We start from the raw sequence: 56,203 nt of genomic DNA, 5'->3' as shown, positions 1-56,203 counted from the left end.
GTTCGGCGCGACGACAGATGTCAGCGGTGCCGATTCCGGCGAGAGCGACACACTGTCCACTCCGCAGGAACACGAGCCGCTGATCATCGAGGAGTACCGGGGTCGGCCGACGCAGAAGTTCGACGACGTCAACGTCGGAGACGAACTGCCGTCGCGCACGGTGCGCCTGACCCGCGGTGATCTGGTCAACTACGCGGGCGTGGCAGGCGATGCGAACCCGATTCACTGGAGCGAGCAGTTCGCCAAGCTGATCGATCTCGAGAACGTGCTGGCCCACGGGATGCTCACGATGGGCGTCGGCGGCGGTTACATCACCGAGTGGCTCGGCGACCCGGGCGCTGTGAAGGACTACACCGTCCGCTTCACCACCCCGATCCCTGTGGACACCCACAAGGCCGCCGAAATCGTCTTCACCGGCAAGATCAAGTCCAAGGACGAGGCGACGCGTACTGCAGTGATCTCACTGGGCGCGACATTCGAGGGCAAGCGAATCTTCGGTCACCGCGCTACGGCAACAGTGCAATTGGGCTGAGTGCCTGCGGCAGTGGTGTGGTTGAGTGCCCCGGGCGGCACTTGACCACACCACTCGATGCCCGGCTGACTGGCGAGTTGGTGGGCGTGGTCGCCTTCGCCGCGGATCGGCTCCCCGGTTTTGGATTTCTGACTCCGATCGGCGTCGGGTATCCATATCTGGGGAGCTGATGTGCAGGTGGGGGAGTGGATGTGTGGGTGGGGTCGCAATCTACGCCCCGGTTCGGAATCTACGCCCCCTACGGGGGGGTGTGGATTGCTGCTAGGGGCGTAAATGTGTCGGCTGAACTCGGCGAGCGTCCGTGCAGTCGAGTACCACCTGGCGTACCGAAATGTTCATGATACGCGCTTCTCCTTTGCGTGGTGTCGGGCCGCACGTGCGCGATTCCCGCATGCGCGGCAACACCATTGCTGATTGGGCCGATCCTTAAGAAACAGTTGACCGCATCGCGGGGCTTCGCACAATGCCAGGCGATCTCGATCCGGCGGGAGCCCTGTTCGTCGATGGCGTCAGCGCCGGTCGACTATGTGTTGGATGCCGGCGAACACGGCACCGATCACGATCGACGCCGTCAGGCATTCGGTCAAGAATACGAGACTCGACTCTCTGAACAGCGGCGACTCCGACATCTGCGCGGCCAGCGAGTCGGGGTGAACCAAGGCAATGCCGGAGACCGGCGGAGGACTGACGGTGGCGGCGGCCCACAAGGAACCTCCCAGAAACACCGAAATCGGCAAGGGCCACCAGAACAGCGACTGCCGAGATCTGCGAATCCATGCTGCCGCTGCAACCGTGCAGAGTGTCAGCGCGCTGATGACGAGCGACGACGGAAACCACGGCGGACCCTGTTCGGTGAACAGTTGCGCATAACCGAGGATCGATATGCTTCCGGACTCGCCGGAGATAGCCGCTGGGTCGAAGGGCGCAAGGGGCGCGGCGAAGTGCCACAGAAATGACAACGCTGTGGCCAGGGTCAGACCGAAAACTATTGCGGTCCAGCGCATCAGGATGACTCGCTCAGTGGACTATCCCCGTGTTCGGATCGTACTTGGGAGTGCGGTCCCATAGCGACGCGTCCGACTCCAGCGCCTGGCCCTCCTGGGTTGGTTCCACGCTGCCCGGTAGCTTCCGCCACTTGGCTCGCGGATCGGCCTCCGCTGCAGCACTCCGATCATCGCCCATGAGCAGCAGGCTACGCGTCGTGCACGCTGTGCGGGCGCTTCTCCGATTCGAATAGCGGCGGCTACGCGATGCGCACTCTGAGCTCGTTCACTTCCGAGCCATTCTTGTCGGTGACGCTGGGCGGCCTGTCGAACGCCACCATCGTCGAACGCCTGTAAGTGCCTGCGGCAGTGGTGTGGTCGAGTGCCATGGACGGCATTCAATCGCACCACTGCGTAGCAATTCCCTCTTGGCACTCTCCGGTGGAGAGTGCTAATTTGGGTCTCGCACAGTGAGAGGCGGCCCGCCGCTGGGGCGGACGCATCGTCGTACAGGAGGTGGTTGCTGTGCTTCGCTTCGATCCGTTCCGTGACCTCGACTCGATTGCTGCCGGGATGCTCGGCGCGACCAGTGGTTCGGACCGCGCACCCAGGTTCATGCCGATGGATTTGTACAAACTCGATGACCACTACGTTCTCAACGCGGATCTGCCCGGTGTCGATCCGGGCTCGATCGATGTCGACGTCGATCGTGGCACTCTCACGTTGACCGCGCATCGCACCGCGCCCACCAGTGATGGCGTGCAGTGGCTTTCGTCGGAGCGATTCGCCGGAACGTATCGCCGCCAGCTCTCGCTCGGTGACGGTGTCGACGCGGAAAAGATTTCGGCGTCGTACGACAACGGCGTGCTGACGGTGACGATTCCCCTCGCAGCCCGTGCCAAGCCGCGCAAGATCGAGATCGCCCACGACAACACGCAGCGAACCATCGAGACCCAGACCAGCTGATCCAGCGCCGACGAGCTCGCAGTTATGCAGACGAATCGGACCCGAAACCCTGCGTAACTGCGAGTTCGGCGTTGGTCAGGATCGCAGCGGCCGCGGCATCCGGTGCTTGGGTCGGAATCCAGTGCGACACATCAGGTAACACCGTCAATGTGTAGTGGGCATCGACGTAGCGTTGCGCACCCTCGACGGCGGATCGTCCGATGAACGTGTCTCCGTCGCTCCACACCATCGACGTCGGCACGGTGATGCGCAGACGGCCGATGCCCGGGTTCGAGAACGGCAGTCCGCGGTACCAGGTGATCGCGTGGTGCATGGACCCGTAGTCGACGACCTCCTCCACGGTTCGGGCGAGATCGGATTCGCTCATTCCGCTTTTCTCGTACCACTTCTCGGCCCTCTTGCCCGGTCTCGTCATCCATCGCTCGGGCAGGATCGGCAGCTGGAAGAACGCGAAGTACCAGGAAAGTCGGAACTGTTTCGAGGTGAGCAGGGCAGTCATGAAGGCACCCGGGTGCGGAACCGAGAACGCCGTCAGCGACGCAACGAGTCGGGGGTGTCGGCCAGCGGTGACCCAGGCGATGTTCGCTCCCCAATCGTGTCCGACCAGGTGAACCGGTCTTCCGATCACCGCCATCAAGGCAACCACATCGTCCACCAACGCTCCGACGCGATAGTCGCGACGCCGCTTCGGCCGAGCGCGCGGCGAGTAGCCGCGCTGATCCGGGGCGATCGTGCGCATCCCGGCATCGTTGAGTATCGCCATCACCGCAGACCATGACGATGCCCGCTCGGGAAATCCGTGCAGCAGCAACACGACCGGGCCGTCGAGCGGTCCCTGGTCGAGCACATCGAACACGAAACCGTCGCGCATGTACTCGGTGATTCTCTTCGTCGCAGAGCCGGTCGTCAGCATGTGCTGGGCACCGATTGGCCTGCGAACACGGCAGCCAGGAACTGCATGGCCGCCTCGTCGCTGACATCGTGGCCCTGTTCGGGCTGTTCCTGCGCAACGACCGAATCGCCCAGGGCGCATGCCTTTTCGACGCCGTCGGCGGTCCACTGCGGCAGCACGATGTCGTCTTTCGCGCCGTAGGCCACGAACATGGGCACCTCGGTTCGCACCTGGGGGAGCGTGTAGCGATCGATCACGTCGAGCAGCTGTTGCTCCGATTGCGCTGAGTCAGCGGCGAACTCGTCCGGTGCCATCGCCTCGACGGCCCGCTCCTTGCCTTCGACGTCTCCACCCTGGCAGGTGAGCAGGAGCTCGTTGTTCTCTTCGGCGACGCTGCCGCTGTAGTTCTTCGGGTCGATCGAGGGATCGACCTGTTGTGCGCCGTAGAGCACGGACGGCATCAGTTCTTTCTGCGGTGTGGTGAGGGTTCCGTCCATTCCGGCATGTACCAGCGGCTTCAGGTCGGTCGGCGGTGACAGTGACACCGATCCCACCAGGTCCAAGCCCTGACCGTAGGAAGCGGCGAGTTCGTTTGCAGCCCAGGCGGCTTGGCCACCTTGCGACAGGCCGACAGCGGCCCAGCGCGTGGAGACGTCGGGCAGTGCGCTCTGGGCTGCGCGGGCCGCGTCGATCATGTTGTGTCCCGAGGTGCGCGGTTCCAGGTACGGGTGGGTGCCGCCGCCGGTGCCCAGGCCCTGGTAATCGGGCAGCACGGTGACGTATCCGAGTTCGGTGAAGTCCTGCACAGCGAATTGGTAGCCGAGCAGGTCGGGGTACAGGGTCGGTCCGCAATCGGCCTGCACTCCGGTGGTGCCGTGCCCGTAGACGACGATCGGCCAACCGCCCTCGGGCGGGGTGCCTGCCGGAACGGCTGCTACTCCTGAGACCGCCGTGGGGGAATTGTCGACACCCGACGTGGACTCGTAGACGAATCGGTACAGCGTGGCACCGGTGTCGGAGAGCTCTGCCGATCGATCGCCGAAGTCCTCGGAATCGAGAACGGTGCCCGGCACTCCCGTGAGGTCGTACTGCGGGGCCGGTGCGGTCGTCGTCTCGGCGGGCGTGGTCGCGGGCTCGGGCTCGGGTGTGGAACTGCACCCGACGAGCGCGGTCACCGCGCAGGTGGACGCCGCGAGTGCGGCCCCGACGCGTCGAGCTCGGTTCGGTCGACTGATGGCATTCACTCCCGCGTGTCTACCAGACCGTGGCGATAACCGGCAGGCTCAACTGCCAGTGCGCGTCCGGTGGACGTCGTCGACCAGTTCGTGAGTGACCCGGTAACCGGCGCGCATGCGCTGCATTTCCGCGTCGCGCACCAGGTAGGACTGCCGCGTGAGCTCACTCGGTCCGCCGGCCCGGAGCGTGCGCGCTTTGTTCACCAGCGGCAGCAGCGGCCCGACGAGCGACACGACATGCGTGAGTGACGAGGCCGGGATGTGCAGATCGTCCGACGCCTCGTCGCCGATCAACACGCGCTGCAGGGCAGACATCGTCGCCGACGCCACCGCGCGGGTCACCCCATGGGGCCCGGGTAGCAGGTTGGCGAGTTCGGGCACCAGATAGTCGTCGGTCAGGGCAGCGACGAAGTCCCGGTCGTCCTGGCTGGGGCCAGGGGAGGTGAGTCGGTACAACTGCTCGATGCGGATGTGGTCCGATTCGTCGATCGGGTTGAGCTCGTGATCTACGCCGACGACATGGCCGACGTAGCGCCAAAGGTGGTAGATGTCGCCGAGTTCTGTGTCGATGAAGCGCACGCCGACCCGGTGCATGGCGTCGAGCGCGATGTGGCCGAACTCGGCAATCGTGAACGCCATGTACGGCTGCGGGATCGGCACACCCCAGGCTTCGTCGTCCCACGTGCCGAGGTGCCGGATTCCTCGTCGGACATGGGCGTGGATCATTCGCACGCGCACCGTGTACGCGAAACCTTCTCCGTGCCTGGCCATTCCGCCCGGGGAGATGACTTTCTGCAGCCAGTTGCCCACTTCGATGGAGCGAATGGCCGGTTGCGAGACGTATCGACCAGTGATGGCCAGCGGTTTGCCGGCAATGGAGTTCTCTGCGCCGCGAAGCAACGATGCCGCTCCCAGCACGATCCCCATCACGGCGCTGTAGCGAACGAGGGCGTCGGCGGCGCGGTCGAGGCGGTCGTGATCGACCCAGTCCGGTTCGGAATCGAGAAATGCGAACAGCTTTCGAAGCGCAGCCGGGGCATCGGGGGCGATGCCGTTCGTGAGCGCGGCAGAGACGGCGGCAGTGGACGACGAGGAACCGAAGTCCTCGTCGAGTACTCGATCGGCGAGCGGATCGGCTCGCCACATCGCGTCGAGCCATTCGCGTCCTGCCTGGCCGTGCATCGAGACGGCCTCGTCGGTGCGAACCAGGCCACTGGGAGCGCGAGTATTCATACATTTCAGTGGAACACGAGAATTCCTCACTTACTATTCACTTTCATGCCCGCCCAACGCCCGTCGTCACCGCGACCGCGATCGACTCCGCGTCAGCAACGCGCCGTCGAGATGCGGGCCCGGCTGTTGACCGGAACCATCGAGTTGTTGCAGAAGAAGCCCGGCTACCTCCCGACGACGTACCAGCTCGCACGGCACGTGCACGTCAGCATCGGCACCGTGTATCGCTATTTCACCGACATCGAGTCCGTCATGGACGAGCTGCGAACCGCAACGATCCACGACATCACGATGCGGCTGGCCACCGGAATCGGACGCGCAATGGATCAAGCACCGGCCGACGCGATCGTCACCATCGTCGAGACACTCACTTCTGCGTTCGAGGAACACGAGGCGGTGGTCCGGACGGCCTTCGCAGCGGGTGGTTCGGAATTGGGTGGCCAGTGGAAAGACATCGAACGTCCACTGCTGCCCCTGGCGCGCATCTTGCCCACTCGCATCCGACCCGATCTCGACGACGACGCCCTCGACGATCTCGTCTTCCTGACGATGGGTGCCACCGCGAGCCTGTGCATGAGAGTCGCGTTGTTCAGACCCACGGGCTCGGACCGAACGATGCTAGTGGCCACGACGGCTCGCATGCTGCTCGCCGCGTTCGAGGGTGCCGACACTACCGAAATGCAGACAACATCGAATCCGACGCCTGGAGCGGGGCATAGCCGTCGGGAATGACGCGGCGGCAGCCGTCGAGTTCGACGGTCAAGGATCGAATGTTCAACGGCCCCGGGCTGACGTAGGTGGTGACGGCAGTTCGCGTTGCGACCAGCGAGCACGGCTCGGCCGGTGGCAAATTCTCGATCGGTAAGCGCATTTCGTCGGTCGTTCCTTTCACGGAGGTGCCGTCGAACAGGCAGTAGACGTAGCCGACCGTGAGACCGACGGCAGGTTCGGTGCCCTCGTCCGGTGGAGTGAAATGCGGGGAGCAACTGGACAGGCTCAACCGTGGCCGTGCAAGAAGTGGGTCGCGATACTCCACCACGTCGACCACTCGAAGTTTCAGAATGGCGTCGATACCACCGAGCTTCGAGAGACCGCATTCTCCGATGGGCAGTGTCGGTTCCACAGCGCGGCCTCGGGTATCGACGAGCCAGAATTGTGGGGGTTCGACAATGGAGTACATCGGGCACAGATCGGCCGCCAGAGCGCGCTCGGATGGCTCGTTCAGCAGACGAATCGCAGTGGAGAAGTCCCCTTCTCGTCGCTGTTCGCGGTGGGTGACGGTTCCATCGGGCTCCACGGTGTCGCCGCCTTCGCACAGTATCGCGGCTGCGGGCGTGAAGCCGTCCGGGATCATCCCGGGAGTCGGTCGACGCTCCGATGGTCTCGGTCTATCGACCGGTTGCGTGGTCCCGCACTGGAAGGCGTTCGCCGATCCGATCTCGGCGATCGGTCGAACGGGCCCCAGCGAGGTCGGCGAGCCGCAGGTGACTGCCGTTATCGCGACAATCAGTAGGCCCACCGCCCATCGCCACGTCATGCAAGCACGGTAGACGCACTTCGGCAAGGGTGTTTGCGACCGTCGAATTCGGGGGATCAGTGCTGCTATGAAAATCGTGGTCGTCGTCAGTGCGGTCGTGGCAGTCGTGGTGTCGTTTCTCGGGTCGGGTGCGTGGATCGGAACGCCGATTGCCGAGGCGGCCGGTGGGGCGCTCAGTGCCACGTCGACGCTGGTGGCGCCCGCCGGCCCTGCGTTCTCGATCTGGTCGGTGATCTACACCGGGCTCGTCGCCTACGCCGTCTGGCAGTTCCTACCCGGCCGCACCGCACGCCACGACGCGTTGCGAGCACCGATCGTCGCGTCGATGTTGCTCAATCCGGCGTGGATTCTCGCGATTCAGATCGGGCAGGTGTGGCTGAGCGTGATCGTCATCGTCGCGTTGCTGGCGGTGCTCGTCCGCGTGTTCGTGCTGATGCAGCAGCATCGACCGGAGGGCATCGCCGATGCGGTGATCACCGACGGAACGATGGGGATCTACCTCGGGTGGGTGTGTGTGGCGACGATCGCGAACATCTCGGCGTGGCTGGTGAGTCTCGGGTTCACCGGTGGCGCAACGGTATGGGCGGTCATCGTGCTCGCGGTGGCAGCTGGTGTCGGGGTGTTTCTGGCCCGGTACTCGAGTGGTGCGCTCGCACCGATGCTGGCGATCGTCTGGGGACTGGGATGGTTGGCGCAGGGCCGCTTCTCCGGTGAAGTGGTCGATACGACTGTCGGCTGGGCAGCCGTTCTCGCTGCGGTGGTGGTCGCAATTACCACGGTAGGAACAAGGGTGCTTGGGCGAAAGAGAGTCTCGGCGGGTTAACCCCCCGAGGCCTGGTCACTTCCTCGAAGTGATGCGACGGCATCGTCGATGTTCAGCGAAGAATCGAGAACCGGCGCGGTGCGCAGGCACGCGACGATGAGGTGCACCAGCCACTCGACCATCTGCTCGACGTCGATGCTGACGTCCTCTTCGAGCCATCGGGCCGTCGCGCCGTCGATGGCTGCGACGATGCTCCGTCCGACGAGTCTGACGCCGGTGTTCTCCGCGTCCAGTCCGAGGCGCGTGGCCGCCGCTTCCAACACTGCGGTGCGGGCACCTTCGAATACTTCCCAGGCTTCGGGATCGGCACCTCTGCCGCCCAACACCATTCGCAGCGCCAAGCCGCGGTGCACGCTCAAGTACTCGAGATGGCTGGTCAGAGCAGCCCGTATCTGGACGTCGGGTGTCGAATCGGGAATGTCGGCAAAGGCTTGCGACATGGCCGAGGCAGTGGCCCGCATCGACTCGAGGTAGATGCCTCGCTTGTTGCCGAAGTAGTGGAACAACAAGCCATGGGCCACATCCGCCGACTCCACGATGTCTGCCACGCCGACCTTGTCGTAGTCGGCTTCCGCGAACAGGGCGACGGCCGCGTCGATCAGTCGCTGACGTGTTTCGGCGGCTCGGGCGGCCGCCCGGACTGACCGTGCAGCCGGCTTGGTGGCTCGATCTGGCACCGCACATCCAATCTGCCTCGGCTTGTCCGCCCGGCTGTTGCCGTCGGTTGCATACGAGCCTAGGTCGTCTCAGATGATCGGCGTGATGTGGTCGTGCAGTTCGAAGCCGAGCAGCGCCTTGCCGTAGGTTTCGATCGACACCCGCGGCAGCATGACGGCGTGGCGGGCACCGACATTGGAATCTCGCCAAATGCGCTGCAGCGCATTGACGTCGGCGAAGGCACCGGCTCCGGTGGCGTCGACGAGCATGTTGAGTGCCTCGTTGATGCTGCGCAGTGCGACGGCGGCGTCGCCGCGGACACGAGCGCGCGAGAGCAGGTCCGGGTACTCGCCGGCTTCGGCCCACCGCTTGACGTCCTCCGCTGCGCGGTATGCGTGCAGATGTGCGGTATCGACCTTCAGCGACGCTTCGGCGAGCAGCATCTGGAAAGCCACCGAGTCGGCCTGACGGTCGAACACCGTGTAGGCCAGGGCCTTCTGTGATGCCTTGATGCGGACCAGTTCGACTGCGGCACGGCCCATTCCGAGCTGCGGCCCGACGAGCACCATGACCAGCATGGGGCCGAAGGCCGAACGAGCGAATGCGGAGTCGGTACGTTCGGTCGCGTTGGCACCGCTGAACGCCGGAATCATCGAGAGCATGCGGTGTTCGGGAACGAAGACGTCTTCTGCGATGACGGTGTTGCTGCCGGAGGCGCGCATGCCGGCTACGTACCACGTGTCGTCGATGCGGTAGTCCGAGCGGGGCAGCAATGCCATGCCCTGGTCGAGCATGTCACCGTCTTCGTCGTTGATGATGATTCCGCCGGTGAACCACTCCGAATGCAGGCTGGCCGAGGCGTAGGGCTACGTGCCGGTGAGACGGTAGCCGCCCTCTACCTTGCGGGCGGTGCCGCCCGGGGTGACGACGCCGGCGATGATGGCGTCCGGCCCGTTCGCATAGATCTCGGCCTGAGCCTCGTTGCTGTACAGGCCTGCGGCCCAGTTGTTCACGTTGGACAGAGTGGTGACCCAGGATGCGCCGGCGTCACCTTCGGCGATGATCGCCGAGACGTCGAGCATGGTGCATAGATCGGTTTCGAGTCCGCCGAACTTCGCAGGTGCTGCGACTCGAAATGCGCCCGAGCGTCGGAGGGCGGCGACAGTGTCCTCGGAAAGCCGTCGTGCCTTTTCGTTCTCGGCGGCACCGGCCTTCAGATCGGGTACCAGGGCTCGGAGATTGGTGAGCACATCGGTAGCGGTTGCAATGGGCAGCGCTTCGGTCGTCGTCATGGCTCCTCTTTCGGTTCTGCCCCATACCTGTGAGGCGGGTCTCACGAAACTAAGCCGATGACTGACTTGATGTCAATATTGACTTCAAATCAGGTATGTGGCGTAGTTGTGGGAACAATGCCGTCGAACGGAGGACCCGAGATGTTGAATATCGCCATGACGCAGGAGTTGCCCGCCCCTCAGGACGAGGTGTGGGCAACGATGTCCGATGTGAGTACGTTCGAGAAGTGGCATGCCCTGCACGAGGATTGGGTCGAGACGCCGCCCGAGAATCTCGAGGTCGGGTCGACGATGGTCGAGAAGATCAAGATCGCCAGCATCACCGACACCATCGAGTTTCGAGTCGAAAGCCTCCGTGCGCCGGAGGAATTGGTACTCGTGGGTGCCGGATCCACCGGCTCCAAAATTCGATTGACGATGCACTGCAGCACCCGCGGCACCGGCTCGGTCGTCACCCTCGAATTGGAGGTGACCAGTCCACTGTTGTTCGGCGTGGTGGGCAAAGCGCTGCAGGGCACGTTCAAGAAGAAGCTCACGGCCACACTGACCGGACTCGAGAGCTATCTCGCTACGAACTGACGCGTGAGGACGGACCGACGTCAGTGATCGGTGACATCGAGCGCGGCACCGACGATGGAGTCGGTGTCGATCTTGTGGTGCTTGTACACCTCGTCGAGTGATCCGACCTGCCCGAAGTTGCTCACTCCCAACGACGTCGAGGCCACCCGGTTGACGGTCGCGAGGAAGGCCAGAGTGTGCGGGTGGCCGTCGAGCACGGTCACCATCGGCGTCGCCCGATCGGCGGGGAGCAGCTGATCGAGAATCCACGACTCTCCGACTCCGCGTCCCTGCCTCGCTTGCAGGGCTCGGTAGAGCTCGCCCGGGCTGGTGATGCACAGAACGTCTGCGATCACGCCGACCTTGCTCAATCGCTCGGCAGCCTCGAGTGCTTCGGTGATCACGGCTCCCATGGCCGCGATGGTCACCGCCGCACCGTCCCGACGCACCAGTGGATAACCGCCGGCGACCACCTGGCGACGCCTGCGTTCCCTGGCCGCCGGGTCGGTGGGGACGTCGGCCTTCGACTGGTCGACGGGTCGCGTCGACAATCGTAGGTATGCCGAGGTTCCGTCGGGTCGGCCGAGGCGCGCGATGCTGGCGAGCAGGGTCCATTCGACGTCGATGGCGAATGCGGGTTCGTAGCTGACGCAGCCGGGCTGCTCCAGACCGATCGACGGCGTCTTGATCGATTGGTGCGCACCGCCTTCCGCGGCCAGCGTGACGCCGGACGGCGTGCCGACGAGGATCGATTGGCCGCCGGCGTAGATGCCGTACGACCACGGCTCGAGAGCGCGTTCGACGAACGGGTCGTACATGACGCCGATCGGGAACAACGGCTGTCCCCACCGGCTCCACGTGGCACCGAGTTCGCCCATCAGCCCCACGAGGTTGGTCTCGGCGATGCCGAGTTCCATGTGCTGACCGCTCGGTCCCTCGCGCCAGTGCATGATCGTTTCGGCGTCGTCACCGAACCAGTCGTGCCGATCGGATGATGACCACACGCCGACCTTGTTGACCCAGCCGCCGAGGTTGGTGGTGGAGCTGACGTCGGGGCTCACTGTGACAACCCTTTTCGCTGCTTCCGGGGCCTCGCGGGTGAGGTCTATCAGCGTGCGGCCCAGTGCGGCCTGAGTGGTGGCGGTGCCCTTGGGGGTTCGGCCGATGTCGGTGGGAACGGCGGGAGGAGTCGACGCCGGAACCGGTTCGCGGCGTAGCCGTTCCGCGGTGGCGGCGCACAGTCGTCCCGGTGCGCTGTCGTTTTCGAAGCGACCCCAGGGCGCAGCGGGATCCAGGTCGAGGCTGCGTGCGAGCTCTGCGTACTCGTCGACGGTGAGCAGCGAGGAGTGATTCTGCGGATGTCCCTGAGTGGGCAGCCCGAAACCCTTGACCGTGTACGCGACGATCACGGTGGGTCGGGTGTCGTCGATGCGAGAGTAGGCCTCGCGCAACGCATCCAGGTCGTGTCCGCCCAGGTTACGAATGGACTCGGTCAACACGGTGTCGTCGAGGTCGGCGATGAGGTCTGCAATCGTCCTCGCATCCGGTCCCGATCCGGGCAGTCGGGTGCGCACTTCTTCGGCCGTGCAGCGCAGCAGACGTTGGTACTCGGGGTTCGGCATGTCCAGGATTCGGGTGCGGAGAGCATCGCCACCGGGTCGAGCGAACAGGTCTTCGAGCAGTCGACCGAATTTGACGGTGATGACCTGCCACCCGGCGGCGTCGAACATCTTCTCGAGACGGCGGGCGGCGATGTTCGGCACGACGCGATCGAGGGACTGGCGGTTGAGGTCGACGATCCAGACGATCTCGCCCAGTTCTGCGATACCCGGGTCGATGATCGCTTCCCACACGGCACCTTCGTCGAGCTCGGCGTCACCGACCAGTGAGTACTGGCGTCCGCTGAAGCCGGTTCGGGCGGAGTCGTCCGGGCCGAAGCGGTCCTCGACGAAGCGTCGCGACATCGCACCCCAGATCGGTGCGGTGGCACCGATTCCCACCGAGCCGGTCGAATAATCGACGGTGTCGGGGTCTTTCGAGCGCGACGGGTAGGACTGCAGACCGCCGTAGGCACGGAGCGTCGTCAGATACTTCTCGTCCAGTTCGCCGAGGAGATAGTTGATCGCGTGCAGCACCGGGGAGGCGTGGGGTTTGACCGACACGCGGTCTCCCGATTGCAGTTGCTCGAACCACAGCGACGTCATGATCGACACCATCGACGCGCAGGATGCCTGGTGCCCGCCGACCTTCAGTCCGGTGGGGTTCGGCCGAATCCGGTTGGCGTGGTGGATCATCGAAGTCGACAGCCACAGCACACGCTCGGCGATGTCGTGCAGGTCTTTGCCGTCACCGACCGGCGATCGGCGGTCGGCGGGGCTGATGCTGGTCATGGCAGATGGCTCCTGAATCGACGATGAAGAACGTCCTGATGCCGGCCGAGGCCGAAGGGCACGCGAGAAGAGCGGACGACGCGGGACCGAGTGTGGTCCTGTGGTCCGGGCGGGCGTTCGGGTTGCGAATCGCCGGATGGGTGCCACTGAGCTGCGATGGGGGACAGTGGACCAGTCGCTTCCCTTGTTGCGCAAGTGATGCCGCAGAAATAGTGCAGATTGCACAGTTCAGGGGTGCCTGCTGCTACCGAACTTGGTCGTATTGACCTCAATCGACTTTCTCGGGACGAGGGTGCGTTGCTGCCACGACCGCCTCGAAGGTGTCGACGACCAATTCGACCACCGCGTCGAGTCCGAGATCGGGGGTGTCGAAGTACGCATCGGCGGTCCGGTCGAGAAAGCCGGTCCACCCGGAGATGGCGGCACTCTGCAACGGAGACAGGGGTTCCGAAAGTCCGGCGAGGGCTGCCACCTGTCGAGCGCCCTCCGTGCGGGCTTCTTTGACGGCGTCTTCGACGACGGAATCGCCCAGTTCTCCTTCGCGAATCACCCGGACGTAGAGGGCGCGGTGACGTTCGAGGAACTCGATGTGGCGTCGGACGAAACCTTCCACGCGAGCCCGCACCGATTGCTCATCGGCCTCGGGTTCCTGGAATTCGGCCAGCTTCGCCAGGACGTCGGCCAACGCTGCCGCAACGAGGCCCTGTTTGTCGGTGAAGTAGTAGAACAGCAGCCCGTGCGCCACCCCTGCGCGACGCGATATCGCTGCTGCGCTGATGTCGGCACTGTTGCCCTCGGCCAGTAGCTCGATGGCGGCGTCGATCAGGGCCTGTCGACGGTCCATCCGGGGACGGGCTCGGCGGGACCGCTCGGCACCGGGGGACGCGTTGGTCGACACCGATCCGACATTAGTGCACGAACGGCCTGCTGGTTTGACCGATGCTCAATATATTGACTGCTAGTCAAACCCGTCGTAGCGTAGGTCACATCAGCGTTGCCGAGGAGAGGCGAGTTCGATGAGTTCGACGCAGGAAGAACAGGGCCGAGCGCCGTCGCGGGTGGGGCCCGACTACATCGCCCACTGGGTGGTGAAGTCCGCTCGTACCGAGGAGATGGTGCGGTGGTACGGCACGGTGTTCGGTGCCGAAATTGCGTACCAGGACGAGCAGATCACGTTCTTGACCTGGGACGACGAGTCGCACCGCCTGGCGATCGTCGCGGTGCCCAAGCCGGTGCGGTTCCTCTTCCCGCTGGCCAAGCTTCGGCGCAAGGCCTACGGAATCGACCACATCGCGTTGACCTTCGTCTCGCTCGAACGGCTCCTCGAGAACTACGTCCGGCTCAAGCGTCTGGGCATTCTCCCGGTGTGGTCCATCAACCACGGGCCCACGATCTCGCTCTACTACGAGGATCCCGACGGGATTCGCCTCGAGTTCCAGGTCGAGAACTTCGACCCCGACAACACCGCTGCGTTCTTCTTCACCGAGGAGTTCGCGAAGAACCCGATCGGCGTCAACATCGACCCCGATTACCTGCTCAGCCAGCTACGCAACGGCGTGCCGCACGAGGAACTTCGTCGGCGTGAAGCCGGAACTCGGCCCGGGCACCCGGTGATCGCCAACAAGAAGACCATCACGCCGAAAACTCTGTAGGGGGACTTCAAAGCTATGCCTGTCAACGTAATCCGTACCGCCGATGCCTGGTGGCGTCTCGATGGCGACCGCGCGATCGAGATCGACACGACGGCCGAGACCACCGGGCAGCTGCTCGGCGACCGCGATGCGATCACCGCCGCGTCGGGACCCGGCACGAGCGTCGCCGAACTCGAGCTCGTCTCTCCCGTCACCGCCCCGTGTCGGGTGGTGGCGCAGCTGCTCAACTATCGCTCGCACGCCATCGACGCCGGGTCGGACCCGAAGACTCTGCAGCCCACGTTCTTCCGCAAGTCCTCGGCGTCGATCAGCGGGCCGTTCGATCCCATCAGGCAGCCACCCGAGGTCGCACTGCTCGATTACGAGATCGAACTGGGGGTCGTGGTCGGAGCAGAGATTCCGATCGGAACCACGGTCACCGACGACACGCTGTCTAAGTACGTCGCCGGGTTGGTGGTGGCCAACGACGTCTCTGCGCGTGAGATCCAGCTGACCAAAGTGCAGGTGTACGAGAGCAAGTCGTATCCCACGTTCACCCCACTCGGGCCGCGGTTGGTTCTTCTCGACAACGACGAATTGCGCCGCATCCCCGAGTTGCACATGAGCCTGGCCGTCAACGGAGAATCGCGTCAGGATCAGACGATCGGCAACGACCTGATCACCCCGCCTGCCGAAGCTCTGACCAGGTTGGCCAGGTTTCAGAACATGACGGCCGGTGATGTGCTGCTGACCGGCACACCGATCGGGACCGCCATTTCTGCTCCGCCCAAGTTCGTGCAGAAGGTCGGCGAGTTGATTCCGCCTGCCCTCAAGTGGAAGTTCTTCTTCGCGCGCCAGGCGAAGAACCCGAACTATCTGTCGGTGGACGACGTCATCACGGCGAGTATCCGCACCGCCGACGGTGCCATCGATCTGGGCACGCAGAGGACCGTGGTCCGATGACCGCACCCGTCGTCATCATCGGGGCGGGGCCGGCGGGAACCACTGCTGCACTTCTGCTGGCTCGCAGAGGGATTCGGAGCATCGTCCTCGAGCGTCGGGAGAAACCACTGTTCCATCCGGCTGCGCATGTGATCAATGCCCGCACGTTGGAGATTTGGAACGAGTACGGCCCGGAGCTGGCGAAGTCGATCGCTGCGATGTCGCCGCCGCACGAGACCGTCAACCTGATCAGCTGGTACGGCGGTCTGGCCGATGGCGCGATCGGGTCGATCGACCTGCTCTCGGATCCCGATCGCAAGGCCATCGTCGAGAGCCAGAGCCCGTTCATGGTCTCGCACATCGGCCAGCACATCCTGATGCCGGTGTTGTGGGACGCGATCGAGGCGGAGCCGCTGATCGATTTTCGTCGTGGTGTCAACGTGCGGTCGGTCGACCCGGCCGTCGACGGTGTCCGCGTCACGGTGGGTGGGGATTCCTCCGAGATACAGGCTCAGTACGTGCTCGCGTGCGACGGCGCGAACAGCCCGACTCGTGATGCGGCCGGAATCTCCCTGTCCGGGCCGGTTCTGGCAAACATGGGTAGCGCCTTCTTCACCTCCACGACCCTCTTCCCCGACGATGCGCGGCCGTTGCTGAGTTGGATCTACACGCCCGAGCTGTGTGGAGTGCTCATCGCCCACGCCGAGAATCGATACATCCTGATGACGGCGTATCTCCATCCGGACCAGGAGATTGCCCGCAACGGTAAGCAGTTCTGGGCCGAGACGCTGCCGAAGGTGTTGAACGGTCACAACTTCGAGTTGGAGTCGACGGGCACGTGGGTGATGACGTCGCAGACCGCCGACAGCTTTCGGCGGGGTCGACTCCTGCTGCTCGGCGACGCTGCGCATCGGTTTCCGCATACCGGCGGCTTCGGACTCAACTCGGGAGTTCAGGACGCCCACAACATTGCCTGGAAGCTCGACGCAGTCCTGTCGGGGGCCGCGTCGGACTCGTTGCTCGACACCTACGACACCGAACGTCGTCCGGTGGTGGAGAAGTTCGCGAAACAGAGCGTGGACAACCACTTTCGGATGGATGCCATCGGGAAGAAGGTAGGCATCACCAATGTCATGCTGGCCAAGGCCACCACTGCGATGGGCCGTGCGCCGCTGAACAAGATCCCCGGTCGATTCATTGCCCCGATCGCCGCTACGGCAACGCGGAAGCAGATGAGTCGCTCCCGCAGGTTGAACCCACAGTTCGCCGGATCGGCCGGGTTGCGGCAGCAGATCGCCGACGCCATTCCGCTTCAGGTGGAGCACTTCGTCTCGACCGGCCTGCAGTTCGGCTACCTCTACGCCGGTTCGCTGATCGCGCAGGACGCGTCGAGCACGCCGGCCGAGGACGTGGTCGATTACGTCCCCACCACCTATCCCGGTGCCCGCCTTCCGCATGCGGTGCTGTCGGTGGACGGCACGCGTGTGGACGCGCACGACGCGCTGGATCCGAACAGGCTGACACTGTTGACGTTTGCCGGTGACGAGTGGGCCCCAGTGGTCTCGACGCTCGCAGCAGGCGGGCCCGGGGTGGTCACGGTTTCGGCCGATGCGCCGACCGGAACCGAGCGCAGGCAACTGATCGACCTGTACGAGGTGGGCGAGGTCGGGGCAGTGCTCGTGCGCCCCGACGGACATGTTGCGTGGCGTACCGCAGGCTCGGCGTCCGATGCCGGTGCGTCGCTCACCGGCTTTCTGAACACGAAGTGGGCGCCGTACTTCGCTGCCGTTTCCTAGACCGAAACCGAACCTCGTATGGATGCGAGTGCGCCCGGCTAGAGTGCGCGCATGCACAAAGTACCTCGCGCGATTCGGGCCATGGGAATCAATGCGGTTCGTCTGTACAACCGCCTGGAAGTGTCGGTCGCGCAACCGGTTCCCGACGAGCCTGTGTTGTTCGTGTGCAATCACGGGTTCGGCGGAGTGATCGATCTGAACGTCTTCGCCTTCGCAGCAGCGTACGACGATCTGGACCTGTCCAGGGAAGTGATCGCGTTGACGCACCAGATCGCGTGGACGCTGCGTGCAGGGAAATTGCTCGAGCCGTTCGGCGCTCGGCCGGCTGCTCGACAGAACGCTCTCGATGCGTTCGAAGAAGGACACAATGTTCTGGTCTTCCCCGGCGGCGACCTCGATGCACTCAAGTCGTGGCGGCAACGCAACGAGATCGTCTTCGCCGGACGCAGCGGCTACGCCCGTCTGGCGATGGAGGCCGGGGTGCCGATCGTTCCGGTGGTGACCGCGGGGGCTGGTGAGTCTCTCCTCGTCCTCAGTAGCGGGAAGCGCATCGCCAAAGCGCTTCGGCTGCACAAGTCGTCATTCAGGGTCAAGACGGTGCCCCTGTCGATATCCATTCCCTGGGGCGTCAATGTCGGGGTGGTCGGGTTGCTTCCGTATCTCCCACTACCGACGAAGCTCCAGACGTCGGTGCTCGCGCCGATGCGTCCCGAGCCCGACGAGTCCGCGGAGGAATTCGCGCATCGCGTTCACTCGGTGATGCAGGCAGAACTCGACGAATTGACCAAGGACCGCCTGCCGGTGATCGGCTGAGCCGGATCAGAGACTCTGATCGCCGGTGCCCGACGTGGGGTCGATGGCCGCATGTACTCCACCGCTGTACGACGTCGGAAGTTCTCGGCTGCACAGTGTTTCGGCCTCCTCGGCGGAGATTCCCAGTGCCCGCAGGACCCGTTGTGTCGTGCCGTCCACGGTTGTCGCTTCGTCGCGCTCGGGTTGGGCGAGCAGCAATCGCCCGATGGACAGCAGTGAACCGGCCACGATCGCGAGTGCGACATCTGCGTCGTCCACATCGAATCGCCCTTGAGCGGCGGCTGATTCGATATCGCGGCGTGAACGCGGTGCCAGGCCGCCGGCTGCCGCGAATGCCGCAGCCTCGGAATTGAGCAGCACGAGACTCAGTTGCGGCTCGAGGCGGAAGAGTCGTCCAGACAATCTGAAGGACTGGGTGAACTTCTCGACCGGGTCGTCCAGGCCCACGGTGAGTGAGTCGAGGTAGTCGCCTGCGGATTCGAGGGCCGCGTCGATGGCCGCCTGCCACAGCTCTTCTTTGGTCTCGAAGTAGTTGTAGAACGATCCGTTGCTGACGTCGGCGGCTTGGGTTATTTCCAGGACGGGTGCATTGGTGTTGCCGCTCGCCAGGAATCCTTGCGCGGCCCGAACGAGAGCGGCTCTGGTGCGAGCCTTTCGGCGCGCGACACGGTTGCCTTCCACCACGGGCTGCTCCTACTCGACAAGTTGTGAGGCCAGCCTATCGCCTGTCAAATATGACGATTTCGTCAAAAACCTTGACTGGCGACGCTCTCATGGGTGACGATATCGTCATTAACTGACCTGCATCGAGGACTTGCACATGACTCACGCTGTTTCGATCCCCCAGTACCGAACGAACATCTACTCCACCGACGCCATTCTCGATCCATACCCGCACTACGCGAGGTTGCGGGAACTGGGCCCGGTGGTGTGGCTCCCAGGTCAGCAGGTGTTCGCGATCACGCGGTACGCCGAGTGCAAGGCGGTGTTGCTCGACGACGAGACCTTCGTCTCCGGGGACGGCGTCGCGCTCAATCCCATCGCCAACCGGCTCGGCCGGGGTACGACCCTCAACAGCGACGGCGACGAGCACACATCGAAGCGCGCGGTTCTGGCACACCGGCTGACTCCGAAGGCTGTTCGGAAGATGACCACGGCGATCTCGGAGAAGGCAGAAAGCATCGTCGACGCCGCGTTGAGCAAGCAGTTCGTCGACGGCGTCGACGACCTCGCAACGGCACTGCCCATGTCGATCGTTCCCGACCTCGTCGGCTGGCCCGAAGACGGCCGCGAAGACCTCCTCCGTTGGGCCGGCGCAACGTTCGACTCCCTCGGCCCCGTCAATCGACATTCGGCGACCGCGGTGAAGGCTGCCACCGAGATGCTGAGCTTCTCCAAGCGGGTGGTGCGCGAGCGGTCGGTCCTGCCCGGAAGTATGGGCGAGGACGTGCTGATCGCCGCCGACGAGAATCGACTCGAGAAGTCGGCGTGCCCGGCACTGATGATCGACTACCTCGGCCCATCACTCGACACCACCATCGGAGCGATCTCCGGCGCACTGGACCTGTTCGCTCGGCACCCCGAGCAATGGCAGGCGATACGGCAGAACCCCGACCTGATTCCCAACGCCGTCAACGAGGTCGTCCGGTACGAGTCACCCATCCGAGCATTCTCTCGACGGGCAGTGCGCGACGCCGATGTCGGCGGATCGAGAATTCCCGCAGGGGCCCGCGTGCTGGTGATCTACGCGTCGGCGAACCGCGACGAACGGGAATGGGACAACCCCGATGCGTTCGACATCACCCGCGATGCGGCTCGCCAACTCGGCTTCGGTTCGGGTACGCACGGCTGCGCCGGTCAAGGACTGGCGCGTCTCGAAGCGCAGACCATGCTTCGTGTGCTGGCACGTCGGGTCGAACGATTCGTGCCCTCGGGAACACCGAAAAGGGCCGTCAACAACGTCATTCACCGATACGAACGCCTGCCACTGAAATTGGTGGCTGCAGAAGGGACACCGCAATGAGAATCGCCGTCGACTGGGATCGGTGCGAAGGACATGGAATCTGCGCCGATCAAGCGCCCAAGGTCTTCAGCCTGGACGACGAGGGCGAGCTGCACTACGCCTTCGATGGTGGCGACATACCCGACGACCTTGCCTCCGCGGCACGTTCGGCAATCGGCGCGTGTCCGGTAGCGGCTCTCCGAGAGAGCAAGTGAGCGCCGCCGACCGTCGCATCGTCGTCGTCGGAGACTCCATCGCCGGGTGCACCGCCGTCCGCGAGCTCCGCGCCCGTGGGCACCAGGGTTCGATCGTCATGATCGGTGCCGACGAGGACGGCTGCTATGCAAGACCGCCGCTGTCGAAGCATGTGCTCAAAGGTGAAGCAGCCGAGGCAGAAACGTGGGACCTGTCGGATCTCGGTATCACGGCGATCGTCGATCCCGCGGTGTCGATGGATACGACGCGACGAGTGGTCACCACGACTGCCGGAATCGACGTTCCCTACGACGCTCTGATCGTGGCCACCGGAGCGTCCGCCCGGCGCATCGCCGGTCCTGATCAGGCGGGCGAGATCGTGCTGCGGACCTTCGCGGACGTCCGCGCCCTGCGTTCGACACTGGACGAGGCCTCGACCGCAGTCGTGGTGGGTGCAGGGTTCCTCGGCATGGAGTTCGCCAGTGCCTGCGCTGCACGAGGAATCGCGGTGACCGTCGTCGATGTGGATCCACCGTTGCAGCGGCTCCTGGGTTCCTTCCTGTCCGACGCGATAGTCGCGCGAGCCCAGGCTGCGTCGGTCGAGTTCGTTCGGGCGGACGCCCCCGTCACGTTGGTCGGTGATCCCGTCACGGGTATCGAGTTCGCAGATCGAACGCTGACTGCCGACCTCGTCGTCACCTGCGCCGGGGATGAGCCGCAGACGAGTTGGCTGGACGGTGCCGGTATCGCGGACCGGATCGGGGTCGGTATCGACTACCGCTGCGCCACCACCGTTCCCGGTATCTTTGCCGCCGGAGATGTCGCGTACTCGCGCACGGCGTCGCGTCGAGCACCGTTCTGGTCGAATGCCGTCGCGCAGGGCAAAGTTGCTGCGGCCTCCGCTCTCGGCGTCGAACCGACCTGCGCACCCACCGACGACTATTTCTGGACCGAGATCCTGGGGCTGTCCATCAAAGTCGTCGGTCCTCTTCCCCTGCAGGGAGATCCGACCGTTCTGGAAGGATCCGTCGACGACGGGTCTGCCCTGCTGCAGTGGACCCACGACGACGGCCGCACCACCATCGTCGCATTCGGCATCAAGAAGCCCGTCGGTCTGCTCCGGCGGTTGGCTCGCGAGAACACTGTCTCCACTACCTGAGGATTGTAATCATGGCTATCGGCACCACACTTGTACGACGCCTTCCCGAAATCGTCGGGTTGGGCCGTGCGGCAATCGGAATCGCCCATATGATCGCGCCCACTCGCGCCAACGAACTCCTGGCCGGACCCGACGCCGCTGTGGCAACCACGCGTGCTGCCGCCCGCACCTTCGGAATCCGCGAAATCTACATCGGTGGCGGGCTCTATGCGGCCACCAGGTATGCACCGAAGTTGGTGCGCCCCTTGCTGCGCGCCGGGGTGGCAGTCGATGTCTGGGATACCGGTGCCTTCGCTCTGACCGCGTATCTGCCGCAGCGCACGCGCGTGGCAGGCTGCGCCATCGCCGGAGGTTTCGTTGTTGCCGGTGTGCTTGCCGATATACAGCTCTGACGCAGTAAGACAGGGAGTGGTTGTCGTTCTGCGACAACCACTCCCTGTCTGCGTCTCGGACTACTGCGCTAAGCGGTGCCGCTGAGCTGTAGTCCCTCGACGACCGCCGCCACCCGGGCGTAGTCGTCCGACGAGATCTCCCGATCGCTGGCGTAGATGAACTTGTCGGGCCGAACGAGGAAACCCCGTGCTCGCGATCGGTGCATCTGCCGCTCCAATGTGCCCTCGCTGTCCACGTAGTGTCCGGCAGCCACGTCGTGGACGGCTACGGCAGAGGAGTATTCGAGTTTCACTTCGTGCACACCGGCTTCGGCGAGAGGCGTCGGAATCGGTGCCGATGGGAAGCCCACCCAGGTCCACTTGTTGTCCAGCACGGTGTCCAAACGCACCGGGGTCAGATCCGATCCCGTGACCCAGGGCTGAGCGATGAAACTTCCACGGGGGCTGCGTCGCAACGCGGTACGGCCGAAGAACCCGCCCGTGGTCCCGAGTTGGTATCGAGGTTTGAGTCCGTTGCTCTTGATCAGGGGGCCCAGGGTCGGCAGCTTCATGGCTGCACGAATCACGCTGTCTCGCATGCGGACTGCCGTGGGGTTCTCGAGCATCACCAACTTCCCGATTCGCAACGAGAAGTCGGTCAGTTGCTGCACGTTCGGTCGGCGTTCCGGCTCGTAGGTGTCGAGCAGGCTCGGGCTCGCGTGGGCGTTGAGGACTGCATCGAGTTTCCAGCACAGGTTCGCCACGTCGCGGACTCCGGACGAGACGCCCTGCCCGGCGAACGGCGGCATGATGTGTGCGGCGTCGCCGGCCAGAAAGGCCCGCCCCTTTCTCCACTGTTCGGCCTGGCGGATGTGGAAGGTGTAACCCCAGCTCCGGTAGATCTCCACCTGGTCGTAGTCGATCCCGCGTTCGGCCAGCAGGCCGCGTAGGCCCTCCTCGGTCTGCAGCTGCTCGACGGTCTCGCCCTTGTTGACCCGAAATTCGACGCGGTGATATCCCATGGGGCATGGGCAGTCGACGCCCGGGCGATGGGGATCGGAAATGAAGGTGAAGTCCAGCGGAGCATCGACGGGCAGGTCGTACCACGCTCGCAGTTGGATATCGAACCACGGCTCTTCGATGTGTTTGCCGGGCAGAGCAATTCCGAGAAGTTTGCGGATCGAGCTCGAACCACCGTCGCATGCGATCACGTAGCGGCCGGTGATGGTCCGGTCCGGACTCCCGTCGGCCGGGCGAAGTGTGACGGTCACGCTCTGCTCGTCCTGCACCAGGTCGATCGCGTCGTACCCCGGCATGACGGTGACGGAAGGGAACCGCTCGATGCCCTGCCGCAGAACACGTTCGAGCTCGGGCTGATGGTAGTAACACATGCCGGGAACACCCTGGTCGTGGCTCTGCGACGAGGTCATCGACAGGAATGTCTTGTCGCCGTGCTTGAAGTGCACCCGGACGTCGGTCGACATCGTGGCGAGCATGTCGTCGAACAGTCCCAGGCCTTGCCACACCCGGTGGGCATCCTCGTCCGAGGCGATCGCACGTTGGCGCGGATAGATGGAGACGTCGCGCTCGGCGACGGCGGTGCGAATACCGCGCTGGCCCAGCAAGTTGGCGGCGGTTGCTCCGGTGGGGCCGAATCCAATGATGACGACGTCCACATCGAGAGTGGGGGAGCCGACGTCGTTGCTGCTGGTCATGTTGTTCCTCGAAGTTGGGCGACTGTGCGCGACAGGGTGCCGGGGGACTTGACTGACGATACCGCCATGCGTGACGATAACGTCATTCCCTAAGGAGTATGGCATGAATCACTCAGGCTGCAAGGGCTCGACATGATCGAGGCGCACCGACGCTCGACCACCATCCCGCTCGGTGCCGCGTTCTTCGTGGCGTTGGCTCTGTTCATCGGATGGAGCGTCACCCGGTACGACGGAACGTTCGACGACGCAGTCCACGTCGACCTGATCCTGAACTCCGCAGGCAACGCGCTGCCGCAACGCGCGGACGTCAAGTTTCGTGGTGTCGTTGTCGGGCATGTCGATTCGACCACTGCGCGTGATGGTGTCGTCGTCGCGCATCTGGCGATCACGCCGTCCTACGCCACGGCGATCACATCCGACGCCACCGCGCGTTTGCTGCCCAAGACGCTCTTCGGGGAGCGGTACGTCGCCCTGCTCGATCCCGCGGGCCCAGCCGACCCGATCGTCGACGGTTCGGTGCTCGAGCAGGACGTCAGCGGTAACGCGATCGAGGTGGGAGTGTTGCTCGACGGACTGCTGCCGTTGTTGGAGGCCGTCCCTCCTCAGGACCTGGCCAATACCCTCGGTGCGCTGGCGCAAGGACTCTCCGGGCGAGGTGAGCAACTGGGCTCCACGATCGATCGGCTCGAGAACATCTTCGCGCAGGTGAACGCAGAGATGCCGTCGCTCCAGGAGGATATTCGAGGTGTTGCAGACCTCGCCGACACCTACTCCGACGCCCTGCCGTCAGTGGTCGACGCTCTCGACAACCTCCGGGTCACGGGGAACACGGTCGTCGAACGCCGCCCCGCGATCGATACCCTGATCGCGTCGCTGACCTCGAGTTCCTCGACCACTGCGGACTTCCTCGCGGCCAACTCCGAAAACATCATCAGCTTGGCGGCCGATTCACGGGAGCTGCTCGAAACGCTCGAGGAGTACATCCCGACCGTCGACTGCTTCCTCGATCAGATCGTCGCCGTGACGCCCCAGATTCCCGAAGTGCTCGACACGGAAAACGAGTTCCCCGGAATCCAGGGAACAGCGGAGTTCGTCAATCCCAAGGGGCGCTACCTGCCGAACCAGGACGAGCCTCGTTTCTTGGACGACCGTGGGCCACAGTGTCATCAGAGCGTAGTTCCGGGCAGCGGCGAGAACGCCCCGCAGTATCCGGGTGGCTCGTTCAACGATGGTTCGTATCAGGTGCCGTCGCGCAACCCCGGGCCGCAGGATGCAGGTGGCATCACCGCGAACGAACGGGTGTTTCCTGCGACACCGGCCGCATACGCCGGATCCGATGTCGAGCGAAGCACCCTCGACGTCGTCTACGCCAACAGGCTGGGGATCTCGCCCTCGGACATTCCCTCCTGGACAACGGCATTGGGAGCACCGGCGATGAGAGGAAATCAGATCGAGCTGAAGTAGGGCTCTGTCAGAACACCAGCGAGCGGGCAGGCAACCCGGCCACTCCTTCTCTGGCGAATGCTGCCCATGTCCGACGTACCCTGGCGGCCAACGCCGTCGGCGGTGTGTGGCCGGCCAGCATGGGCGCGTCCGACCACGCGTCACCGAACAGCAACGGCAATTCGATACAGTGACATGCCCCCAACGGTGCACCTTTCGGTGCCCAGTCGACTCGGTACGAAGCGACCCGTCCACCGGCGCGGTGCCACATCTTCACCATCGAATCCACACCGAACAGCATGTTGGTGACGAGACGGACGACCGGAGCGGTGAGCACCGAACTGACAACACCGAACCTGTTCAGCCACAGCATGTTCGACACGATGTCGACGAACGGCGCAGCATCGTCCCTGGTGTGACCGATCAGCAGTTCGACGCGAGTGGCTGTCTTGCGTAGGGCGGCGTCGGGGTCACCGGACAGTGGCTCTAGGTGAGCAACCGGCCCGAACGGCATTCCGCCCGCGGCGCCGAACCTGCGCACGGCCTGAGTCACGGCTCGCTCTGCATCGAGCACCTCCGACGCAGGTGCGGTGGCCGGGTCCGTGGAGAACCGACTCGCGAAAGCCTTTCGTGCCGTGTCGTACAGCGCCGAACGGCCCGAGCGCAAGCCGAGCGGTGCGCTCTGCACGATTGCTCGCGAGAACAACCCTGCGGCCGCCTCGCAGGCCATCAGCGAGAGGATGGCATCGCCGCCCGCGGACTGACCGAACAGGGTCACAGTGGTCGGGTCGCCGCCGAATCGAGCGATGTTGGTCGACACCCAGCGCAGTGCCGCGATCTGATCCTGAACACCGATGTTGCTGTCTCCCGACTCTTTCGGGGTCAGGTAACCGAAGCCGCCGAGCCTGAAGGTGACGCTGACGACCACGACGCCCTCCCGAACGAGCTGGTCCGCGTCGTACTTCTCGGCCTCGCCGCCGCCGGAGACGTAGCCGCCGCCGTGCAACCAGACCATGACCGGAAGTCCCTCGGCCGCAGCGGGAGCGGTCACCGACAGTACGAGACAGTCCTCGCTCTGTTCGAGCCGGTCGATCATCGGACCGGTGACATTGTCGAGCCGGGAGGGCAATTGAACGCAGGCCGGACCGCGGCGGGTGGCGTCGCGCGTCGTGCCCGGGGTGTCGACCGGTTCCGGCCGCCGAAAGCGTGTGGCGGTGGCGTAGGGGATTCCCCGTGCGTGGATCAGCCCGTCGAATTCGACTGTCTCGAGATCTCCGCTGGTGGTGCCCGTGATCGTTCGCCGCGTCGATCCGGCCGTTGTCTCGTCGTTCAAGTCCAGAACCCCCCTGTGTCGAACAGCGTGAGCATATCGTCCGCCCGTGGCGTCATAATCGGACCATGCGGTCCAAGCAGAAGATTCTCGACGCCACACTCGGCTTGATCGCCGAGTCCGGCTTCGAGGGCGTCACGATCGCGGCCGTGGCTCGTGCTGCTGGTGTCACGCGTCAGACGGTGTATTCGATCTTCACCACCCGCGAGGACGTCATTTCCGAGGCGATGGTGGGGCTCATCGTCGAGGTCCTGGGTGGCATCAGGGAAAAGGCCGATCAGGCCGAGACTCCGACGGAGTTCATCGTCGAGACGATCGTCGCCGCGCGCAATCTCATTCGGCGCGAACCGGTGCTCAATTCGTTGTTGCGCTCGGGCAACGCCAACCCGCTGTTCGACGCGGACATGATGGATCGGGCGCTACCGGTGGTTCGTCAGTTCCTCGACGGCTACGTCGAGCGCAATCCAGGTTTCGACTCCGGGCAGTTCGACGGTATCGACGGGGTCATCGTGCGGGTGGGTCTGTCGGTGATCCTGTTCGACGACCCCTCCATTCACGAGGACGACGGTTTGCGTCACTATCTCGAGCGCTGGTTGATTCCCGTCCTGCGTTTTGGTTAGCCCGGAAAACTTGACACCTGTGGGCTCTTCTGTCTAGTTTTGCACGGCGCGTACGTGTGACCCGAGTCTCTGTGCGTGCGCATCCGCGACTGTGGGGGGAACGTGTCGAAGCTGAATCGTCGGTCATTTCTGGGCGCTACTGCGGTGGCCGGCCTGGCTGCAGTGGCGGGTACCGGCGTGGCCCGCGCAGCCACCGGCTCCAGAACTCAGGTTTCGCTGACCCGTGAGGACCATCGCGTCGTTGTGATCGGATCGGGATTCGGCGGTGGCGTCGCGGCGTTGCGTCTGGCCGAGGCCGGCATACCCGTTCTGGTGCTCGAGCGCGGAAGGCGTTGGCCCACAGGGCCGAATGCGAATACCTTCCCCAACGCGACCGCGCCGGACAAGAGAATGCTGTGGTACGGCTCGAGCCCCAATCTGTTCGGTAGGCCCGTTCCGTTCGATCCGTACGTCGGTCTGCTCGAGGCCGTCCCCGGCGACAACATGACCGCGCTGTGCGCCGCGGGTGTCGGCGGCGGATCTCTGATCTATCAGGGAATGACGCTGCAGCCGTCGCAGGCCGTGTTCGAGACACACTTTCCGATCGAGCTCGACTGGACGAGGTTGAATGCAGTCCACTATCCCCGGGTCGCGCGGATGCTGCAGCTCGCGCAGGCCCCGGACGAGTTGATCGACACTCCCAACTATCGAGCGGCGCGGGTATTCGCGGACAGTGCGCGTCGAGCGGGGCTGCCGGTGTCGAAGATTCCGATGCCGATCGACTGGAACTACGCGCTCGACGAGACGCGCGGGGTGATGACGCCGTCGTACACCAACGGTGCGGGCGCGTTCGGAGTGAACAACGGCGGCAAGCATTCTGTCGACGTCACCTACATCGCGGCCGCTGAGGCGACCGGTCGGGCAACCGTGGCAACACAGCACAACGTCACGTATGTCGAGCGCGCTGCCGACGGCCGCTGGGTCGTCCACGTGGACCGAATCGATTCCGACGGAACGGTGTTGGAGAACAAGATCCTCACCACCGGTGCACTGATCATGGCGGCGGGAAGCCTCAACACCACCAAGATGCTCGTCCGCGCGAGCGCCACCGGAGCCATTCCCGATCTGCCGGACGAACTCGGGCAGGGCTGGGGCACCAACGCCGACCGCATCTACGTGTGGTCCAGTATCGAGCAGCAATTCGGTGCGCCGCAGGGTGGTCCGGTGGTGTTCGGCAGCTTGAACTGGGACGACCCGCGCACTGCACACACCGTCATCCAGGCATCGATACCACCACTGTCCTTCGACGCCCGCAGCACCATGCTCGTCGGCTACGGAGTCAGCAACGGGCGCGGCCACTTCGGCTACGACTCGGCGCAAGACCAGGCCCAGCTGCACTGGCCGGCCAACGGCGACTCCGTCATTCAGGACGGATCCATCGACCCGACGGTTCGTCGCATCGCCGGTACCGGCAGCATTCTCACCGACACCAATGCGCTGTTTCCATCCACCTGGCATCCGTTGGGCGGGGCCAACATGGGCCCGGTGTGCGACCTCGACGGCCGCGTACACGGCCAACGCGGACTGTATGTGCTCGACGGTGCCCTGATGCCCGGCAACACCGCGGCCTGTAACCCGTCCATGACCATCGCTGCGCTCGCCGAACGAGCACTGGACAACATCGTCGCTCGCGACCTCGGCACCGTCATCTGACACTCGGAAGAAAGAGACCGATGTACCCGTATCGCACCATGATTCGTGTTCTCGTGGGCACCGCACTGCTGGCATCGTCGGTGACCGCGCTCGGTACCTCGACTGCGCATGCCGATCCCGTCGACGACTTCTACGTGCCACCTGCGCAACTCGAAGACAACCCGGGGTCCGTCGTTCGGACGCAACCGATGTCGTTGTTCGCCGCTCTGCCCGGTGCGGACGGGGTGTATCCGGCGCAGGCACAGCGCGTCATGTACACCTCCCGCACGCAGGACGGTGCGCCCGTCGGGGTGACGGGTACGTTCATCGACACCGAGGTGCCGTGGCGAGGTGCGGGCCCGCGTCCGACGATCGTCGTGGCACCGGGCACGATGGGTCAGGGAGACCAGTGCGCACCGTCGCGAGCCTTCCCGACCTCGATCAACGCTGTGACGCAACCATTGTCGATCTCGTTCAACCAGGAACTGTTGTCCTCGGCGCTGTGGGGGTCGATGGGCGCGAACGTGTTCGTCACGGACTACATCGGATTGGGAACGCCCGGTATCCACACCTACGTGAACAGGCCGGAGCAAGGTCATGCGGTGCTCGACGGTGCCCGCGCCGCACTCGAACTCGCGGGTGACGCGGACGCGCCCATCGGAATCTGGGGCTACTCGCAGGGCGGTGGTGCCGCAGCGGCCGCCGCCGAACTCGCGTCGGAGTACGCACCGGAACTCGATCTGAAGGGAACGTGGGCCGGCGCACCGACGGCGGACCTTCTGGATGTGTTGGGGACGGTCGACGGCACCCTGATCGGCGGTGTGATCGGCTATGCCCTCAACGGTTTCATCGAGCGGGACCCCACGTTGAAGCCGCTCGTGGATAGCAGGCTCACCGATCACGGCAAGGCGGTGCTGAACGAACTGTCGACCGAATGCATCGGCGACACCATTCTCGAGCATCCGTTTCTGCGCACGGAGTCGTTGACGAAGGACGGCAAGTCGATGCTCGAGAACCTTCGCGCCATTCCCCAGGCCGGTGAGATCTTCGACGAGCAACGCATCGGTCGACGCACACTCAACGCTCCGGTGTTGATTACCAGCGGAATCAACGACGACACAGTGCCGTACGGGCAGGCCCGGCAGTTGGCGGACGACTGGTGCGGTCGCGGTGCGACCGTGCAGTTCAACAGCAACCCATTGCCGCCGATTCTGCAGGGTGCGGTGTTGCCGAACCACTTCGGGCCGCAGCTGATCGACGGCTACGGTGGAGAAGCTGCCCAGTTCTTGATGGACAGGTTCGCCGATCGTCCCTTGGCAGCATGTACTTTCGACTGATCATCGACCGCTGGCGATGGCGGGAGATGCGAGAGTTCTATCGCCGCAACCGTATCGACGGCGCGCTGAGCGCCGCGCAACGGGTGAACGACTATCTCGCCGTTGCCGACGCCTTCGGCCTCACCTGGCCTCAAAACGAGAGGCGTGTGCACGCACTCCTTCTCGATTTGGGAGAGTCCGATCCCTCGGCGGTGAGCAGGTCGATCAGAGGGAGTGCGGTGTCGGTGACACTCTGTCCGGTCATTCCGTTGCGGGCCCGTGCTACCGACTAGGGACGCCTCCCACCGGCGACACGTATCGCGTCGCATCCGGGCTGTCATCGACTCGGGTGGTCCGACCATCGTCTTTCAGCCGATCGTTCGCGCCGTCGACGGCGCGACCATCGTCTTTCAGCCGATCGTTCGCGCCGTCGACGGCGCGATCGAGGGATACGAGGCTCTCTCACGTTTTCCGGAAGGCGGCGGCACCACCGAGAGGTGGTTCGCCGACGCCGTGTGCTGTGGACTCGGGGCAGCTCTCGACACGTCTGCCGTCATGAATGCCCTGAAGGAGTCCGCTCAGCTCCCGCACGGATCGTTCCTTGCTGTGAACCTCTGTGCCGCAACACTACTGGCCGACTTCTCGTTGGTGGGACATCTCGTCGAATTCGGGCAAAAGCGGCACCTGATCGTGGAGATCACCGAGCACGCCACCATCGACGACGAGGTCGGGGTGCTGGCGGTGCTGGCCGAACTCAGACGCGGCGGCGTCGACATCGCCGTCGACGATGTGGGCTCGGGCTACGCGGGTCTGCGTCACCTGGTGCTGCTCGAACCCGATGTCATCAAGCTCGACGCATTCGTCGTGCACGGCATGAGGGAGAACAGGATCAAGATGGTGGTGGCCGAACTGATCCTGGAATTCGCGCGAAAGACCGGCGCGCGCTGCGTGTTCGAGGGCATCGAGACCGACGACGATCTCGAAGTCGCCACGTCGATCGGGGCCGACTTGCTGCAGGGCTATCGATTGGGTCGCCCTGCAGCGATGCATCAGTTCACGCGGGACTGACTACTACTTCCGCCTAATTTAGGCGATGTTAGGCGTAAGCTAGGTGTTAACTGGGATGTCTGGTCGAGTTACACGGCCTAAATTCACCGGTGCTAGGTGCAAATTAGTCGAACGAGGAGGCATCATCAAGACACCCGCGCCGCCGCCATCCTTCGAGTCGATTGCGCGGAAAATTCAACTGTCGGACAATTCCGCGCGCATGTTCGAGATCATGCAGCTCACGAGCGATGTAGCCACCGGTGAGTACATGGCCTGGGACAGGTTGCGGTACAAGACGCCCCCTGAGGGCTTGACCCACGAGGAGTGGTGGTTCGGGGTGAAGGTGGCGCGATCGAGCTTGCTGCGACCGCTCCCACTTCAGAGCGTCGACGGTACGTTCTTCTCCTACGCCCTACCGGACCAGGTGCTCAGGCTGCTCGACGATGTGACCAAACGAGCCAGTGGTCAAATTGCTGCGCCGGAAGAGATCACCAACTCGGCGACAAAGAACAAGTACGTCGTCAGTTCGCTCATCGAGGAAGCGATCACATCGAGTCAGCTCGAAGGCGCAGTTACAAGTCGTCGCGATGCCAAGAAGATGATCAAGAACAAGTCCCGGCCGCGAAATCGTAGCGAACAGATGATTTTGAACAACTTTCATGCGATGCAGCACATTTCCGAAAACCAGCATGCGGAGTTCACGCCTGAAGCGATATGTGAGCTTCATCGGATCGTGACGGACGGGACGCTGGACAACCCGGATGCAGCCGGCACCATCCAAAGTGATCCCGATCCAGCCGATCGGGTGAGGGTCTACGGCGAGCAGGATCAAGTCCTTCATGCGCCGCCTCCGGTGGACGAACTGCCTGGTCGGTTGCAGACCCTGTGTGAATTTGCCAACGCCGGTCCCGAATCGGATCCGTATGTTCCGCCTGTAGTTCGGGCACTCACAGTGCACTTCATGGCGGGATACGACCACTATTTCGAGGATGGAAATGGTCGCACAGCACGTGCGCTCTTCTACTGGAGCATGCTTAAGCAGGGCTACTGGCTGACTGAATATTTGACAATATCTCGAATATTGAACACGGCACACGCGCAATATGCCCGGTCATTCTTGTTGTCAGAAGATGACGGTGGCGATCTGACGCACTTCATCATCTATCACCTGGGAATCATCCAACGTGCGTTGAACGATTTGAACGAACATTTGGAACGTAAGGCATCGGAACTGGCGTCAGCGCGGGATTGGCTCTCGGGAGCGCACGGCGAACTGAATCACCGGCAAATAAATCTGCTGGAAGGTGCGGTGAAGAACGCGGCGAACGACTACACCGTGAACAGTCATCAGCGAACACACGGCGTTGCCATGCAAACTGCACGTAGCGATCTCTACGACCTCGAGCGACGCGGGTTCCTGACCAAAGTCAAGCGGGGGAAAGCTTTTGTATTCTTACCGGCCCCGGATCTGCATGAGCGCTTGACCGAAGCATGACACACCGTCAGGCAGCGAGAGGGACTACCGTTCCCTGCTCGACGTCGTTGTATCGCGCCGTGATCTTGTTCAGCTCCATTTGGTAGTACAAACTCTGCAGTCCGAAGACGAAGGTGAGCAGAAGCCCCACGACCGAGCTGCAGGTCGGCTGGAGGCCGGCCGCGCGTTGGGCGTCGGCGATGCGGTTTCCGGTGTTGTTGTAGCTGATCAGCGGCGCGATGATTCTCCCACGACGAGGGTGGATTGTGTCCTGCAACTGACGCTCCACTCGACACCGTCGTGGCGGGAATCCCTCCCATCGAGCCCGACAGTGGAGCAAACATTGCGCGGCCATCTCCTCGGGGGTCACGATGACTGTACCGAGAGCGCCGGTCCGCCAGTACGACGTAGACTCAATCGGCGCGGGTGAGCATCTTCACGTGGGGGATTCCCGCTTCCAGGTACTGCTCTCCCACTCGAACGAATCCGAAGCGCCCGTACCAGTTTTCGAGGTGCGCTTGCGCGGAGATCTCGACCACCCCGGGGTATGCCGTCAGTGCGGCCTCGACGAGTTCTCCTGCATAGCCGCGGCCACGACCCTGAACGGCGGTCGCGACGCGCCCTATGTGGACCGCGTCGTCGACGAGCACGCGCAGCGTGGCCAACACCTCCCCGCTCTCGTCCTGGATCCAGAACAACTCCGTTGTCGGAAGCATATCTGCACCATCGAGTTCCGCCTCGTCGACGATCTTCTGTTCGTGTACGAACACCTCGACCCGAAGCGCCATGATGCGGTACAGGGTGCTCGGGTTGACGCCTGCAAGTGGAGCATGGTGGAGATTCGACATGGAGGTCCTTCTTCGATCATCGAGGTGGGATCAAGAGGTGAACTCTCTCGACCAGGCCCAGAGCGGTGTCGGCATCCACGCCTTCGAATACCGCACTGTGTATCCCCCGCATGGCACCGGTGAGTAGGTGGGCTGCAGCGAATACATCTGTGTCGCTGTGGATTTGCCCTGCTTCCACGGCGGAACGGAGCAGTTGGGCGATCGCGTCGACGAAACTGTCGTGCCAGCGTTCTGCCGAGCCCTCGGATCTCGGTACTCCCAGATTGCGGAACAGGACGTGAGTGCGTGGGGTGTCGTAGATGCTCGCTGCCGCGATGCGAAGAAATGTCTGCAGCTGTTCGAGTGGGGTGCCCGGCCAAGTGGCGGCCGCCGACTTCTCGTGAATGCGGCCGATCAGCACGGTGGCGGCGTCGTCGACGGCGGCCTGGAAGAGTTCACGTTTGGTGGGAAAGTGGTGGAACGCGGTTCTCGGTGCGAGACCGCATCGGAGAGCGACACTTTCGATCGTGATGTCCGCGTAGTCGGCGTCCTGCAGCAGTTCCTGGGTGGCCTCGATCAGTCGGGCCGCTGCGGGCCCGGGTTCGTCGGTAGCCGAAGACCCGGCCCAGCGATAGAGCGTCGTGGTGTGGATACCCAGCGAGGTCGCCACGTCCGCCGGGCTCTCGGAACCGCCGAACGCACGGGCGACCGCATCCTGCCGATCGGCGAGTGTGAATCTGGAGACCCTGGCCATGGTCGTGACACTACATTCCTCGTCAGGTGCCGAGTTCGGCTCGGACCTAGCGGAGCATCCGCGCGAGGGTGGGCAGTAGAACTCGCGCGGGGACGAGACCCGCCGCGATGGCCTGAACAGTGTTTCGTCGACCCGAAATCACCTGCGGGCGAGACCGTCTGGCGTCGAGTGTGCGCATCGCAGTAGCAACGACCTCGGTCGGGGTTTGGTAGCTGCCGGCTGCTGCAGCGGTGTCTCCGATGACGTCGAAGAATTCGGTGCGGGTCGGGCCCGGATTGAGCGCGAACACTCTGACTCCGTGTTGTCCTGCTTCGTACCACAGGGACTGGCTGAAACTGAGCACGAATGCCTTGGCGGCGGCGTACACCGCGAGTGACGGGACGGGCTGGAACGCAGTCGTGCTGGCGACGTTGACGATTGTTCCGTCCCCGCGGTCGATCATGTCCGGGAGAAACGCCGAGCAGATGTCCACGACGGCACGGATGTCGACGGCAATGAGGCGCTCGAAGTTTTCGGCATCGCCGTCTGCGAACGGTCCCTGTACCGCGAACCCTGCATTGTTGACGACGAGATCGATCTGCTCGGGCACGACCTCGCGCAGTCGGCGTCCGCTCGCTTCCTCGGACAGGTCCCAGGCCACTGTGCGGCAATGGATTCCGTGGGTTTGCTCGAGCTCCTTCGCCAAGGCGGTCAGGCGGTCTTCGCGTCGTGCGACGAGTACGAGATCGGAGCCTCGGGCGGCCAGTGCTCGGGCGAACTCGGCACCGATTCCCGAACTTGCACCGGTCACCAAGGAGCGGCCCGGCCGGTAGTGGGAATCTCGGCGGTTCATCGGTCCGAACCGACGGGCGTGCGCCCGAGCTCAGCGGCCGAGCGTCGTGCGAACTCCTCGTACGACGTCGGAGCGTGACCGAGCAGAGTCGGAAGAACCGTCAGGTCTCCGGCCGGGAGGCCGTGGCCGTCGTAGTGGGTCATCATCGTGCGGTACGCCTCGCGTGCATCGGCGGGCCAATTCTTCATGTCACGAGGATTCGACGCGTCCTTGGCACCGCGCACGAGGTGGCCGATGGAGTTCAGTTTCGTCGATTGCACTGCATGCCCGACGACCGAGGCGAGTGCGGGCAGCACGTTCAGTTGGTTCGTCAACGACGATGGGGGGATCCGAATGGCGGTGACCCGGTGGCCCAGCACATCGGACCAGATCTGAGCCATCTCGTGTCGTGTCAGTTCCACCGTGGACAGGTCGTAGACGCGCCCGGTGTGCGGTGTTGGGTCGATGAGGATGTTCGCGGCTGCTTCGGCGACGTCGGCGACATCGACAACGCCCATCACGCTGTCCGGTGACACCGGGTACGGCATGACTCCGGCCTGCAGGAATTCCCACACTTCCAGGTAGTTCTGCATGTAGTGCGACGGTCTGAGCACCGTAGTGGGGATTCCACTGTTCCGCAGTATTCCTTCGGCGATGTCCTTCTGGTGATGGTGTGTCAATTGGTGCAGATTCGGATGGATCACGGAATGGAAAACTATGTGCTGCAACCTGTTTGCCGGTCCCAGTTCGATCAGGTGATCGATGATGGGTTTCTCGTCGATGATCTGGGTCGGTGCCGCGTGGTAGAGAACGTCGGCCCCGGCCAAAGCCCTACGAAGCGTGTCCTCCGATCTGAGATCACCTACGACAACCTCGACGGCCCCGTCCTTGCGGGTGGTCGCAGCTTGCGCGCCGTTCTTGACCACCGCCCGAACCGGCACGTCCTGCATGGCGAGCTGTCGGACGAGCAAGCGGCCGACACCACCCGCGGCACTGGTCACTGTGATCATGAGGCCTCCTCGACGGTGAGCTCGGCGGATGCGGAGCGTTGTTGCGAATATTGCATAGTGAATGCAGATAACGCAAGGGCGCTACGACCCCAGAACCGAAAAATCCGGTGCAGCTGACCGCGCTGAGCGCGGCTAGCTGCACCGGATTCGGAGTGGAATCCAGCCTCAGTCGGTGGTCGTGCGTGTCGACTCCGCTGGTCGCTCGGCCGGCTGCGGTTCGATCGAACGTCGAGACCAGTAGCTGGCGAGTAGTGAGCCCGAGACGTTGTGCCACACCGAGAAGATGGCCGCGGGCAGGGCTGCCGCGGGGCTGAAATGCACCGATGCCAGAGCCGCGGCCAATCCGGAATTCTGCATGCCGACTTCGATGCTGACCGCGCGTCGGCTGGCGACGTCGAGTCCGCACGCCTTGCCGATGCCGTACCCCACGGCGAGTCCCAGCGAGTTGTGCAGCACGACGGCCAGGACGATGAGGGCTCCGATGGACAGCAATGTCGGTGCACTGGCTGCAACCACGAACAGCACCACCGCGGTGATTCCCGCCACCGAGACCAGCGGCAGAGCGTCGAGCATGCGGTCGATCACCGCGGGAAACAGCAGGCGCAGAACAACTCCCAGTACGACGGGAACCAGCACTATCTGCAGGATCGAGACGAACAACCCGCCCGCATCGACTGGCAGGAACTCGCCGGCGAGCCACAGCACGAGCAGCGGCGTGAGAATAGGTGCGAGCAAGGTGGACACCGATGTCATGGCCACCGACAGCGCGGTGTCGCCCTTGGCGAGGTAGACCATCACGTTGGACGCAGTGCCGCCCGGAGCCGAACCGACCAACACCATCCCTGCGGTCAGTGCGGCAGAGAGGCCGAGCAGGTTGGCGATGCCAAGACCGAGTAGCGGCATCGCGAGAAACTGCGCGGCAACACCGAGCAACAGTGCCCACGGTCGTCGTGCGACGACGGCGAAGTCGGACAGCCGCAACGTCATTCCCATGCCGAGCATGATGATCGACAGCAGCCACGGAACGGCCGGAGTGCCGCCGCTGAACGTGTCGGGAGTGATCAGGGCCAGTGCTCCTGCGGCCACGACGATCAGGGCGAACCACTTGCCGGTGAACTCGCTGATGGATTTCAGCTTGGGCATGCGGAGTCTCCTGTGCGGTCGGGGCACGGCCCAGGGCGGGCGCGCAACCCACCGAGCCTAGCGGCAGCCTCGACGGGCAGGTGCTCACAATGCAGACACTCGAATAGAACGAGACCAATCGGACTCGTTCTGGCAGTATCGACCTTGACGTGAACCGCTGCCGGCCACAACCGAAGGACGACGAACGCATGACGCCACCGTGAAGAAGCTCTCTACGGTGGCATTGCTGATCCTGTTGGGCGCAGCCGGGACGTACAACGGACTGTCGTTGGTCTCCGACCCCAGCGGGCGGTCACTGGGCCTGAACGTCGGAATGCTCCCTGAATGGCATACCTGGGACTACCGCATATCCGGGTTGTTCGTGCTGATCTTCCTCGGTCTCGGACCGTTGATCTGCGTGGCTGCCGTGCTCGTCGACGCCTCCGAAGCTGCCGTGTGCGTCGCATTGGTGGGGTTGGTGACCATCGCGTGGGTGGTGTGGCAGATCGTCGTACTCGATATCGACGCTCCGCTCGCCCAAGTTCCCCTCACCCTGTTGGGGTTTGTGTTGACCGTCCTCGCAATCGGCGAGTTCCGTGCGCGTGCCCGCGATCGGAGTCGGCAGTAGCCGGACCTGAGCGTTCAGTATCGAGTCGAGTGCGCGGAATCCCGCGTGCACGGTGCGATCGTGAACGGTGAGGTGCGCTTCGCCAGCAAGATTGGCGAGCTCTACGAACCCCGCACCACGTCGTAGGCCGGCTTGGGGCTGAAGTCGGTGCGCAGCAGTCCGTAGTTCTGCTCGGAATCGGCGGGGTCGGTGCCCGAGTCACGCAGCGAGTGCACGAATACCGGGCCGACGTACGGCAGCGACGACGCCTTTGCCAGGCTCGAGCCGATGATCGCGGCCTGTGCGTCCTCGGTGACGGCCATTGGTCCGTTGCCGGTGGGTGCGCCGAGTTCGGTGATCCAGATCTTCTTGCCACCGTCGCCGTTGGCCACCATCGTGCCGTAGGCCTGATCCACCTGTGCCCATTGTCCGTTGGGGTCGTTCTCGACGGTGAAGGGGAAGGTGTAGGGGTGCATGGCGACGGCGTCCATGAATCCGCCTGCTCCGGCGGCGTACATCTGCTGCAGGAAGGTCACCGGCGCGGTGGTCCAGGCTCCGGCGTTGATGGTGGTCGCCAATCCGGCGCTCAGCACGGTGGCTCCGGCGTCGGCGTTGTGGATCGCGGGGTAGGCCGCACGCAGCATGTTCGTGTAGCGGACGGCGTCGACGGGTGCGAAGAAGGTCGGGATGTTGGGCTCGTTCCACACCTCGTAGTGGTCGACGCGCTCGCCGAGGTGCGCCGCAGCTGCGCCGGCGAATGCGCCGAAGGCGTTGGGATCCAGGGGAACTGCGCCGGGCAGAGGTGAGGCGATGCCACCCTGCGCCCATCCGGGGGTTCCACCCAGCACGGCCAGTACCGAGTAGCCCTGCGCCGTCGCAGCGTTGATCACGCGATCGGTGTTGCCCCAGTCGAAGACGCCCGGTGCTGTCTCGATTGCCGCCCAGTTCACCACCACCCGTACCCACGATGCACCGATGTCGCGTCCGGCACCGAGTTCGTTGTTCAGCGTTGCGTCGTCGAGCGTCAGAAACGGCGCTCCGCCGGTGAATCCGAGTCCGGCAGGCGGGGCCGCATGTGCGACGGGTGCAGAGAGGCCGACGGCGATCGCGGCGGCTGCGGCAACGGTGAGCAGACGGGAGCGGAGGGTCATGGCGATCATCCTAAGGTGCTCGTGAGCGGGGCGCTGATCAGTGCTTCGACGGTGGAATGCGGCACGCGGTCGTTCCAGCGCGCGGTGTTCAGCTCATAGATGCGCTCACCTGCTTTGACGGCGGCGGTGCGGTCGAGCAGGTAGCGGCGGCACTCGGCGACGAACTGCTCGGTGTCGTCGAACGTGGGCAACTCGAAGATCGAGTCGAGCGATCCGACGGCCGCCGAGGTTCCGACGACGGGTAGTCCCTTGCTGGCTGCGTCGAGGATTTTGACGCGTACGCCGCCGCCGGTGGCGACCGGGGCGATCAACGCTCGGCAGGTGCCGAGGAACTCCTGCAGATCGTCGACGAAGCCGAGATCGCGGACTCCGGCAGGGTAGACGGGATCCTTGGCACCCGGGGCCTTCGCGCCGATGATGCACAGTTCGGCACCGTCGATGCCCGCGGAGATCGCCGGCCAGTATTCGAGTGCGATCTTGAAGGCTTCCTGGTTCGGCGGCCAATCACGAGTTCCCATGAACACCAGGCGTTTCGCGGTCTCGGACAGGTCCAGCTGCGGCGCGGGTTCGAGAGTGAGGTCGATCCACCGAGCGTCGCGCACGCCCTTGCTCCGGTACATCTGCGCTTCGTCGGCATCGTAGGTCCCGACGGCATCTGCCGCGCGGGCGACGCGAATCTCGTCCCGCAGGATGCGTGGTGCCTCGATACGACCGATCAATCCGCGCGTCACCTTCCACACCTGCGACTCGGTGTTGACGGTGTTGATCGCGAACGGTGACCCCAGCTTGGACGAGCGGAGGAACGATTCGGCCATGTAACTGTGTTCGGCCACATACACATCGGAGGTGGATGCGTCGATGGCGTCGCGGAAGGCGTCGACGTCGTAGCGTCCGTGCACCACCGAGCGCGTCGGCCGCAGCGACTTCATCAGCAACCCCACATCGACCGTGGGCTTGGGGACGCGCACCACGTCGGGGGCCACGTCGGTCTCCTTGGACAGGCAGATCGAACGCACCTCGAACGCCTCGCGGGCGAGCTGCATCATCAAGCGCGACAGCGCGATATCGCCGCCGTGTTCTGTGACGGGGTCTTTGGACAGCAGAAATGTCGCGCGTCTCATTGTGTCACTTCTTCTTTCGCCGGATGCCGATACAGGGCGCGCATGAACCAGACCAGCAGTACGGCGTCGGTGACCACCGAGGCCACGGCCGCGCCGACGGCACCGAAGGGGAACAGGCACAGGACGAGAACCATCTTCAGCGGCGCAAGGGTTGCTGCCGCCATCACTCGTGTGCGGTCGCGGTGCTGCAGGTAGAGCACCGTGGTGAACACGTGGTTCATCACCCGCATCACCACGAACAGTGACATCACCACGAGGGCGCCCGCGACCTGCGGGGAGGCCGGTGTGAAGAAGAGCAGCAGACCGGCTATCAACAGCAGTGATCCGGCGGCGCAGCCGAGAACCGCGGTGTGCTTCAAGGCCGGTCCGGCACTGACGAGTCCGTCTGCTGCACGCAGCTTCTCGTGGAAGGTGTTGCCGAAGGCCTGGCCGATGAAGGCCACTGCCCAGGCCGTCACTGCAGCGACGGAGTAGTAGCCGGCAATGGTGGAGTCGGTGAGGAAGCCGAGCAGCAGCACGTCGCCTTGGATGTAGACCGCGTTGGCGAGGTTCTCCGAGAACAGCATCGACATCTCGCGCCACGATCCGGGGATGCGCGGAGCAGCGATGCGCGTCCGCACGGCGGCCAGCACGGCGATGACGAAATACGGTGCGGCGTAGAGCAGGCTCGCGACAGTCAGATTCGGGTCGGGCACGGCGAACAAGTAGGCCGTCGCGAGCGCGATGGACGTGGCTTGGCGTGCTGTGTCCAATCGCTGGGTGAGATCGGGGCGGCCGTCGCGCAGTGCCCTGCTCTTGTAGGCATTGAACACCAGCTCGCCGCCACCGATCACGAGGGCGAACCAGGCGATGTAGTTCACCTGCGCCAGACACAGGCCGCCGACGATGAGAACGGCCCCGACGAGCACGCGAGTAGTGCGCTCGCCCAAAAACTCTCGTTCGGCCACGCGAATCGAGCGCACGGTGAAGGGGTGATCCAGTGGTGCTGCGATGATCGCGGCGAGGGCGAAGGCCATCGCGTACTGGCCGTAATCGGAGATCCCCAACTTGGCGATCAGCGCGATGGTCCACAGCAGGCCGATGCCGCGGCCGCCGTAGGTCCACAGAGCAGCGATTCCGGCCTTGAGCAGATTGCCGTTCATTGCGCCGCCCACACGGAGACGAAGTCCTCGACGACGAGCTCTGCGGTGTGGGAGATGCGAAGCGCCTCCACTTCGCGTCGAAGTTTGCCCAGCGCAATCGGATCGGTGATGAGGTCGGCGGTGGCGTCGGCGAGTTCGGCGACATCCCCGTCGACCACGAGGGCTCCGCTGTCGGACTCGGCAAGAGCGCCGACCTTGAGGCAGGTCACCGGGGTCTGATACGCGATTGCTCGCGTCACGACCGAGGACGCGGGGAACGCATCGCCGTAGATACTCCGCTTGCCGTAGGGCAGGACGAGTGCGCGGATGGACGCGAAGAAGGCATCCTCGTCCGGTCCGTTCACTTCGCCGAGGATCTCCACGCCGTCGACGGGGTCGAGCAGTTCGGTTCCCCGGCCCGCGATGCGGATCGCGATGTCGCGGGGGAGGCTGTCGCGAAGTTGCTGAATCTGGTCGAAACCTTTGCCGCGATAGACCAATCCGAAGAGCCCGACCGCCAGCGGCCGCTCCTCGGCGGGGGCGATGTCGGGGCGCGCGGGAACGAAGAGGGCACTGGCCTTGGCGGTGGCGTCGGGATACGCGCGCGCGAGTGAATCGGCACCGGAGCGGGTGAGCGCGAACAGTGTTCGGCTCCCGGCCACCCGGCGTTCGAGCGAACGCCATGCCGACCGAAGTGGGTAGTGCAGGCCGTGATTGAGCACCTTCTTGCCGGCGAGAAATCTGGTTCGCGCGGGCCACCAGACCAGTCCGGGCGGGTCGTGCACCGTCGCAGTCACAACCGGGTCGCCGGTGAGTCGGGCGGTTGCCCAGAACGGCATCACCGAGCCGCCGCTGAGTTCGCAGTGCACGATGACGCGACCCGGATCGGCGTCGACGAGTTCCTGAATCGCTGTGCGGTGACGCAGAATATCGCGCGCCGAGTGCGATCCGGGTCCCTCGTGGCGATACTCGATCACCTCGGCGAAGTGTGGCCGCACGGCGTCGGCGAAGTCGTCGGCATAGTCGCCCACGCCGCCCACCCCGGATCGGGGGGCGACGTAGACGAGTCGGCAGTCTCGCAGGATCATCAGTAGAACAGTGGCCGATACTTGGGGCGGTAGGCGAGTGCCTCGGGATCACGCATCGCTCGCACCTTCGCGGGCACACCGGCAACCACTTCGAGTTCGCCGACATCCGATCGCACCATCGAGCAACCACCGACGACGGCACCGCGGCCGAGGGTCACACCACTGAGAAGCGTGCTGCGGCTGGCGATCCACACGTAGTCGCCGATGACGCAAGGCTCGAGAATCGGTGTGAACTCGGGGGAGTTGTGGTCGTGGTACCCACCGATGATGTGGGTGTCGCTGGCGATGACGACGTTGCTGCCGATGGTGATTCCGCCACGGGCGTCGAGCATGCACCGGAACCCGATGGCGCAGGCGTCACCGATGGTGAGGCCCTCGGGATCGAGAATGGTGGTGCCGCGGAAGATCGAGGTGTCCTTGCCGATCGTTGCACCGAAGGCGCGCAGGAAATTCTGCCGAATCCAGTGCGACGGAATGTAGGTCACGATCATGTTGAAGCCGAGTGTGCCGATGCGATTGCGCAGCTTCCGCTTGAACGTGATGTCCTGCATCTTGTAGTTCGACACGTCGTAGATCTCGTTCTCGGGCTTTTCCACCGCTGTCATGCTGCAATCTCCTCGGTCATGTCGAACTCGATCATTGCTTGGACGACCTGATCGAAAGTCTTCGTCGGTTCCCAGCCCAACAGGTTCCGGGCTTTGGAGGCGTCGCCGACCATTCTGGCCGAATCGGACGGCCTGAGCATCTCCGAGTCAGTGCGCACGTAGTCACGCCAATTGTCGATGCCCACCGCCTCGAACGCCGTCGATACGAAGTCGGCGACGCTGTGGGCCTGGCCGGTGGCGACGACGAAGTTGTCGCCCTTGCCGTACTCGGCCATCGCTGCCATCGCGTTCACATAGTCCGGGGCCCAGCCCCAATCGCGCACGGCAGTGAGGTTGCCGAGTTCGAGCGTGGACTGGCGTCCACGTGAGATGGCGACCGCGGCCTTGCTGATCTTCCGTGTGACGAACGAATCCGGCCGCCGTGGTGACTCGTGGTTGTAGAGAATGGCATTGGTTGCCTCGAGTCCTCGTGATCGATAGACGTCGACCATGTGGTGACTGAGCGCCTTCGATGCACCGTAGGGCGATGTGGGTGCGATTCGGGTCGTCTCGCTCTGCAGCGAGACGCCGGATCCGGCGAAGATCTCGGCACTGGATGCGTTGATCAGCACGATCCGCTTTCCCGACGCCTCCTGCTGGGTGAAGCAGGCATCGAGCAGAGCGGCTGCAGAGACGCCGTTGACCCTGGTGGTCAGCACCGGGTCGTTCCACGACTTCCATACCGACGAGATCCCGGCGAGATGAAAAACGTAGTCGGGGTCGGTCTCGGTGATCAGTGCCTTGGCGGCTCGGTGGTCGCTGAGGTCGGTCTCGTGCTGCTCGACGAGTGGGTTCACCGGCTCCGGGGTCCCGCCAGGCTTGGAGACGCCGTGCACCGCCCAGCCGCGGCCGAGCAGAAGTTCGGCGAGGTAGCTGCCGTCCTGGCCCGCCACTCCGGTGATCAGGGCGGTCGGGTGGGGCCCGGCGTTCACGCGATCTTGACGGTGTCGGGGGACTGTTCGACGAGGTCGTTGCGCACCATCATGGCGACCAGCTCGGGGAAGGCGACCTTGGGCTTCCATCCAAGAGCAGCTTGCGCTTTCGACGAATCGCCGACGAGAAGGTCGACCTCGGCGGGCCGGAAGAAGCGCGGATCGATCTTGACGTAGGGCTCCCAGTCCGTGATGTCGACCGCTGCGAAGGCGTGATCCAGAAGTTCTCGAATCGAATGCGTCTCGCCGGTGGAGATCACGTAGTCGTCGGCCTCGTCCTGCTGCAGCATCAGGTACATGGCTTCGACGTAGTCGCCGGCGAAACCCCAGTCGCGTTTGGCGTCGAGATTGCCCAGCGAGATCTCGCTCTGCAGCCCGAGTGCGATGCGCGCGACGGCCTGGGAGACCTTTCGGGTGACGAATTCCGGTCCACGGCGCGGTGATTCGTGGTTGAAGAGAATTCCGGAGCTGGCGTGCATGCCGTAGGACTCGCGGTAGTTGATGGTCATGTAGTGGCCGTAGACCTTGGCGACACCGTACGGCGAGCGTGGCCAGAGCAGTGTGTCCTCGCGCTGCGGCACCTGCTGGACCTTGCCGAACATCTCCGAGCTCGATGCCTGGTAGAAGCGAACCTGCTTGCCCGCTACCTGCTCGTACAACCGGGTCGATTCGAGCATGTTCAGCACTCCGCCGCCGGTGACGTCGGTGGTGAGGCGGGCGTTCTCCCAGGAGTACGCGACGAAGGAGACGGCTCCGAGATTGTAGACCTCGTCGGGATCGGCGACAGCGAAGGCGCGCATCAGCGCGGACAGGTCGAGTAGGTCTCCGTGCAGAATCTCGACCTGGGGTAGTACTCGTTCCAGCATGGGGGCTTTCGGATTGTTCTGTCCGCGAAGCAGACCGAACACTTTGTAGCCCTTGCTCAGCAGCAGCTCTGCGAGATAGAGGCCGTCCTGTCCGGTGATGCCGGTGATCAAAGCGCGCTTGTTCATCGCGACGCCGTCCTCTCGATTCGTTCTGCATTGATCTCGGATACTGCTGAAATGAGCTCGGCAGCGAAGCGTTCTTCGCTGAACTGCTCCACGTGTGCCTGGATCTTCAGTGGTTCCCAGGCCGTCCGTTCGAGAGCGGTGACCGCGTCGCGAATCGAATCCGGTTGTGGCTGATCGAAGTACACCCCTGAGATGCCTTCCTCGACAGTGTCGAGAAAGCCGCCCCAGCGGAGCACGGCGCTGGGCTTGCCGTGGTAACCCGCTTCGATGGGGGTCAATCCGTAGTCTTCATAGCTCGCGGCGATCAAACCGTTACACCCTCGGTAGAGCCAGGTCATTTGGCCTGACGTCAGATCGTTGAGCATGAGTACGTTGTCGGACTTCAGCTTTCGTAACCGGTCGGCCTCGGGGCCGCGGCCGACGACGATCAACTTGCGGTCGGTGCCGGCGAATGCGGCCATCACCTTGTCGACGTTCTTGTACGGCAGCAGCCTGGAGATGCACAGGTAGTAGCCGGTGCCGTCGAGCCATGTCGCTGCTTCGGGGATCGACTGTGGTGGTGCGGTCTCCACGGTGAACGGGGCAGGCACCACTGTCGATGGGATGCCGTACGCGTCGGTGATGCGCTGCTGTATCACGGTGGAGATGGCGAGGTAGCGATCTGCCGACAGTGCGGCCCGCATGTCCCAGCGGCGTAGCGGCCACGAGAGAGCCGTGAGTGCAACACGTTTGGCTGGGCTGCGACCTTCACCCAGATACATCTGCGATTCGTACAACCAACGCGCAGGTGAATAGCAGTAGACGAGCTTGCGCCCGGAGGTGTGGAAGCCGTGCGCCCAGCCACTGGTGCTGGTGAGTACCACGTCGGCGTCGATCTCGATGGACGAGGATGCGAAGGGCAGCAGGGGAAGTGCGGCGCGGTGATTCTTGCGCAGGAAGCCGACGCGGTTCAATGTCGACGGGCGCACGTCGAGTTCGGAGAACTCGGGGAACGTCGTCGACGGCTCGAAGAGCGTTGTGTAGATGGGAGCGTCGGGGAAGGCACGGGCCATGGCCAGGACGACCTTCTCGGCACCGCCGCGCTGGGTGAGGTAGTCGTGCGCAATCGCGACGCGGAGACCGTCGGTCATGTTGTCAACCGGATTGATAACGACGTAACCAATTGTGACACAACACTATCCGTCTTCATGAGCTACCCATCGTGTCTGTCCGTACTCGAATGGAGCCAGGGGAATCTCGAAACGCCTGTTGACGCTCTGACGTGCGACGGTGCACAGTGAGAGCGTCGAATTTACGGCGTCCCCCGACGAGACGTGCGAACACTGGACATTATCCTGCCACGAAATGTCATTCGTTCGCGCTATATAAGTATCCGCTTCGGGGGCAAATAGATAGCACTAAGTGAGGTGGTTCACAATGCAAAATACTTGATCGGTAAAACGAAACCGTACCTTTTCGCAGAGTTAACGTAGCCGAAACGATGGCACCGGGAAATGGGCACGACAACCCAATCGAAAGGGGCGTGCGGTTTGTGAATTATCGATCACTTGATCGAATTAATTCAGCGGGTGACGGTCGCTCCCACGTACGGTGTCCAGGTGATCGTGCCGTACTGGAACGTCACCTGTACGCCGCCGCCGTACTGCGGCATCTCGTCGCTCGTTGCGGGCCCCAGGGTGGGATCCCAGGCACTGTAGATGCCGCCGCCGATGTTGCGGGTGCCACCGATGGCGGTGGAGAACACGCGAAGGCCGAAGGGGCTGTCGAAATCCTGGTACGTGCCGTTGAACGGCGTGGTCGGGAGAAATCCGGTGGCGCGGATCGATTCGGCCACAGCGCGAGGAACGGCGACGAAACCGGTCGGCATCTCGTAGAGAACCGCGTCCTGGCGGTACTGCGCCCACGTGTCGCGAACGGGGAACACCGGCCCCAGTACCGCTCCGGAATTGTTCGGAGCAGCAGCGAATCGGTTGTATTCGGCAGTGCGTGGGATGCCCTGCTGCAGCAGACCCATCAGGCCCCACAGCGCCGGTTTGGCACCCCAGTTGCTCTCGAGCAGGCCGAACGTGTCTTCCGGATCGCTGCTGCCGGTGGCCTTGTCTCGCATCGTGTACAGGAAGATCGGCCCGGTGTAGGGCAGCTCACGCCACTTCTGGATGAAGTCGGTGATCATGGCGTTCTGCTGGTCTCCCGACACTGCGGAGGTGGGAACGCCGTACTCGGTGGCCCAGATCTTTTTGTTGCCGTCGCCGTTGGCGACCATAGCAGCGCGGATGTCCATGACCTGCCGGGCCGGTGAATGCTCGACGTAGGGGCCTTCGGAGAACTTCAGTGAGTATTGATACGGATGGTAGGAGAGGGCGTCGAAATTGCCGGCCGCTCCTGCGGCGTACATCTGGTTGGTGAAGTCGACGGGGTTGACGATGCCCCAGCCCTGCTCGGCTGCGCCGAGGACACCGCCGATGACGGTTGCGGCCGAGTCGGCTGCCTTTATCTTGGGGTATGCAGCCTCGAGCAGGTCGGTGTAGCCGGCCGCGTCGGGTTGCGGCCCGTAGAACATGGACCCGTTGGGCTCGTTCCAGATCTCGTAGTCGGCAACTTTGCCTTTGTAGCGGGCGGCGACCTTGCCTGCGAAGTCGCCGAACGCTGCCGGTGATGCCGGGCGGGTGTTGATGGGTTGGTTGACCGGGGATGTCGCCCACGGCGGGGTGTACGCGATGATGCCCAGCATCGAGATGTTCGCTGCGCGCAGCTTGTTCACGACGCGATCGACGGCCGTCCAGTCCAGCTGATTCCGGTTGTATTCGACGCTCGACCACGGAATGGCGATACGCATCGAAGTAACGCCCATTGCCGTCATGAATTGCACGGTGGTGTCCAGCTCCGCGTCGGAGGCCCACAGCAGTCCGCCGCCGTCGGAAATGCCGACGCCGGGTGGATTGGGGGCCGCTTCGGCGCGTGATGGGCCGACGAGGTGGTCGGGCGAAGTGACTATGGATGTGACTCCGAACGAGAGCCCGGCAGCGACGATCAAAACGGTTGTCGCTGACATTACTGCGCGAAAGCTTCCGCGTAAGTGAACCATCTTCAATTCTCTCCACCAGGGGGTCCGTACCAACATTCGACGGGCCGGTGCGGGAATCATTGCACTTCGATCGCGTTCTTGTACAAATTACAAAAAGCGGACCGATAATTATGAAACTGCTGGTCGAGTACCTTCGGCCGGAAGCAAGCTTTTCGTTTTCGTAGCCTCGATGTTGTCGCCATCCGGATTGGTATCGAACGTTTTTTCCCACGCGTAGACGACGAATGCAAGCATGACGGAAAATGTTGTCGTGGTGGAGGGATTGCTGACGACGGGAAAGTCCAACTGCAGCGCGACCACCGAGAAGCCGATGAATGTGCCGCCGTAGAAGCCGAGTTCCCAGCGTCCCGATCGCAGCATCCGGTAGCCCACAACGGCACCGGCAACGAGAATTGCGGTGAAGGCGAGGCCGGTGAAAATGCCGCCGCGGTAGACGGTCAACAGCGGCGAGTTGGCAACGAAGTTCACCTCGAAGGCGGTGGCAGGATCGACGAATTCCGGCCGGCCCCAACCGAGGCCGAACAGCCAGTGGCCTTGCATGTGACCGGGGAACTCGGCGAGTGCGTCGCCGCGTGCGCTCGAGCCGGCGTCCTCGTTGCCGAAAGACGAGAAGACGCGGCTGCGCACGCTGGGTACTGCGAGCGCTCCGATGAAGGCCGCGACGAATGCGCCGACGATCGCCAGGCGTTCCCTGGTGCGCAGTTGTTGGAACGCGAACATCAGCAGTACGCCGAACACCACCGAGAACAGGGCTGCTCGCGACAGTGTCAGCACGATCGACAGGAACAGCAGGGTGGCGAGAGCCGTGCGCAGGTATCCACGCAACAACAGGATGCACAGCATCAGTGCGAGGACGAAGCCGATTCCGGCTGCGTTGGGGTCGATGTATGTCCCTGCCAGGCGAACCGAGGTGGCTCCGGTGGGGCTGTAGACGAATCGTGTGCTCTCCTCCTCGGCACCGTATCCGAGGATCGACAGGTACCGAATGAGCTTGCCGGCGGGATCTCCTATGAAGATCAGCAACGCGAACGCAGCGGCAGCCGACGCCGCGTAGACGTAGATCCTGCCGAACAGTGCCAGTTCGTCCCGCGGCATTCGCAACAGGCACACCACCACGAGGGTCGATATCAGCCATTTACCGAATTCGAAGAAGTCACCGAGTCCGGTTGCCGTGACGACGACCGACAGCGCGGACAGAACGATGAGCGCAATGACGGTCGTTTCGGGCCATGTGATACGGCTCACGGCTGTGCGGTGAATCACAGTGGCGAAGATTGTTGCAACAGCGAACGTGAAGACCAACGGCGCGGGCGTGCCCGGTACGTAGCCGAAGGGGAGCGCGCCCAATGAAAAGGCAAGAGCGCGAGTCAAATACAGCGGATGACGTAGGCCGATATACGCTCCCACAGTCAGCGCGACGAGGGCGAATGCGCCCAATTTCGCTGGAGTTCCGCCGACGATCATGGCGAATGTAACGAGAACGGGGATTGCCACGATGGCAACCCATCCGACCCGCTGCGTGATGCTCATGGGTCCTGATGTTGTCACGCTTTCATCTACTCGCAACATGTACACCGTGCCGAATCCTTCGCTGCGCTTTATTCTTTCCCCTTGACCGACGGTTATTCGATAGGAGCACTCGTGGAGATTCGAGAGTATTGGCGGATCCTTCGCGCGGGTTGGTGGATCGTCGCTCTCGCGACGGTCATCGGCGTCGCCGGGGCTTATGCCTACACGTTCTTCACGACGCCTCAGTACCAGGCGTGTGCCCGTCTGTTCGTCACCACTGAAGGTGGCAGTTCCGTCGGTGAGGCGTACCAGAACAACCTGTTCTCGCAGGAACGCGTGTCCTCCTACGCCGGGTTGGCCACCAGTACCCAGGTTGCGCAGCGAGCCGTCGATCAGTTGCAGCTGCCGGGGTCTGCGGCAGATCTGCGTTCCAGAATCACGGCGACGCCGATCGAGAAGACGGTGTTGCTCGACCTGTGTGCCACCGATGCCGATCCCGCGGTTGCGCAGGCACTGACCAACGCCGTCGCCGGGCAGCTGACGCAGGTGGTGCAGGAACTGGAAACATCGCAGCGCGGCGGTGATCCCGCGGCCGGTGCCACCATCGTCGATCAGGGCGACGTTCCGTCGGAACCGATCGGCATGGGCCTGTTCGTCACCCTCGGTCTCGGCGGCGCTGTCGGCTTCGTCGTCGGTCTCGCCCTCGCGCTGCTCCGTGGCCTGGTGGATCGCTCCATTCGCGATCGTCCACGCGCCGAGGACGTCTCGGGCCGCGTCGTACTCGGCGGCCTCCCTGCCGACGGGACGCGACCCAAGGTTGCGGTGGCGTCGATGTCGACGATGGGTGAACCACTGCGCGTCCTGCGCACCAACATCCGGTTCCTCGGCGGCGGCTCGCCCCGCGCGTCATCACCATCACCAGTGCGGCCGCGGGCGAGGGACGCACCAGCACGGCCATCGATCTCTCCGCCGTTCTCGCCGAGGCCGGGCACACGGTGTTGCTCGTCGGCGGCGACTTGCGAAGCTCGACCCTGGGCACCCGCTTGGGTATCGAACAGGACAGCGGCTTGTCGACCGTCCTTTCCGGCGAGCACAGCGTCGAGGATGCAATCCAGAAGAACGTGTTCGACGGTGTGTCGGTGCTTCCTGCGGGGCCGGTGCCGCCGAACCCGAGTGAGTTGCTCGGATCGGACCGCGCTCAGGAGCTGCTGAAGGAGCTGCGCGGCGACTACCGCTACGTCATCGTCGACACTCCGCCACTGCTCGAGGTCACCGACGGCGCGATTCTCACTGCATTGTCCGACGGCTCGGTGGTTCTCGCGCGTACCGGCCGCACCACGCGCGAGAAGCTGCGACGTGCGATCAAGGTGCTCGACGGTGTCAGCGGAACCGTGCTGGGCGTGGTGACCACCTTCGAACCCTCGGGTCGACGCCTGCTCGGTGGCAACTCCGCATCCTCCGAAGGCTCCGGCGGAACACCTGCTGCTGCAGAAAGTTCCATTGCCCCGTTCACGGAAGAAGCTCCGTCTGCGCCTGCCCACTCGGTCGCCGTCAGGCCGAAGCCGGCGACGAACGACTCTGCGACCTCCTCGGCGAGCAGAGGATAGCTTCGATGTCAGGTAGGTGGACGGTCCGAGTCGGCGTCCTGGTGACCGCAGCCGTGGTGTCGATCTCCTGCTCGCAGCAGACTCCGATCGTCCTGCCGTCCGGCGCGCCGACGGCTCCCGTCACGGCCGCTCCGCCGACGTCCGCACCGCCGCCACCGTCCGATTTCGGTGGTACCGCGCCGGGTTCGTTGATCTCGGCCGAGCCGATCGAGGACATCGCCGCAGACATCACCGAGTTGGGTGCTACCGCGACTCGTGTGGTGTACCGATCGACGTCCGGAGTCACGGGGGAGCCGACGGAGGTGTCGGGCACAGTGGTGATCCCGGGTGGCACTGCGCCCGAGGGGGGGTGGCCGGTGGTGTCCTACGGGCACGGTACGACGGGTGTGCTCGAGGCGTGTGGGCCGTCGAGGTACGCCAACCTTCTCGGCAGTGCTCCCATCGTGGCGGCGCTGGTGCTCAATGGCTTCGCCGTGGCGATGACCGACTACCAGGGGCTCGGTCTCGGTGGTTCGTATCATCCGTATTTGGACTCGAAAACGTTCGGCTACAACATGATCGACGCTGTCCGTGCGGCCAGGAACTTCATGCCCACCCTCAGCTTGCGATGGGCCGCCTATGGTGTCTCGCTCGGCGGCATGGCGGCGTGGGCGGCAAGCGACCGCAATGCCGAGTACGGGGGCGGGCTCGAGCTGGTGGGCACCGCGGCGATGGTCCCGGTGTCGGACATGTCCGGCTTGGCCGACGCTGCCGCGAACGGGACTCTGACGCGGGCCCAGTACCCGCTGCTGATGTATGCGCTGCACACGTTGGCGATCAGTCATCCCGAGATGAACCTCGACGATTACCGATCCGGAATGGCGCGGGAGCGGTGGGACGACTTCATGGAATGCGTACCGCCGAAGTCCGACGACGTGCCGGGGCTGTTGGCGGGTCTGCAAGCTGCGGACCTGACGCCCGTCAGCGTCGAAGCGACGGATCGTCTACGCGGGTACCTGGCGGATATGGCTCTGCCGCAGGAGCGTTCGTCGACACCGCTGTTGGTGATGTACGGCAGCGAGGACGATCTGATTCTCCAACCGTGGACCGAAAAAGCGCTGCAGCGTGCGTGTGATTCCGGAGACCTCGTCGAGTACGAGCTGCATCAGGGTGAGGGACACGGCGATCTGGACAGCAGCCGTTCGCTGCCGTGGGTGAAGGGCATGTTCGCCGGCCAACGGCCGATCAACACGTGCGAGTTGAATCGATGATCGCGCCCACGGGTGTCCCGACCCTCAAGGACTACGGCCGTATTCTGTTGTCGGGTTGGGCTGCGATCCTGGCCGCTGCCGTACTGTCGGCGGGCGTCGCGTGGTTGGCGACGCAGTTCGTCGAGCCCACCTACACCGCAGCGTCTCGGGTGTTCGTCACCGCTCCTGGTCCGACGTCGCCCAGGGCGTTGACCGAAGGAAACCGGTCTTCGTTGGTACGCGTCGAGTCGTACGTGGTGTTGGCAACGGGCGAGCAGGTGTTGCGCCGGGTCATCGCTTCGCAGGGGTTGCCCGTCGAACCAGACGAACTGAAGAACGACATCACGGTGGTGCCTACTCCGGGCTCCGCTCTGATCGAGATCTCGGTGGTGAACTCGGACGCCGAGCGGGCTCGGGATATTGCCAATTCTGTCGCAGTTCAGCTCAGCAAGCTCGTCGGCGAGATCGACTTGGGTGCCGACGGGGCGGTGTCGGCAGTGACGCTCGTCGATGCGGCCACCACTCCTGACTCGGTCACCACACCCACACCGACGAGCAACATGATTCTGGGGGGAGTGATCGGCACAATCCTGAGCAGTGTGCTGGTTCTGGCATTCGGAATTGCACGCGACTCGATCGACCATCGCGATCAAGTGGAGAACATCGTGAAGCAGGCGACCGCGGCCAAGCGGACGCCTGCCACAGAGGGGGTCCGATGACATCGTCGCGAACAAGCCGAGTAAGCCGCGCGGGCGGTGCCTGCGCACTGGCGTTGATCCTGGTGACGTCGGGGTGTTCCTCCGACGACCCGCCTGTCGAGCCGTATTCGGTATCGAAATCCGCGGCATTCGGTGCCACGCTCGACGCCGATTACGGTGCAGCAGGCCCCGGATCACTGGAGAGTGCGCAACAACTGCTGACCATCGATCGCCGGGTCAGTGCTGTCTCCTCGGTTGCCGCGCGGGTGGTCTACTCGTCCACCTCTGGCGTGGACGGTTCACCGCAGCGCGTCTCGGGCACGATCTTCGCGCCGGAAGGCACACCGCCCGAGGGCGGTTGGCCGATCATCGCGTACGGCCACGGCACCACCGGCGTGCTCGAGGACTGCGCACCGTCGACCGATCCCGAGTTGCTCGGCAGCTCGCAGATCGTCGCAGCGCTGGTCCGCTCCGGAAACGTCGTTGCGGTCTCGGACTATCAGGGTCTGGGACTGGAGGGTTCCTATCATCCCTATCTCGACGCTCGTACCGTCGGCAACAACCTCATCGACTCGGTGCGTGCCGCCCGCAAGCTGATACCCGAGGCGTCCACGAAGTGGGCGGCGTTCGGCGGGTCCCAGGGTGGTCAGGCATCCTGGGCCGCCAACGAACTCGCGAGCAGCTACGGCGAGGGCCTCGAGCTGGTCGGCTCGGTCAGTTTGGTACCGGCGGCAGATATGGTCGGTCTGGCGGAGGCCGCTGCGAACGGCACGCTCACCGTCGACCAGAAGCCACTGCTGCAGTGGGTTCTGGTCGGCCTTGCCCAGTCTCACCCCGAGCTGGACCTGGACGACTATCGCAGGGGCATCGTCGCCGAGAAGTGGGACGAGCTCTCGGCGTGCGGCGGCGTTCTCGCTGCCGACCGCACGTCCCTGGCGGCGCAGATCAGCGACGACGATCTGCGTCCGGCAACTCCCGAGGCGACGGCGAAGCTCGCGGATTACCTCCGGGAGATGAGCTTGCCGATGTCTCGCGCCACCGCACCGATGCTGGTTGTCTACGGTGGCAAGGACACGTTGATCTCGCAGTCGTGGACCGAGTCCGCCATCGCGGCCGGCTGCGCCAACGGGGACACGATTCAATATGTGCTCCAACCGAATTCCGGTCACGCAGACATCGACGGTGCTGCTGCGTTCGGATGGCTGGGTGACCGGTTCGCCGGTACCGACGCCATCAGCTTCTGCCCGCCTCCTGCGCCATGACCCCCAGAAGGTACCCATGACCGCCACACCCGACAGTACTGCGACCGCCGCCACCGCGGTCGCCGATACCGGTACCAAGCGACCTGCCCGCCTCGTCGGGCTCGACGGCCCCCGCGGATTCGCCTGCCTGTGCGTGCTCGCCGTGCACGTCGGCGGGCACTACTCGCCGCAGACGGTCCTGACCTACAAGCTCGGGGTGCTGGGGCAGGGGTTGATCTTCTTCTTCGCACTGTCGGGCTTCCTGATCTTTCTCCCGATGGTACGAAAGCTGTTCGCAGGCAAACCGATGCCGAACAACGTCAGCTACGCGATGCATCGGCTGCTGCGAGTGTTTCCGGCATACCTGTTCATCTTCTTGTTCGCTAACTTCGTGATGCGTGCGGTATTCGTGGAAAACGCCGCTGTGGCCGAACAACATTTCACCGACAACGGTCTTGGCATCCTCACCGATCCGTTGACGCTGCTGGCCAATCTGACGCTGGTGCACACCTACATTCCGAGCATGATCCAGACCGGTATCAATCCGTCGTGGTCGCTGTCGCTGGAGTTCGCCTTCTACATCGCACTGCCGCTGCTGACGAGTATCGCGTTCTTCCTGCGCAAGCGCACGTCCATCTCGGCACCGGTGCTGGCGTTGATCCCGGTGGTGATCATGTTCGTCATCGGAATCACCGGAAAGCTGTACACCGCCTCGCGCGTGGGGCCGTCGGGCATCACCGATCCGAAACTGCTGGAATGGGGACCCAACGAGATCGCGGTGCTCAGCCGTAGCTTCTGGTCGCTGGCAGACAATTTCACGTACGGGATGCTGGCGGCGGTGGTGTTCGTCGCGATCGACAACGGAATGCTCAAGGGCGCGATCGTCACCCGGATGCGGTGGTGGACTGGCATCGCGATGATTCCCACCGCGGTGATCTCACTGATGCTGATCGATCACAACTCGCGCTGGCAGACGTCCACCGTGTCCTTCGGTTCGGCGTTGCTCATTCTGTTCATCATCGTGCCGCTGGCACGCGGTGAGCAGTCGAAGCTCGCGGAACGGGCCGACTGGGCACCCCTGAGCTACGTGGGCATGATCTCGCTCAGCGTCTACCTGTGGCACTTTCCCATCTTGATCATGTTGGGGCGCTTCGGATGGATGGCAGGCGACAGCCCGTTGGGGCTACTGCGGAACTTCGTGCTGGTGAGCGCAGTGAGCATCGCATTCGGAGCGGTGACGTACCGATTCATCGAGAAGCCGTCGTTGACGTACGCACGTAGATTCAAGGCGAGCAAATAGATTCATGCACACCGTCCGTAGGCTCGCCGCGCCGCTGGTGCTCCTGCCTCTGCTCGCGGGATGCGCCGTTGTGGTGCCGCTCGGCGGCCAGGCGCAGGGGGCAGTGGCATCGGTGATCCGTGGTTCCGATCCGGAGCCGATGGACATCGCGAATCCCGGTACCGGAAGCGGCTCCATCGTGAGTGCTGAGACGATGCCGAATCTACCGCTGCCGGTGCGGATGTCGGGTATCGACGCCGCGAAGGTGGTGTACCGCTCGGTGCAACCGGGTGTGGGCGAGCGCGAGGTATCGGGCACGGTGTTCACCCCGTCCGGCGATGCGCCCGAGGGTGGGTGGCCCGTCATCTCCTACGCCCACGGCACCACGGGTATCGAGCAAGCATGCGCGCCGTCGAGGTCCGCGTCACTGTTGGGGGCATCGGCGCTCGTACAGGGTTACACCACAGCCGGATTCGCGGTCGCCATCACCGATTACGAGGGTCTCGGACATGCGGGCAACCACGCCTACCTGGACAACATCACCGCCGGCTACGACGTGATCGATGCCGTACGGGCATTGCGTACGGTCTTTCCCGATGTGGGTACGCAGTGGGCTGCGTTCGGTGGTTCACAGGGCGGCGGTGCTGCCTGGGCCGCGAACGAACTCGCCGATTCCTATGCGCCGGAACTCGATCTGGTCGGTGCGGTGGCTCTGGCACCCACCGCGAACATGGTGGGCCTGGTGGACAAGG

At 64.0% G+C, this 56,203-nt stretch carries 59 protein-coding genes and 1 pseudogene (2 of these 60 only partly in view); 28 read left to right on the top strand and 32 right to left on the bottom strand.

Annotated elements, in window-relative coordinates:
* Positions 1–532 carry the 3' end of a fused (3R)-hydroxyacyl-ACP dehydratase subunits HadA/HadB gene (locus AYK61_RS14120; RefSeq protein WP_121871231.1) on the top strand. Its footprint begins 584 nt before the window's first position, so 532 of the gene's 1,116 nt are visible here — the last part of the coding sequence; the start codon falls outside the window, past its left edge; its stop codon occupies positions 530–532.
* Positions 533–867: 335 nt separating this feature from the next.
* On the opposite strand, the gene AYK61_RS28265 is transcribed toward AYK61_RS14120, so the two are convergent.
* From AYK61_RS28265 to AYK61_RS27905, 4 genes are all read right to left on the bottom strand, one after another.
* Positions 868–996 (bottom strand): CGNR zinc finger domain-containing protein, encoded by a 129-nt coding sequence (locus AYK61_RS28265; RefSeq protein WP_220709120.1) that lies wholly within the window; start codon positions 994–996, stop codon positions 868–870.
* A 45-nt stretch (positions 997–1,041) separates the two neighbouring features.
* A complete protein-coding gene (locus AYK61_RS14110; RefSeq protein WP_121871229.1) occupies positions 1,042–1,536 on the bottom strand; it encodes a hypothetical protein in 495 nt (164 codons plus the stop codon).
* Between the two features lie 13 nt (positions 1,537–1,549).
* Positions 1,550–1,714: a hypothetical protein gene (locus AYK61_RS27325; protein WP_183130281.1), complete on the bottom strand. Its 165-nt coding sequence runs from the start codon at positions 1,712–1,714 to the stop codon at positions 1,550–1,552.
* Between the two features lie 61 nt (positions 1,715–1,775).
* A complete protein-coding gene (locus AYK61_RS27905; protein WP_259468058.1) occupies positions 1,776–1,904 on the bottom strand; it encodes a hypothetical protein in 129 nt (42 codons plus the stop codon).
* 136 nt (positions 1,905–2,040) lie between these two features.
* Here AYK61_RS27905 and AYK61_RS14105 point away from each other — a divergent pair, with 136 nt between their 5' ends.
* Positions 2,041–2,481, top strand: coding sequence for an Hsp20/alpha crystallin family protein (locus tag AYK61_RS14105; RefSeq protein ID WP_121871228.1), 441 nt, complete (start codon positions 2,041–2,043; stop codon positions 2,479–2,481).
* A 22-nt stretch (positions 2,482–2,503) separates the two neighbouring features.
* Here AYK61_RS14105 and AYK61_RS14100 read toward each other — a convergent pair whose 3' ends face one another.
* Genes AYK61_RS14100 through AYK61_RS14090 form a run of 3 tightly spaced genes read right to left on the bottom strand, consistent with a single transcriptional unit; the run spans position 2,504 to position 5,841 of the window.
* Positions 2,504–3,394, bottom strand: coding sequence for an alpha/beta fold hydrolase (locus tag AYK61_RS14100; protein ID WP_121871227.1), 891 nt, complete (start codon positions 3,392–3,394; stop codon positions 2,504–2,506).
* Complete coding sequence (locus AYK61_RS14095; protein ID WP_121871226.1) at positions 3,388–4,617, bottom strand: S9 family peptidase; 1,230 nt, start codon at positions 4,615–4,617, stop codon at positions 3,388–3,390. The genes AYK61_RS14100 and AYK61_RS14095 overlap by 7 nt, the downstream gene beginning before the upstream one ends.
* 39 nt (positions 4,618–4,656) lie before the next feature.
* A complete protein-coding gene (locus AYK61_RS14090) occupies positions 4,657–5,841 on the bottom strand; it encodes an oxygenase MpaB family protein (protein WP_121871225.1) in 1,185 nt (394 codons plus the stop codon).
* A gap of 45 nt (positions 5,842–5,886) precedes the next feature.
* Between AYK61_RS14090 and AYK61_RS14085 the strand changes: the two genes are divergently transcribed.
* Positions 5,887–6,573: a TetR/AcrR family transcriptional regulator gene (locus tag AYK61_RS14085; protein ID WP_310886827.1), complete on the top strand. Its 687-nt coding sequence runs from the start codon at positions 5,887–5,889 to the stop codon at positions 6,571–6,573.
* On the opposite strand, the gene AYK61_RS14080 is transcribed toward AYK61_RS14085, so the two are convergent.
* A complete protein-coding gene (locus AYK61_RS14080) occupies positions 6,512–7,378 on the bottom strand; it encodes a hypothetical protein (protein ID WP_147458332.1) in 867 nt (288 codons plus the stop codon). The genes AYK61_RS14085 and AYK61_RS14080 overlap by 62 nt on opposite strands.
* Positions 7,379–7,445: 67 nt before the next feature.
* On the opposite strand from AYK61_RS14080, the gene AYK61_RS14075 reads away from it, so the two are divergent.
* On the top strand, positions 7,446–8,201 hold the full coding sequence (locus tag AYK61_RS14075; protein WP_121871222.1) for a TspO/MBR family protein: 756 nt from the start codon (positions 7,446–7,448) through the stop codon (positions 8,199–8,201).
* On the opposite strand, the gene AYK61_RS14070 is transcribed toward AYK61_RS14075, so the two are convergent.
* The 3 genes from AYK61_RS14070 to AYK61_RS27895 all read right to left on the bottom strand — a co-directional run bounded on the left by AYK61_RS14070 (position 8,198) and on the right by AYK61_RS27895 (position 10,150).
* A complete protein-coding gene (locus tag AYK61_RS14070) occupies positions 8,198–8,878 on the bottom strand; it encodes a TetR/AcrR family transcriptional regulator (RefSeq protein WP_183130280.1) in 681 nt (226 codons plus the stop codon). The genes AYK61_RS14075 and AYK61_RS14070 overlap by 4 nt on opposite strands.
* A 69-nt stretch (positions 8,879–8,947) precedes the next feature.
* A complete protein-coding gene (locus AYK61_RS27900; RefSeq protein ID WP_259468057.1) occupies positions 8,948–9,652 on the bottom strand; it encodes a hypothetical protein in 705 nt (234 codons plus the stop codon).
* Between the two features lie 72 nt (positions 9,653–9,724).
* Positions 9,725–10,150 (bottom strand): acyl-CoA dehydrogenase family protein, encoded by a 426-nt coding sequence (locus AYK61_RS27895; protein WP_259468056.1) that lies wholly within the window; start codon positions 10,148–10,150, stop codon positions 9,725–9,727.
* Between the two features lie 141 nt (positions 10,151–10,291).
* On the opposite strand from AYK61_RS27895, the gene AYK61_RS14060 reads away from it, so the two are divergent.
* The gene (locus tag AYK61_RS14060; protein WP_183130279.1) at positions 10,292–10,729 is read left to right on the top strand and encodes an SRPBCC family protein; all 438 of its coding nucleotides are present in this window, start codon (positions 10,292–10,294) and stop codon (positions 10,727–10,729) included.
* Between the two features lie 20 nt (positions 10,730–10,749).
* Here the strand turns inward: AYK61_RS14060 and AYK61_RS14055 are convergent, their stop codons facing one another.
* Positions 10,750–13,098 carry a transketolase-like TK C-terminal-containing protein gene (locus AYK61_RS14055; RefSeq protein ID WP_121871219.1) on the bottom strand — a complete coding sequence of 783 codons (2,349 nt, stop codon included), beginning with the start codon at positions 13,096–13,098 and terminating at the stop codon, positions 10,750–10,752.
* Between the two features lie 268 nt (positions 13,099–13,366).
* The gene (locus AYK61_RS14050) at positions 13,367–13,996 is read right to left on the bottom strand and encodes a TetR/AcrR family transcriptional regulator (protein ID WP_147458331.1); all 630 of its coding nucleotides are present in this window, start codon (positions 13,994–13,996) and stop codon (positions 13,367–13,369) included.
* Between the two features lie 118 nt (positions 13,997–14,114).
* Here AYK61_RS14050 and AYK61_RS14045 point away from each other — a divergent pair, with 118 nt between their 5' ends.
* From AYK61_RS14045 to AYK61_RS14030, 4 genes are read left to right on the top strand one after another with little or no spacing between them, the layout of a single operon-like run.
* On the top strand, positions 14,115–14,750 hold the full coding sequence (locus AYK61_RS14045) for a VOC family protein (RefSeq protein WP_121871217.1): 636 nt from the start codon (positions 14,115–14,117) through the stop codon (positions 14,748–14,750).
* 15 nt (positions 14,751–14,765) lie between these two features.
* The gene (locus tag AYK61_RS14040) at positions 14,766–15,692 is read left to right on the top strand and encodes a fumarylacetoacetate hydrolase family protein (RefSeq protein ID WP_121871216.1); all 927 of its coding nucleotides are present in this window, start codon (positions 14,766–14,768) and stop codon (positions 15,690–15,692) included.
* Positions 15,689–17,467, top strand: coding sequence for an FAD-dependent monooxygenase (locus AYK61_RS14035; RefSeq protein ID WP_121871215.1), 1,779 nt, complete (start codon positions 15,689–15,691; stop codon positions 17,465–17,467). The genes AYK61_RS14040 and AYK61_RS14035 overlap by 4 nt, the downstream gene beginning before the upstream one ends.
* 51 nt (positions 17,468–17,518) lie before the next feature.
* Positions 17,519–18,280 (top strand): lysophospholipid acyltransferase family protein, encoded by a 762-nt coding sequence (locus AYK61_RS14030; protein WP_121871214.1) that lies wholly within the window; start codon positions 17,519–17,521, stop codon positions 18,278–18,280.
* Positions 18,281–18,286: 6 nt separating this feature from the next.
* Here AYK61_RS14030 and AYK61_RS14025 read toward each other — a convergent pair whose 3' ends face one another.
* Positions 18,287–18,964 (bottom strand): TetR/AcrR family transcriptional regulator, encoded by a 678-nt coding sequence (locus AYK61_RS14025; protein ID WP_121871213.1) that lies wholly within the window; start codon positions 18,962–18,964, stop codon positions 18,287–18,289.
* 136 nt (positions 18,965–19,100) lie between these two features.
* Here AYK61_RS14025 and AYK61_RS14020 point away from each other — a divergent pair, with 136 nt between their 5' ends.
* From AYK61_RS14020 to AYK61_RS14005, 4 genes are read left to right on the top strand one after another with little or no spacing between them, the layout of a single operon-like run.
* Positions 19,101–20,303, top strand: coding sequence for a cytochrome P450 (locus AYK61_RS14020; protein ID WP_121871212.1), 1,203 nt, complete (start codon positions 19,101–19,103; stop codon positions 20,301–20,303).
* The gene (locus AYK61_RS14015) at positions 20,300–20,497 is read left to right on the top strand and encodes a ferredoxin (protein ID WP_121871211.1); all 198 of its coding nucleotides are present in this window, start codon (positions 20,300–20,302) and stop codon (positions 20,495–20,497) included. The genes AYK61_RS14020 and AYK61_RS14015 overlap by 4 nt, the downstream gene beginning before the upstream one ends.
* Positions 20,494–21,636: an NAD(P)/FAD-dependent oxidoreductase gene (locus tag AYK61_RS14010; protein WP_121871210.1), complete on the top strand. Its 1,143-nt coding sequence runs from the start codon at positions 20,494–20,496 to the stop codon at positions 21,634–21,636. Before AYK61_RS14015 ends, AYK61_RS14010 begins: the two co-directional genes overlap by 4 nt.
* An 11-nt stretch (positions 21,637–21,647) precedes the next feature.
* A complete protein-coding gene (locus AYK61_RS14005) occupies positions 21,648–22,028 on the top strand; it encodes a hypothetical protein (RefSeq protein ID WP_121871209.1) in 381 nt (126 codons plus the stop codon).
* Between the two features lie 68 nt (positions 22,029–22,096).
* Here the strand turns inward: AYK61_RS14005 and AYK61_RS14000 are convergent, their stop codons facing one another.
* Positions 22,097–23,722, bottom strand: a complete 1,626-nt coding sequence (locus AYK61_RS14000) for an FAD-dependent monooxygenase (protein ID WP_183130278.1) — start codon at positions 23,720–23,722, stop codon at positions 22,097–22,099.
* 132 nt (positions 23,723–23,854) lie between these two features.
* On the opposite strand from AYK61_RS14000, the gene AYK61_RS13995 reads away from it, so the two are divergent.
* On the top strand, positions 23,855–25,186 hold the full coding sequence (locus AYK61_RS13995) for an MCE family protein (RefSeq protein WP_121871207.1): 1,332 nt from the start codon (positions 23,855–23,857) through the stop codon (positions 25,184–25,186).
* A 7-nt stretch (positions 25,187–25,193) separates the two neighbouring features.
* Here the strand turns inward: AYK61_RS13995 and AYK61_RS13990 are convergent, their stop codons facing one another.
* Positions 25,194–26,498, bottom strand: coding sequence for a carboxylesterase family protein (locus AYK61_RS13990; protein ID WP_259468055.1), 1,305 nt, complete (start codon positions 26,496–26,498; stop codon positions 25,194–25,196).
* A gap of 65 nt (positions 26,499–26,563) precedes the next feature.
* On the opposite strand from AYK61_RS13990, the gene AYK61_RS13985 reads away from it, so the two are divergent.
* From AYK61_RS13985 to AYK61_RS13960, 6 genes are all read left to right on the top strand, one after another.
* Positions 26,564–27,115, top strand: a complete 552-nt coding sequence (locus AYK61_RS13985) for a TetR/AcrR family transcriptional regulator (protein ID WP_121871206.1) — start codon at positions 26,564–26,566, stop codon at positions 27,113–27,115.
* A 102-nt stretch (positions 27,116–27,217) separates the two neighbouring features.
* Entirely contained in the window at positions 27,218–28,807 is a 1,590-nt protein-coding gene (locus tag AYK61_RS13980) for a GMC oxidoreductase (RefSeq protein ID WP_121871205.1), read from the top strand.
* A 38-nt stretch (positions 28,808–28,845) separates the two neighbouring features.
* Entirely contained in the window at positions 28,846–30,123 is a 1,278-nt protein-coding gene (locus AYK61_RS13975; RefSeq protein ID WP_121872744.1) for a lipase family protein, read from the top strand.
* Positions 30,108–30,395, top strand: a complete 288-nt coding sequence (locus tag AYK61_RS13970; RefSeq protein ID WP_121871204.1) for a hypothetical protein — start codon at positions 30,108–30,110, stop codon at positions 30,393–30,395. The genes AYK61_RS13975 and AYK61_RS13970 overlap by 16 nt, the downstream gene beginning before the upstream one ends.
* Entirely contained in the window at positions 30,382–31,170 is a 789-nt protein-coding gene (locus AYK61_RS13965; RefSeq protein ID WP_121871203.1) for an EAL domain-containing protein, read from the top strand. Before AYK61_RS13970 ends, AYK61_RS13965 begins: the two co-directional genes overlap by 14 nt.
* 199 nt (positions 31,171–31,369) lie before the next feature.
* Positions 31,370–32,644, top strand: a complete 1,275-nt coding sequence (locus AYK61_RS13960; RefSeq protein WP_220709119.1) for a Fic family protein — start codon at positions 31,370–31,372, stop codon at positions 32,642–32,644.
* Between the two features lie 7 nt (positions 32,645–32,651).
* Here AYK61_RS13960 and AYK61_RS13955 read toward each other — a convergent pair whose 3' ends face one another.
* The 6 genes from AYK61_RS13955 to AYK61_RS13930 form a co-directional block, all read right to left on the bottom strand.
* Positions 32,652–32,900 (bottom strand): hypothetical protein, encoded by a 249-nt coding sequence (locus tag AYK61_RS13955; RefSeq protein ID WP_220709118.1) that lies wholly within the window; start codon positions 32,898–32,900, stop codon positions 32,652–32,654.
* 136 nt (positions 32,901–33,036) lie between these two features.
* Positions 33,037–33,471, bottom strand: a complete 435-nt coding sequence (locus AYK61_RS13950) for a GNAT family N-acetyltransferase (protein ID WP_121871202.1) — start codon at positions 33,469–33,471, stop codon at positions 33,037–33,039.
* A gap of 16 nt (positions 33,472–33,487) precedes the next feature.
* Positions 33,488–34,204 (bottom strand): TetR family transcriptional regulator, encoded by a 717-nt coding sequence (locus AYK61_RS13945; protein ID WP_121871201.1) that lies wholly within the window; start codon positions 34,202–34,204, stop codon positions 33,488–33,490.
* A 46-nt stretch (positions 34,205–34,250) separates the two neighbouring features.
* Positions 34,251–35,036, bottom strand: coding sequence for an SDR family oxidoreductase (locus AYK61_RS13940; RefSeq protein WP_121871200.1), 786 nt, complete (start codon positions 35,034–35,036; stop codon positions 34,251–34,253).
* Complete coding sequence (locus AYK61_RS13935) at positions 35,033–36,025, bottom strand: NmrA family NAD(P)-binding protein (protein WP_121871199.1); 993 nt, start codon at positions 36,023–36,025, stop codon at positions 35,033–35,035. The genes AYK61_RS13940 and AYK61_RS13935 overlap by 4 nt, the downstream gene beginning before the upstream one ends.
* A gap of 165 nt (positions 36,026–36,190) precedes the next feature.
* The gene (locus AYK61_RS13930; RefSeq protein WP_121871198.1) at positions 36,191–37,168 is read right to left on the bottom strand and encodes a bile acid:sodium symporter family protein; all 978 of its coding nucleotides are present in this window, start codon (positions 37,166–37,168) and stop codon (positions 36,191–36,193) included.
* A gap of 199 nt (positions 37,169–37,367) precedes the next feature.
* Between AYK61_RS13930 and AYK61_RS13925 the strand changes: the two genes are divergently transcribed.
* Complete coding sequence (locus AYK61_RS13925; RefSeq protein WP_121871197.1) at positions 37,368–37,775, top strand: hypothetical protein; 408 nt, start codon at positions 37,368–37,370, stop codon at positions 37,773–37,775.
* Positions 37,776–37,876: 101 nt separating this feature from the next.
* Here the strand turns inward: AYK61_RS13925 and AYK61_RS13920 are convergent, their stop codons facing one another.
* The 10 genes from AYK61_RS13920 to AYK61_RS13875 all read right to left on the bottom strand — a co-directional run bounded on the left by AYK61_RS13920 (position 37,877) and on the right by AYK61_RS13875 (position 49,418).
* Positions 37,877–38,905 (bottom strand): hypothetical protein, encoded by a 1,029-nt coding sequence (locus AYK61_RS13920; protein ID WP_121872742.1) that lies wholly within the window; start codon positions 38,903–38,905, stop codon positions 37,877–37,879.
* A gap of 5 nt (positions 38,906–38,910) precedes the next feature.
* Entirely contained in the window at positions 38,911–40,026 is a 1,116-nt protein-coding gene (locus AYK61_RS13915; RefSeq protein ID WP_121871196.1) for a glycosyltransferase, read from the bottom strand.
* The gene (locus AYK61_RS13910; protein WP_121872741.1) at positions 40,023–41,168 is read right to left on the bottom strand and encodes a polysaccharide biosynthesis C-terminal domain-containing protein; all 1,146 of its coding nucleotides are present in this window, start codon (positions 41,166–41,168) and stop codon (positions 40,023–40,025) included. Before AYK61_RS13910 ends, AYK61_RS13915 begins: the two co-directional genes overlap by 4 nt.
* The gene (locus AYK61_RS13905; protein WP_259468054.1) at positions 41,165–42,235 is read right to left on the bottom strand and encodes a glycosyltransferase; all 1,071 of its coding nucleotides are present in this window, start codon (positions 42,233–42,235) and stop codon (positions 41,165–41,167) included. The genes AYK61_RS13910 and AYK61_RS13905 overlap by 4 nt, the downstream gene beginning before the upstream one ends.
* Positions 42,235–42,840 carry an acyltransferase gene (locus AYK61_RS13900; RefSeq protein WP_121871195.1) on the bottom strand — a complete coding sequence of 202 codons (606 nt, stop codon included), beginning with the start codon at positions 42,838–42,840 and terminating at the stop codon, positions 42,235–42,237. The genes AYK61_RS13905 and AYK61_RS13900 overlap by 1 nt, the downstream gene beginning before the upstream one ends.
* Complete coding sequence (locus AYK61_RS13895; RefSeq protein WP_259468053.1) at positions 42,837–43,811, bottom strand: GDP-mannose 4,6-dehydratase; 975 nt, start codon at positions 43,809–43,811, stop codon at positions 42,837–42,839. The genes AYK61_RS13900 and AYK61_RS13895 overlap by 4 nt, the downstream gene beginning before the upstream one ends.
* Complete coding sequence (locus tag AYK61_RS13890) at positions 43,808–44,803, bottom strand: GDP-mannose 4,6-dehydratase (RefSeq protein ID WP_121871193.1); 996 nt, start codon at positions 44,801–44,803, stop codon at positions 43,808–43,810. The genes AYK61_RS13895 and AYK61_RS13890 overlap by 4 nt, the downstream gene beginning before the upstream one ends.
* Entirely contained in the window at positions 44,800–45,933 is a 1,134-nt protein-coding gene (locus AYK61_RS13885; RefSeq protein WP_121871192.1) for a glycosyltransferase, read from the bottom strand. The genes AYK61_RS13890 and AYK61_RS13885 overlap by 4 nt, the downstream gene beginning before the upstream one ends.
* 431 nt (positions 45,934–46,364) lie before the next feature.
* Positions 46,365–47,855 carry a glycoside hydrolase family 5 protein gene (locus AYK61_RS13880; RefSeq protein WP_259468052.1) on the bottom strand — a complete coding sequence of 497 codons (1,491 nt, stop codon included), beginning with the start codon at positions 47,853–47,855 and terminating at the stop codon, positions 46,365–46,367.
* Positions 47,856–47,996: 141 nt separating this feature from the next.
* Positions 47,997–49,418 carry an O-antigen ligase gene (locus tag AYK61_RS13875; RefSeq protein WP_259468051.1) on the bottom strand — a complete coding sequence of 474 codons (1,422 nt, stop codon included), beginning with the start codon at positions 49,416–49,418 and terminating at the stop codon, positions 47,997–47,999.
* A gap of 111 nt (positions 49,419–49,529) precedes the next feature.
* On the opposite strand from AYK61_RS13875, the pseudogene AYK61_RS27890 reads away from it, so the two are divergent.
* The 7 genes and pseudogenes from AYK61_RS27890 to AYK61_RS13845 form a co-directional block, all read left to right on the top strand.
* Positions 49,530–49,736 (top strand): annotated as a pseudogene (locus AYK61_RS27890) (YveK family protein); the annotation flags it as partial.
* 569 nt (positions 49,737–50,305) lie between these two features.
* Positions 50,306–51,004, top strand: coding sequence for a CpsD/CapB family tyrosine-protein kinase (locus AYK61_RS27885; protein WP_310886842.1), 699 nt, complete (start codon positions 50,306–50,308; stop codon positions 51,002–51,004).
* Positions 51,005–51,009: 5 nt separating this feature from the next.
* Positions 51,010–52,254 carry a S9 family peptidase gene (locus AYK61_RS13865; protein WP_121871191.1) on the top strand — a complete coding sequence of 415 codons (1,245 nt, stop codon included), beginning with the start codon at positions 51,010–51,012 and terminating at the stop codon, positions 52,252–52,254.
* Positions 52,251–52,952, top strand: a complete 702-nt coding sequence (locus AYK61_RS13860; RefSeq protein WP_121871190.1) for a YveK family protein — start codon at positions 52,251–52,253, stop codon at positions 52,950–52,952. Before AYK61_RS13865 ends, AYK61_RS13860 begins: the two co-directional genes overlap by 4 nt.
* Positions 52,949–54,193, top strand: a complete 1,245-nt coding sequence (locus AYK61_RS13855; protein ID WP_121871189.1) for a lipase family protein — start codon at positions 52,949–52,951, stop codon at positions 54,191–54,193. The genes AYK61_RS13860 and AYK61_RS13855 overlap by 4 nt, the downstream gene beginning before the upstream one ends.
* Positions 54,194–54,209: 16 nt before the next feature.
* Positions 54,210–55,472, top strand: a complete 1,263-nt coding sequence (locus AYK61_RS13850) for an acyltransferase (protein ID WP_121871188.1) — start codon at positions 54,210–54,212, stop codon at positions 55,470–55,472.
* Between the two features lie 4 nt (positions 55,473–55,476).
* Positions 55,477–56,203 carry the 5' portion of a lipase family protein gene (locus AYK61_RS13845; RefSeq protein WP_121871187.1) on the top strand. 491 nt of this gene lie beyond the right edge of the window, so the window shows 727 of its 1,218 coding nt (coding positions 1–727); its start codon is at positions 55,477–55,479; its stop codon lies off the right edge, out of view.

This window comes from Rhodococcus sp. SBT000017 (assembly GCF_003688915.1).
Classification (GTDB): Bacteria; Actinomycetota; Actinomycetes; order Mycobacteriales; family Mycobacteriaceae; genus Rhodococcoides.
This window is presented reverse-complemented; position numbering and strand designations above follow the sequence as displayed.

Bases quoted from the DNA above. Each gene is read 5' to 3' on its own strand.
- AYK61_RS14110 (WP_121871229.1), bottom strand. From the start codon at position 1,536: ATGCGCTGGACCGCAATAGTTTTCGGTCTGACCCTGGCCACAGCGTTG.
- AYK61_RS27325 (WP_183130281.1), bottom strand. From the start codon at position 1,714: ATGGGCGATGATCGGAGTGCTGCAGCGGAGGCCGATCCGCGAGCCAAG.
- AYK61_RS27905 (WP_259468058.1), bottom strand. From the start codon at position 1,904: ATGGCACTCGACCACACCACTGCCGCAGGCACTTACAGGCGTTCGACG.
- AYK61_RS14100 (WP_121871227.1), bottom strand. From the start codon at position 3,394: ATGCTGACGACCGGCTCTGCGACGAAGAGAATCACCGAGTACATGCGC.
- AYK61_RS14090 (WP_121871225.1), bottom strand. From the start codon at position 5,841: ATGAATACTCGCGCTCCCAGTGGCCTGGTTCGCACCGACGAGGCCGTC.
- AYK61_RS14085 (WP_310886827.1), top strand. From the start codon at position 5,887: ATGCCCGCCCAACGCCCGTCGTCACCGCGACCGCGATCGACTCCGCGT.
- AYK61_RS14080 (WP_147458332.1), bottom strand. From the start codon at position 7,378: ATGACGTGGCGATGGGCGGTGGGCCTACTGATTGTCGCGATAACGGCA.
- AYK61_RS14075 (WP_121871222.1), top strand. From the start codon at position 7,446: ATGAAAATCGTGGTCGTCGTCAGTGCGGTCGTGGCAGTCGTGGTGTCG.
- AYK61_RS27900 (WP_259468057.1), bottom strand. From the start codon at position 9,652: ATGCTCGACCAGGGCATGGCATTGCTGCCCCGCTCGGACTACCGCATC.
- AYK61_RS27895 (WP_259468056.1), bottom strand. From the start codon at position 10,150: ATGACGACGACCGAAGCGCTGCCCATTGCAACCGCTACCGATGTGCTC.
- AYK61_RS14060 (WP_183130279.1), top strand. From the start codon at position 10,292: ATGTTGAATATCGCCATGACGCAGGAGTTGCCCGCCCCTCAGGACGAG.
- AYK61_RS14055 (WP_121871219.1), bottom strand. From the start codon at position 13,098: ATGACCAGCATCAGCCCCGCCGACCGCCGATCGCCGGTCGGTGACGGC.
- AYK61_RS14045 (WP_121871217.1), top strand. From the start codon at position 14,115: ATGAGTTCGACGCAGGAAGAACAGGGCCGAGCGCCGTCGCGGGTGGGG.
- AYK61_RS14040 (WP_121871216.1), top strand. From the start codon at position 14,766: ATGCCTGTCAACGTAATCCGTACCGCCGATGCCTGGTGGCGTCTCGAT.
- AYK61_RS14035 (WP_121871215.1), top strand. From the start codon at position 15,689: ATGACCGCACCCGTCGTCATCATCGGGGCGGGGCCGGCGGGAACCACT.
- AYK61_RS14030 (WP_121871214.1), top strand. From the start codon at position 17,519: ATGCACAAAGTACCTCGCGCGATTCGGGCCATGGGAATCAATGCGGTT.
- AYK61_RS14020 (WP_121871212.1), top strand. From the start codon at position 19,101: ATGACTCACGCTGTTTCGATCCCCCAGTACCGAACGAACATCTACTCC.
- AYK61_RS14015 (WP_121871211.1), top strand. From the start codon at position 20,300: ATGAGAATCGCCGTCGACTGGGATCGGTGCGAAGGACATGGAATCTGC.
- AYK61_RS14005 (WP_121871209.1), top strand. From the start codon at position 21,648: ATGGCTATCGGCACCACACTTGTACGACGCCTTCCCGAAATCGTCGGG.
- AYK61_RS14000 (WP_183130278.1), bottom strand. From the start codon at position 23,722: ATGACCAGCAGCAACGACGTCGGCTCCCCCACTCTCGATGTGGACGTC.
- AYK61_RS13995 (WP_121871207.1), top strand. From the start codon at position 23,855: ATGATCGAGGCGCACCGACGCTCGACCACCATCCCGCTCGGTGCCGCG.
- AYK61_RS13985 (WP_121871206.1), top strand. From the start codon at position 26,564: ATGCGGTCCAAGCAGAAGATTCTCGACGCCACACTCGGCTTGATCGCC.
- AYK61_RS13975 (WP_121872744.1), top strand. From the start codon at position 28,846: ATGATTCGTGTTCTCGTGGGCACCGCACTGCTGGCATCGTCGGTGACC.
- AYK61_RS13970 (WP_121871204.1), top strand. From the start codon at position 30,108: ATGTACTTTCGACTGATCATCGACCGCTGGCGATGGCGGGAGATGCGA.
- AYK61_RS13960 (WP_220709119.1), top strand. From the start codon at position 31,370: ATGTTCGAGATCATGCAGCTCACGAGCGATGTAGCCACCGGTGAGTAC.
- AYK61_RS13950 (WP_121871202.1), bottom strand. From the start codon at position 33,471: ATGTCGAATCTCCACCATGCTCCACTTGCAGGCGTCAACCCGAGCACC.
- AYK61_RS13945 (WP_121871201.1), bottom strand. From the start codon at position 34,204: ATGGCCAGGGTCTCCAGATTCACACTCGCCGATCGGCAGGATGCGGTC.
- AYK61_RS13940 (WP_121871200.1), bottom strand. From the start codon at position 35,036: ATGAACCGCCGAGATTCCCACTACCGGCCGGGCCGCTCCTTGGTGACC.
- AYK61_RS13935 (WP_121871199.1), bottom strand. From the start codon at position 36,025: ATGATCACAGTGACCAGTGCCGCGGGTGGTGTCGGCCGCTTGCTCGTC.
- AYK61_RS13930 (WP_121871198.1), bottom strand. From the start codon at position 37,168: ATGCCCAAGCTGAAATCCATCAGCGAGTTCACCGGCAAGTGGTTCGCC.
- AYK61_RS13920 (WP_121872742.1), bottom strand. From the start codon at position 38,905: ATGACCCTCCGCTCCCGTCTGCTCACCGTTGCCGCAGCCGCCGCGATC.
- AYK61_RS13915 (WP_121871196.1), bottom strand. From the start codon at position 40,026: ATGAGACGCGCGACATTTCTGCTGTCCAAAGACCCCGTCACAGAACAC.
- AYK61_RS13910 (WP_121872741.1), bottom strand. From the start codon at position 41,168: ATGAACGGCAATCTGCTCAAGGCCGGAATCGCTGCTCTGTGGACCTAC.
- AYK61_RS13905 (WP_259468054.1), bottom strand. From the start codon at position 42,235: ATGATCCTGCGAGACTGCCGACTCGTCTACGTCGCCCCCCGATCCGGG.
- AYK61_RS13900 (WP_121871195.1), bottom strand. From the start codon at position 42,840: ATGACAGCGGTGGAAAAGCCCGAGAACGAGATCTACGACGTGTCGAAC.
- AYK61_RS13890 (WP_121871193.1), bottom strand. From the start codon at position 44,803: ATGAACAAGCGCGCTTTGATCACCGGCATCACCGGACAGGACGGCCTC.
- AYK61_RS13885 (WP_121871192.1), bottom strand. From the start codon at position 45,933: ATGACCGACGGTCTCCGCGTCGCGATTGCGCACGACTACCTCACCCAG.
- AYK61_RS13880 (WP_259468052.1), bottom strand. From the start codon at position 47,855: ATGTCAGCGACAACCGTTTTGATCGTCGCTGCCGGGCTCTCGTTCGGA.
- AYK61_RS13875 (WP_259468051.1), bottom strand. From the start codon at position 49,418: ATGAGCATCACGCAGCGGGTCGGATGGGTTGCCATCGTGGCAATCCCC.
- AYK61_RS13865 (WP_121871191.1), top strand. From the start codon at position 51,010: ATGTCAGGTAGGTGGACGGTCCGAGTCGGCGTCCTGGTGACCGCAGCC.
- AYK61_RS13860 (WP_121871190.1), top strand. From the start codon at position 52,251: ATGATCGCGCCCACGGGTGTCCCGACCCTCAAGGACTACGGCCGTATT.
- AYK61_RS13855 (WP_121871189.1), top strand. From the start codon at position 52,949: ATGACATCGTCGCGAACAAGCCGAGTAAGCCGCGCGGGCGGTGCCTGC.
- AYK61_RS13850 (WP_121871188.1), top strand. From the start codon at position 54,210: ATGACCGCCACACCCGACAGTACTGCGACCGCCGCCACCGCGGTCGCC.